Source organism: Serratia sp. NGAS9, assembly GCF_009905295.1.
GTDB classification, from domain to species: Bacteria; Pseudomonadota; Gammaproteobacteria; order Enterobacterales; family Enterobacteriaceae; genus Serratia; species Serratia bockelmannii.
This window is the reverse complement of record NZ_CP047605.1, coordinates 3,431,019-3,488,351: the sequence shown is the minus strand read 5'-3', so window position 1 is coordinate 3,488,351 and position 57,333 is coordinate 3,431,019. Positions and strand designations below refer to the sequence as shown.

Sequence of the window (57,333 nt, the reverse complement as noted above, 5' to 3'; positions counted from 1 at the left end):
CGGCGCTGATGTGGGTGGTCAACCCCAGCGCCGCCATCGCCATCGCCAGCATCCAGGTGTCGGCGGTGATCAGATGGCGCACCAGCGTGGCCGGCAGCAGGTTGAAGGAGTTCAGCCCGGCGACGGCGATAAACAGCACGGCGAACCACGGAATGGTGATGGCGGATTTTTCCGCCTTGCCTGCGCTGCCGCGGCTGATGTAGCCCGACAGCAGCAGCAGGAACGGCGCCAGCATCATCACGCGGATCATCTTGGCGATCACCGCCGCATTTTCGGCGTCCGGCCCGATGGCGTGTCCGGCGGCGACCACCTGAGCCACTTCGTGGATGGTGGAGCCGGCGTAAATGCCGAAGGTTTCCTGGCTGAACGGCAGCCACTGGAAGTGTTCATTCAACTGATACAGCCAGGGGTAAACGAAAATAGCCAGGGTGCCGAATACCACCACGGTCGAGACCGCTACCGCCACTTTGCTGGAATCGGCCTTGAGCACCGGCTCGGTGGCCATCACCGCCGCCGCGCCGCAAATGCTGCTGCCGGCGCCGATCAGTATCGCGGTCTGGCTGTCGATGCCGAACACTTTCTTGCCGAGCCAGCAGGCCAGCAGGAAAGTGGTGATCAGGGTCAGTGCGTCGATGATGATGCCGCTGGCGCCGACGTCGGCGATCTGCTGAAAGGTCAGCCGGAAGCCGTAAAGGATAATCCCCAGACGCAGCAGCCGCTGTTTGGCCAGCTGTACGCCGCTGTGACAAACGGTTTGCCAGTGGGGGTACAGCGTGTTGCCCACCAGAATGCCGAGCAGGATCGCCAGCGTCAGCGCCCCCAGCCCCAGCTCCGCCACCCAGGGAATATCGCCGGCCCAGACGGCCAACGCGGTGAGCGCGCCGGTCAGCGCCAGCCCCGGCACTAGCCGTGGCTGGCCAAACAGCGGAAAGCGTCGCTCGGGATAGGTGTGAGTGGTATCAGTCGCCATAAAAGTCAGTCCTTCAGTCTGTTTCTTGCTGCTAAGAGTACGTTTGGGCTGAATAAAAGAGAAATTGATTATATATTTATAACCTATCTGAATAAGTGGTATGGGATCAGGCATTGGCATAACGCCGCATTGCGGCTAGGGTGTGGAGGAGCGGCGAGCCGCCGTCAACTTTCCAACTAACAGGAGCAGGCGATGGATACCGACGATCAACGCAGAGAGCAGGTAGATCAGGAAGTGGGGCGCGCGGTGCGGCGGTTGATTGAAGAAAACAAGGCGATCGACCGCGATCACCTGGTGGCGATGCTGCAATTGATACTGCGGGACGAAGCCGGCACGCCGCGCGAGCCGGTGCTGGCCGCGGCGGCGCAGCTGGTCGCGTTAGGCAAATAGCGCGCCGATCTGGCCGCAAACAGGGTAGCCTGGCCGGGCTGCCCACATCACCATGTTGGGTTCTCTGGCAGAACCTTCTTTCAATACCGGGACGGCTATGCATATCACGTTGCGTCAACTGGAAGTTTTCACCGAAGTGCTGAAAAGCGGTTCGACCACTCAGGCCTCGGTGGTGCTGGCGCTGTCGCAGTCGGCGGTCAGCGCGGCGCTGGCGGATCTGGAGGGGCAGCTGGGCGTGCAGCTGTTCGATCGCGTCGGCAAACGGCTGGTGATCAACGAGCACGGCCGGTTGCTGTATCCCAAGGCGCTGGCGCTGTTGGAACAGGCGGGGGAGATAGAGCAGCTGTTCCGCCATGACGGCGGGGCGCTGCGCATCGCCGCCAGCAGCACCATCGGCAACTACATGCTGCCGGAGATGATCGCCCGTTACCGTCGGGATTTTCCGGCCACGCCGCTGGAGCTGAACGTTGGCAACAGCCAGGACGTGATCGTAGCGGTGGCGGATTTTCGCGTCGATTTGGGGCTGATCGAAGGGCCTTGCCATATGCCGGAGCTGGTGACGCAGCCGTGGCTGGAGGACGAGCTGGTGGTGTTTGCCGCGCCGGACAATCCCTTGACCCACCAACCGCCGACGCTGGAGGCGCTGGCCAATGCGCCTTGGATCCTGCGCGAGCGTGGTTCGGGCACCCGCGAGGTGCTGGATCATCTGCTGTTGGCGCACCTGCCGCACTTCCAGCTGGTGATGGAACTCGGCAACTCGGAGGCGATCAAGCACGCGGTGCGGCACGGTATCGGCATCAGCTGCCTGTCGCGGCGCGTGGTGGCAGAACAGCTGGCCAGCGGCGCACTGGTAGAACTGCCGGTGCCGCTGCCGCCGCTGCGGCGCACCCTGTACCTGATCCGCCATCGGCAAAAGCACATTTCCAACGCCTTGCAGCGTTTTCTCAGCTATTGCGCGCTGTAATCGACAGCGCGTCACGTCCTCTGCTGCTGCGCAGGCCGAAGAAAGCATAAAAACCTGCGCGCGCTCACATTAATGAGAGTAAGTAAGGCCATAAGGGCCGCGGCTAATAATTGCCTCTGAATTATGAAGCTATCTTATATCAGTGCAATGTTGCTAGTTCACCGGCGGGTATTTGTTACAATCCGCCCTCATTTTTTCAAAGAGCAGATAGGGTACGAATGGCTCAGCAGGATATAAAAACATCGGGGCAGCAAGCACCCGGATTGCGCCGCGAGCTGAAAGCCCGGCATTTGACCATGATCGCCATCGGCGGCTCCATCGGCACCGGCCTGTTTGTGGCCTCGGGGGCCACGGTTTCTCAGGCAGGCCCCGGCGGGGCGCTGCTGTCTTACGCTCTGATCGGTTTGATGGTGTACTTCCTGATGACCAGCCTGGGCGAACTGGCGGCCTTTATGCCGGTCTCAGGTTCATTCTCCACTTACGGCGCCAAATACGTGGAAGAAGGCTTCGGCTTCGCGCTGGGCTGGAACTACTGGTACAACTGGGCGGTGACCATCGCCGTTGACCTGGTGGCCTCGCAGTTGGTAATGAACTACTGGTTCCCGGACACCCCAGGTTGGATCTGGAGCGCCTTGTTCCTCGGTCTGATGTTCCTGCTGAACTACATTTCGGTGAAAGGGTTCGGCGAGGCGGAATACTGGTTCGCGTTAATCAAGGTCAGCACGGTGATTATCTTCATCGCTGTCGGTGTGCTGATGATCGTCGGCATTCTGAAGGGCGGCGAGCATGCTGGCTGGCAGAACTGGACGGTAGGAGACGCGCCGTTTGCCGGCGGGTTCTCGGCGATGATCGGCGTGGCCATGATCGTCGGCTTCTCGTTCCAGGGCACCGAGCTCATCGGTATCGCGGCCGGCGAATCGGAGAATCCGGGTAAAAACATCCCACGCGCAGTGCGTCAGGTGTTCTGGCGTATCCTGCTGTTCTATATCTTCGCCATTCTGATCATCAGCCTGATCATTCCGTACACCGATCCGAGCCTGCTGCGCAACGACGTGAAAGACATCAGCGTCAGCCCGTTCACCCTGGTGTTCCAGCATGCCGGCCTGTTGTCGGCGGCGGCGGTGATGAACGCGGTGATCCTGACGGCGGTGCTGTCGGCCGGTAACTCGGGCATGTACGCATCGACCCGTATGCTGTACACCCTGGCATCGGAAGGCAAGGCGCCGCGCATTTTCGCCAAGCTGTCGAAAGGCGGCGTGCCGCGTAACGCGCTGTATGCGACCTGCGTGGTGGCTGGCCTGTGCTTCCTGACGTCAATGTTCGGCAACCAGTCGGTTTACCTGTGGCTGCTCAATACCTCGGGCATGACCGGTTTCATCGCCTGGTTGGGCATCGCCATCAGCCACTACCGTTTCCGTCGCGGTTACATGCTGCAGGGGCGCGATCTGAACGATTTGCCGTACCGTTCCGGGTTCTTCCCACTGGGGCCGATCTTCGCCTTCGTGCTGTGCCTGATCATTACCCTGGGGCAGAACTACCAGGCCTTCCTGCAAGATAAGATCGACTGGTACGGCGTGACCGCGACCTACATCGGCATTCCGCTGTTCCTGCTGATCTGGTTCGGTTACAAGCTGTCGCAAGGCACCCGTGTCGTGAAGTACAGCGAAATGGAATTCCCGAAGATGGACGTGAAGTAATTTTCGGTGAGTGATACGCGGCGGGGGTTCCCGCCGCGTTTGGCTTTACTTTTTCCCGCCTTTGGCTTCCGCCAGCGCCTGCTGCGCCGAACTCATCAAATCTTCCACCGTCGCATAATGCTGCGTCAGCGCCACAATGCCAGCGTTGAGTTGCATGTTCACCTCGCCGAACGCGCCAAAATCGTAAGGTGCCTCCAGCGGCGGCACGATGCGCGCCAGGAATTCGCTTTCCGCGCCGTAGGGCAGATCGTGCACCAGAATCAAAAACAGGCCGCCGGTATAGCGGCAGACGTAGTCGCTCGGGCGGATCAGCGTCTTGAGACGCTCGCCGACGGTGCGCAGTACGTCGTCGCCGATCTGGACGCCGTGGCTTTGGTAGAGCGCCGCCAGCGGACCGAACTCAAGAATGAACAGGTGGGAGATCGTCTGTGCCGCTGCGGGGCGGCAGATGCTACGCATCACCACCTCGCCGCCCGCGCGGTTGAGGAAGCCGGTCAGGCGATCGCGGTGCGACGCCTGCTGCTTCTCCCAGGCCAGCGTGACGTGCTGCACCAGTTGGCGGTGGTAGCGTGCGATCATGCCATGGGCCAGCACCAGCCACAGCGGCGCGAGGTCCGCCAGGACAAACAGATTTTGCACGCGCGACAGCGGTGCCGCCAGCAGGTAAGGCAGCGTCAGCGCGATCACCTCAAGCAGCGCGAAGCGTGGCGCGGCGGCGTGGCGCTGCATCAGCCAGCAGGCCAGAGCGGTGATGGTGAGGCCGGCGAAAAGTATTAAAACGAAGCGGCCCGACAGCATCGCCAGCGCGGCGCTGGCGCCGACCAGCAGCGTCCACAGCAACACCGTCACCAGCATGGCGTCCGGCCAGGCGGGTTGACGCCGGCGCGCCAGCCAGGCTCGCCCGGCGGTCAACAGCAGCAACAGCAGCAGCAGGCCGATACCGACCAGCGGTCGGTTCAGCCAGGCGTACCCCACCAACAGCGCGACCGGCCCTGCGGCATTCAGCCAGGGAGTGAGAGGAGAGGGCGTCAGCGTGAGACGCAGCTGGCGTTGAAACGGCTCGTCATCGGCCTGCAGCGGGCTGTATAACAGCCAGTTCAGCAGCGCCGGGCGTTTGGGCGTTGTCGCCGGAGATGGACTTCTCATTACAGCCTCGTCAATAAGGCCGCTCTTGCGGCGGCCTGAAGGTTTTTTGCACGCGCGGTGCTGTGGCTTTGGATTCTATGTGGTTTTGCCGTTATTTGTCAGAGTCTGGTCGGATCAGGGATCACTTTCAGAATAATGAACCTACTGGCCGCTGGCGGGGGTAAGCGTGGTGGTTTGAAAAATGGCGTGTAAAAACAAATTGTTACATTTCGATAACGCTGTTTTCACCGATTGATATGATTGATAAGTATTATCGTTTGCTTTATTGTGGACGGCTGCGCGCAGGCTGCTGCCGCACACTTTCCGGTTCACGGCGGACGCCTTCGCGCCGCTGTCATGATGGTTGTAACAGGTATCTTAACGAATGAGCGTATCCACCGATCCCATGACTGACGCCAAGGGGCAACCCAACGCCGGCGTGATGGGGCGTTATCAGCATATTCTTCGCCATCGCCTGATGATGATGGGCGTGTTGGCACTGGCGATCCTGGGCTCGCTGCTGCTGGATTTCACCATGGGGCCGTCCGGCCTGTCGCTGTCGTCTTTATGGCACACGCTGCTTGACCCCGCCGCGGCCGATGCCGGCACGCGGGTGATCGTCTGGGACATCCGATTGCCTTACGCGCTGATGGCGGTGGTGGTGGGCTTTGCGCTCGGCCTGGCCGGGGCGGAGATGCAGACCATCCTGAATAACCCGCTGGCCAGCCCCTTTACCCTCGGGGTGTCTTCCGCCGCGGCCTTTGGCGCCGCGCTGGCGATCGTGCTTGGCATCGGCATTCCGGGTATTCCCGATCAGTGGTTCATCTCCGCCAACGCCTTTATCTTCGCGCTGTTCGCCGCGCTGATGCTCGACGGCATTACGCGCTGGACGCGGGTCGCCACCTCCGGCGTGGTGCTGTTTGGCATCGCGCTGGTGTTTACCTTCAACGCGCTGGTCTCGATGATGCAGTTCATCGCCAGCGAGGACACGCTGCAGGGGCTGGTGTTCTGGACCATGGGCAGCCTGGCGCGCGCCTCGTGGGACAAGCTGGGCATTCTGTTCGGGGTGTTCGCCGTGCTGCTGCCGCTGTCGATGATGAGCTCGTGGAAACTGACCGCGCTGCGTCTGGGTGAAGACCGGGCGGTGAGCTTCGGCATTGACGTGCGCCGCCTGCGGCTGACCACGTTGCTGCGCATTAGCATGCTCTCGGCGCTGGCGGTGGCGTTCGTCGGGCCGATCGGCTTTATTGGCCTGGTGGCGCCGCACATCGCCCGCATGATCTTCGGCGAAGATCACCGTTTCTACCTGCCGGCCAGTGCGCTGATTGGCGCGCTGGTGCTGTCAATGGCCTCGGTGGCGTCGAAAAACCTGGTGCCCGGCGTGATCATTCCGGTGGGCATCGTGACGTCGCTGGTCGGGGTGCCGTTCTTCCTGAGCATTATTCTGCGCCACCGGGGGAACGTATGAGCCAGGGTTTACGGATAGAAAACTTCTCGGCGGGTTACCCGAAACGCCAGGTGATCGACAATCTCTCGGTGCCGATGCTGCCGCGCGGGCAAATCACCGTGCTGCTGGGGCCGAATGGCAGCGGCAAATCGACGCTGCTGCGCTCGCTGGCCGGGCTGAACCCGGCGCAGGGCAAGCTGTGGCTGGACGACGGCGATCTGATGCAGATGCCGTTCGCCCGTCGGGCGGAGAAAGTGGTGTACCTGCCGCAGTCGCTGCCCGCCGGGGTGCATCTGCACGTGCTGGAGTCGATCATCGTGGCGCAGCGCGCCTCGGGCGGCCGCAGCAACGCCGGCAGCGAAGCGGAGGTGATGGCTTTGCTGGAACAGCTGGGCATCGCCCACCTGGCGCTGAGCTATCTCGATCAGCTGTCCGGCGGCCAGAAACAGCTGGTGGGATTGGCGCAGTCGCTGATCCGTCAGCCGTCTCTGCTGCTGCTGGATGAGCCGCTGAGCGCGCTCGATCTCAACTACCAGTTCCACGTGATGGATTTGGTGCGCCGCGAAACCCGCAAGCGCAATATCGTGACGGTGGTGGTGGTGCATGACATCAACATCGCGCTGCGTCACGGCGACCACGTGCTGATGCTGCAGGATGGCGATCTGATCGCCGATGGCGCGCCGGATCAGGTGATTACGCCGCAGAGCCTGGCGCGGGTCTACGGCGTGCGCGGGCGCATCGAGCGTTGTTCGCAGGGCACGCCGCAGGTGCTGATAGACGGTCTGGTGAACCAGCCGACGATTTAATCCAAGAAAAAGCCCGGCATCGCCGGGCTTTCTTTATCGCGCAGCGTGGTTCAGGGCCTCGCTCACGCGTTCGACGACGTGCTGGGCGGTGACGATGCCGCCGGACAGATACACCTCGGCTGCCGGCAGGTAGACCACCTGGCCTTTTTTCACCGCCGTGGTTTTCTTCAGCGCGGTGCCGGTGAGGATTTTCTGCGGTGCCACCGCGTTCGGCCGCCCGGTCGCGGCGTCTCTGTCGATGACGAACAGCCAGTCCGGATTCAGTTTGGCGACCTGCTCAGGCGTCAGCTTGTTGCCGCGCACGTCTTTTTCGTCGGACTGCAGCGCGGACGAGAAGCCGAGGGCGTCATAGACGAAGCTGAAACGGCTCTTGGGCGCGTAAGCGCTGATCTTGCCGCCGGAGAACAGCACCACCAGCCCACGCCCGGCCTGGGTGGCCTGTGGTTTGACTGCGGCGATCTGCGCATCCAGCTTATCGATCGCCGCCTGCGCCTGTTGCTGCTTATCGAACAGCTCGCCCAGCTGCAGGGTGCGCTGTTTCAGGCTGCCCAACTGATCCTGCTGATCGACGGACATGTTCAGCGTCGGCGCCAGCGCGTTCAGCTCGTCATAAGCTTTGGACGCCCGGCCGGCGATCAGGATCAGGTCCGGCTTGGCGGCGCGCAGCACGGCCATATCCGGTTCGAACAGGGTGCCGGCATTGAGGTATTTGTCATCCTGATAGCGCTTCAGGCTATCCGGCAAGTTCTTGCGGTTGCCGGGCAGCGCCAGCGGTTCGACGCCCAGCAGCTGCAGCGTTTCCAGAGACGCGTAATCCAGCACCACGATGCGCTGCGGGTGCTTCTTCACCTCGGTGCTGCCGTTCAGGTGCTGGACGTTGACGGTGGCCGGAGTAGCGGCTATCGGAGTATCGGTTTTGCTGTGGCAACCCGCCAGCGCCATTGCGGCCAGCAGGGCGATCATCAGGGGGGAGCGGCGTAATCTCATGGAGCTTCCTCACGGTGATGGAATGAAAAGGGCGCGCAGCGCGCGCCCAGGGGCATCAGAAGTTGTAGGTCATGCCGACGGTGTAACGGCGGCCGTCCAGCGTGGTGCGGTAGTGATCGTAATCCACGGTTTTGTCGAGGATGTTGTAAACCCCGCCGGTCAACTGCAGGTTTTTCGCCGCCTGATAGCTCAGGCCTGCATCGACGAAGGTGTAGGACGGCGTGCTGGTCTCCATCGACGTGCGGCTCAGGTAGTCTGAGGTACGGCTGCGGAAGTTAACGCGCGACCACAGGCTGAGGTCCTGCGTGGCCTGCCAGTCCAGCACGGTATTCAGCATATGCTTCGGCATCTGGTTGAGCGCCTTGCCCTGGAACTCACCGCTCTTCTGCTCGGAAGCGGTGTAGGTGTAGTTGGTGTTCCACTTCCAGTCTTTGTTGATCTGCCAGCCGAAGGTGGCCTCTACGCCGCGCATATTGGCTTTGTCGACGTTGACGCGATCGCTGATAAAGTCATAGACCTCGTTGCCGATCTTGCAGTCCGGCGTGTCTTCGCAGCGGCGGACTTCGGTGATCTTGTTCTTGAAATCGGTGTTGAAGACGGTCACGCCGGCGTTGACGCCTTTCAGGCTATCCCACATCAGGCCGATCTCTTCGCTCAGGCTCTTCTCCGGCTGCAGATCCGGGTTGCCGACGATGATGCCGTTACGCACGCCGCCACCGGTGACCTGGCCCCAGCTGGCGGAGGATTGGCGCAGATCCGGCGAACGGTAGCCGGCGGAGACGCCGCCTTTCATCGTCCACTGCTCGGTCAGGTGCCAGACGCCGTACATGCGCGGCGACCAGTGGCTGCCGAAGTTCTGATCGCGGTCCATACGGATGCCGCTGGTCAGGCTGAAGTCGTTGGTCAGCGCCCATTCGTCTTCGGCGAACAGCGCCCAGCTCCAGCGCGTCAGCTGGTTGACGTCTTTCGCCGAGCTCAGCTGGTTGCCGCTGTCGCCCAGTTTCTCATAGCGGTATTGGCCGCCGAGGTTCAGCATGTGGGAACCCAGCTCGAACTGGTTCTGGGTGTTGAAGATGGTGTTGTACATCTTCATCTTACGTCCCGGGTTGTTGGTCTCTTCCCGCTGAACGTAGCTGGTTGAGTTACCGAAGTCGTAATAACCGTTGTGGGTCAGCGAGTAGTTGGTGCGGGTGTAGAGATCTTCGCTGCGAGAGGTAGGTTTGCACTTGCCTTTGCTGCAGCGCTCCGCCACCACCGATTTGCCAGGCGTGCTGTTACGATCCTGCAGCGAGCGGCCGATTTCGAAGTCGAATTCGTTCTTCTCGTCCGGCGTCAGGGTGAACACCGCGGCGCCGCTGCGCATGCGCTGTTCGTTATAACCGTTGGTGATTTTATCTTCGGCGCGGCGCGACAGCAGGCCGTTGACCCGCACGCCGAGCAGGCCTTCAATCAGCGGGCCGGAGGCGTAGGCGTTGGTCTGGAACAGATCGCCGGAATCGCGGTTTTCCTGAAGGGTGGCGTCGCCGTGCAGCGAGCCTTTCCACTCGGTGCGGGAAGTCTTGCGGGTGATGACGTTGATCACGCCGCCCATGGCGTCGGAACCGTACAGCGAAGACATCGGGCCGCGCACCACTTCGATGCGCTCGATGGCTTCCATCGGCGGCAGCCAGCCCTGTTCGATGCCGGCGTTGTCGCTGTTCGGACGGGTTCCGCGGGTGTCAACGCGCTTGCCGTCCACCAGGATCAGCGTGTACTTGGAGGACATGCCGCGGATGCTGATGTCGCTGCTGCTGGCGCCGCCGGTGACCACCACGCCAGGCACGTCTTTCAGCGCGTCGGTCACGTCGCGATAGGCCTTGTCTTCGATCTGCTGACGCGGGATCACCGAGATGGACGCGGCGGAGTCCTGAATTTTTTGCTGGAAGCCGGAGGCGGTGACGACCATGGTGTCCTGGGTGTCGTCCTGCGGCGCGGCCAGTGCGGCGGTGGCGCTGAGTGAGGCAATCACCAGAGCGGCGAGCTTGCTGTAACGTGGCGTTTCCATGAGGTGAACCTTTCCTGGATTGAAGTGAAAGTAATTAACCAATTGAATTTCTAATGAAATTATTCATCGTTCGCTGAGAAATACTTCGCTTCATCAGCGTTGCGTGAGGGTATTGTAAGGATTTTTTACTGAATGTAAACGCTAATGATAATTCATATCATTTGTATGCTTGTTCTACTGACGGGAAAGGGTAACCGGATGAATTAAAGGGAAAAGCGGCGCAGCGGGCGTGCGCCGGGGAGGATCAGCGTTTCTGGATGTAGGTGATGGCCAGCGCCAGCGCCAGCACCAGGCCTTTGATAATATCCATGGCGTAGTAGGGCACCGACAGCATCACCAGGCCGTTTTGCAGCACGCCGAGGATCACTGCGCCGATCAGGGTGCCGAGCGCATTGGGTTTGCCGGAGCCCGCCAGCGAGAAACCGATATAGGCCGCCGCCACCGCGTCCATCAGATAGCCGCCGCCGGCATTGACCTGCGAAGAACCGATACGTGACGCCAGCAAGATGCCGCCAAGCGCCGCCAGCCAGGAAGAAATGACGTAAGCGGCAACCCTGTAACGTACGGTGCGGATACCCGACAGACGCGCAGCCTCGGGGTTGCCGCCGATGGCGTACATCCGGCGGCCGTGCTTGGTCAACGAGAGGAACAGCTGTACCGCCACGGTGACCGCCAACATGATCAGCACGATCACTGGCACCTGGCCGAGGGCGGAAAACACCTCTGGGATCAGGCCTTCCGCCATGTCGCCATTCGGCAGCACCATGTTTTGGGTGATGGAGCCGCCGTAGCTGTAGGTCATCGCCACGCCCTGGATCACGAACAGGCTGGCCAGCGTCGCCAGCATGTCGGGGATTTTGAGCACCACGATCAGCAGGGCGTTGAACAGGCCGACCAGCGTGCACAGCAGCAGCGTCACCACGATGGCGCCGGTGGTGCCGAACCCGTGCCAGACGAACAGTGAAATCACCAGCGCGTTGGCCAGCGAGGCGGTCGAGCCGACCGACAGATCGAAACCGCCGACCGACAGCGAGATAGAGACGCCGATGGCGATCACCGTCACGATGGCGATCGAACGCAGGATATTGATGATGTTATTGGCATCGAGAAAGTTGTCCGACGCCAGGCCAAACAGGGCGATCAGCGCCGCGACGGTCAGCAGCATGCCCCACTTGTAGAGGAAATCAAACAGCTGTTGGCGCCAGGGCAGCGCAGGCCGCAAGGCAAATTCTTTACTCACGCAGGGGTTCCTCCGGTGGAATAGAGCAATAAGGTTTCTTCGTCGATGTCGGCGGCGTTCAACTCCGCCACGATGCGGCCGTCCCACAGCACGCAGATGCGATCGCACAGGCCAATCAGCTCGGCGAACTCGCCGGAGGCGTAAATCACGCCTCTACCGGCGCGGGCCAGGCCGTCGATCAGGCTGAACAGCTCCTGCTTGGCCTTGATGTCCACGCCCTTGGTCGGCTCATCGAAGATCAGCACCTCGGCGTTGCCGCGCAGCCACTTGCCGATCGCCACTTTTTGCTGATTGCCGCCGGACAGGCGCGCCAGCCGCTGTTGCGGGCCGGAGGCGCGAATGTTCAGAAGCTGCATGATCTCGCTCGCCCAGCGCAGCTCTTGCCGCCGGCTGAACAGGCTCCAGCGCGAGAAGCTGTCGTCGGCGCTGACGCTCAGGTTCATCGGGATCGCCTCATCGATGAAAATGCCCTCTTTGCGGCGCTCTTCCGGCACCAGCGCCAATCCTTGTTCGACCGACAGGTGCGGCGCGCGTGGCGCCCAGGGCTGCCCGCGCAGTTCGCCGCGCTCGAGCTGCACGGTGCTGGCGCCGAACAATGCCTTGCACAGTTCGGTTTTGCCCGCTCCGGCCAGCCCGGCGATGCCGAGGATCTCTCCTTCATGCAGCCGCAGCGAAACGTCGCGCAGCTTATGGCGATCGCGCAAGCCCTCCACCTGCAGCAGCTTACGCCCAGCGTGCGGCGGGCGCGGCGGCGGGAAAATGTCGTCCAGCCGATGGCCGAGCATTTTCTCGACGATCTGTTCGCCGCTCAGCCCGCGCATGGCGTCTTCGCTGACGCGCCGCCCGTCGCGCAGCACCGTCAGCCGATCGCAAATGTCGCTCAGTTCGTGGATGCGGTGAGAAATGAACACGATGCCGATGCCTTCGGATTGCAGGCGGCGCACCACGTTGAACAGGCGCTCGCTCTCGGCGCGATCGAGCGGCGCGGTCGGTTCATCGAGCACCAAAAAACGGCAGCGGTGCGACAGCGCGCGCGCCAGCAGCACCTGCTGTTTTTCCGCCAGCGAGCAGTCCGCCAGGCGTCTGCGCGGGTTGAGCGGCAGCGCCCATTGCTGCAGCAGCTGCGCGGCGCGGCGGTGCAGCTCCGCCCAGTTCAGCCAGTGGCCCGGCTCGTTCAGCCAGTCCAGCATGATGTTCTCCGCCACCGACAGCGTGGGGATCAGCGCGACGTCGACCTCTTGCTGTACCACGTGGATGCCGTGGCGGCGCGCCTGCAGCGGGGAATGAATTTCCACTGCCCGGCCGTCGATCAGGATCTCGCCGCGGTAGTGATCGTGGGCGCCGGAGAGGATCGCCATCAGCGTCGACTTGCCCGCGCCGTTGGCGCCGACCAGCGCATGGATTGAACCGCCCTGCAGCGTGAAGTCCACGTCCTGCAGCGCGTTGAAGCCGGCGAAGGCGATCGAGATATTGCGCATCTCGAGGCGTGAAGGCGTTGCGGTTGACATAGGGTAGTAAGGCCGTTTAGATGTTTAGATGGCTGTTTTGCTCTGTTGTAACACAGATTGCGCCGTTGGCAACCAACAAAATGGCATAACGGCGATGAAAAACGTGGAGAGGCAGGGGCGCAACCCGCGTCAGGCTGCGCCGGTGCGAGAAGCGGTCAGAAGGTGGTGGGGGTGTGTGCGCTGACGATGCGGCAAATGCGCGCCGAGGTATTGCTGAAGCTGTGCGGAATGCCGGTGTTGATGGCGTAACTCTGACCGGCGGTCAGGCAATAGCTCTGGCCGTTGATGGTTAGCACAATCTCGCCCTCCAGCAGGGTGCCTATCTCTTCGCCCTGGTGCTTGATCTTTTCACCGGTGGTGGTGCCGGGCTGGTAGGTTTCCAGCATCATCGCCAGGTTGCGCGTCGGGCTGCCGTTGTGCACCAGCTTCATCGACACCCCCTGGCTGCCGATCTCAATCAGATCTTCGGCGTCGATCACCACGCGCGGTTCGTCGGCGGCTTCCGGTTCGGCAAAGAATTCAGACAGCGACAGGCCATACACCTTCAGCAGCTTTTGCAGCGTGCTGATGGCCGGGCTGACCTTGTCCTGTTCGATGGTGCTGATCGCACTGTGGGTTAACCCGGACAGTTCGGCGACCCGGCGCTGTGACAAACCCAATTGCTGACGGATCTGCGACAGGCGTTTGCCCGGTGCCAAGCTGACTTCGCTCATAGCGGTACTTCCTTCTGGTAAGGGCGACAGGCAGAAATGAAGATCGCTATCGGGTGCCTGTCTGGTCGATAACGATACTGCATGATATCGGTAGTTAGGGTGGGTTTGGAAAATATATTGCCCATGTTCACTCTTGGTGCGTTGGACAAAATAGTTGACGTGAAAATGGCAGTAAGGCCTTTTCGGTCAATATTTTATCAATTTAGCAGCCGCTGGCGAATAATCAAACAGGATTGTAACATTTGCAAACCCATTCTGTTAATACTATGTTTCATATTGTGGATGTTATTTTGAGCGCCCGGCAGCGGCGCGGCCTGACGAGAAATCCAATCATGTGTTGAATCGAACGGTGGACGGGCGCCAACGCGCCTTCAGAGCATAATGGCGGGTGACGTATGCAAACCAATAGCGCAGCAGTTGAACATTTTGCACAGCATCATGAAGAGAGGCGAAGTAGCGCGTTCCAAAATGAGGTTGCTCATTATTTGGAACGCCATCCCGCCACGCAGTATGTCGATATCCTTCTCACCGATCTTAATGGTTCCTTCCGCGGCAAACGCATACCCGTCTCTGGGTTAAAAAAACTGGAAAAAGGCAGCTACTTCCCCGCGTCGGTGTTCGCCATGGACATCCTTGGCAACGTGGTGGAGGAGACCGGCCTTGGGCAGGAGCTCGGCGAACCGGACCGCATTTGCCTGCCGGTGCCCGGTTCGCTGACGCCGTCAGCCGCCGATCCGGAGCACATCGGCCAGGTGCTGCTCACCATGCTGGATGAAGATGGCACTCCCTTTGACGTTGAACCCCGCAATGTGCTGAACCGCGTGTGGCAGGCGCTGCGCCAGCGCGGTTTGTTTCCGGTGGCAGCGGTAGAGCTGGAGTTTTATCTCATCGATAGGCTGCGCGACGCGGAAGGCGATCTGCAGCCGCCGTGTGCGCCCGGCACTCAGGAACGCAACACCCAAAGCCAGGTGTATTCCGTCGATAACCTGAACCATTTCGCCGAGGTGCTGAACGATATCGACGCGCTGGCGAAGCTGCAGGGGCTGCCGGCGGACGGCGCGGTGGCGGAGGCGTCGCCGGGGCAGTTCGAGGTCAACCTGCGTCATACCGACGACATCCTGCTGGCCTGCGACCACGCGCTGGCGCTGAAGCGGCTGGTGCGGCTGGTCGCCGAGAACCACGACATGCACGCCACCTTTATGGCCAAACCCTATGAGGATTACGCCGGCAGCGGCATGCACGTGCATGTCAGCATGCAGGATAGTGCGGGCAACAACCTGTTTGCCGACGCCGAAGGCGAGGATTCGCCGCTCTTGAAACAGGCATTGGCCGGGATGATCACCCTGATGCCGGCGTCGATGGCGCTGCTGGCGCCGAACGTCAACGCCTACCGGCGCTTCCAGCCGGGGATGTATGTGCCGATCCAGGCCGCCTGGGGCCACAACAACCGCACCGTGGCGCTGCGCATTCCCTGCGGCGAACCGGAGAACCACCGGGTGGAGTACCGCGTGGCCGGCGCCGATGCCAATCCTTATCTGGTGATGGCGGCGATCCTGGCCGGCATGCTGTACGGGCTGGACAACCTACTGCCGTTGCCTGAGCCGGTGACCGGCAACGGGCTGGAGCAGGAAGGGCTGCCGCTGCCGATCCGCCAGAGCGACGCGCTGTACGAGTTTGAACATCAGCACGCGCTGACGCACTATCTGGGCGAGCGTTTCACCCAGGTGTATCACGCCTGCAAGACCGACGAACTGCTGCAGTTTGAACGGCGGGTGACGGAAACCGAGATCGACTGGATGTTGAAAAATGCCTGAATGGGCGTATAAAGTAAGAGGTATGTGCGGGTGACTGGCCTGCCGGCAGCGGATTAATTCGCCTGCCGGGCTGGTTTTCCGTGCGATCGACAAAAAGAATTTGTATTTGAGGGTTTCCGGATCTTGTCATTCGGAGGCATTCTGGTGCAAAATATCTCAAATGCAGATAGCCGACGTTTTGAAAGCGTCGGTTATTTTTTTTGCATTATGTTTTACCAACGTAGCGTTTCATACACCAAGCGAGGCCGGACACCGATCCGGATAGATAAATAGTTTCGTGCACGATCAAACAAAACTTTATGGTCGTGACTCATGAGGATTAGAAAGATGGGGCAATTTTTCACTTTAGCGCCGGTGCCCGCCGGTTTCCGCTGTGGCCGCAGCGACTATGGAGCAGCCGAGGTTTCCTCGACCCGTTATCCAGCTTACAACCCCCTTCTTTTAGAATTAAGTCGCTCGTTGCGAAGTTTCCCCGCAACCTTAAGTCTTGGCGTGTCCGCCATCCGCAAGGCTCAAGGTAAGGGGGGGCTGAACAATGTCCGATAACACCATCAACGCCGCTCCGGCTCAGCGCACTCAGCTGCGTAAAACCCTGACATTAGTTCCGGTAGTGATGATGGGCTTGGCTTACCTGCAGCCAATGACCATTTTCGATACCTTCGGCATCGTATCCGGCTTGACCGATGGTCACGTCGCGACCGCGTACGCCTTCGCTCTGCTGGCGATCCTGTTTACCGCCCTGAGCTACGGCAAGCTGGTGAAGAAATTCCCTTCCGCCGGTTCCGCCTACACCTACGCCCAGAAAGCCATCAGCCCGCACGTCGGCTTTATGGTGGGCTGGTCATCGCTGCTGGACTACCTGTTCATGCCGATGATCAACATTTTGCTGGCCAAGATTTACCTGGAAGCGATCTTCCCGGGCGTACCGTCCTGGATCTTCGTGGCGGTGCTGGTCGGCTTGATGACGATTTTCAACCTGCGCGGCATCAAGCTGGTGGCTAACCTGAACTCCATCATCGTGGTGGTGCAGGTGGCGATCATGATCGTGTTCCTCGGCCTGGTGATCAACGGTATTTACCACGGCGAAGGCGCCGGTACGCTGGTCAGCAGCCGCCCGTTCTGGTCCGATAACGCCCACGTGGTGCCGATGATTACCGGCGCGACCATCCTGTGCTTCTCGTTCCTGGGCTTCGACGGCATCAGCTCGCTGTCCGAAGAGACAAAAGACGCGGAAAAAGTGATCCCGAAAGCCATCTTCCTGACGGCGCTGATCGGCGGCATCATCTTTATCGTGGTGTCTTACTTCGTGCAGCTGTACTTCCCGGACATCTCGCGCTTCAAGGATCCGGACGCCTCACAGCCTGAAATCATGCTGTACGTGGCGGGCAAGTTCTTCCAGTCGGTGATCCTGGTGTTCTCCTGCGTGACGGTATTGGCGTCGGGCATGGCGGCGCACGCGGGCGTTTCGCGTCTGATGTACGTGATGGGCCGCGACGGCGTGTTCCCGACTCGCTTCTTCGGCTATGTGCATCCGAAGTGGCGTACCCCGGCGCTGAACGTGCTGCTGGTAGGCGCCATCGCGCTGTCCGCGGTGTCGTTTGACCTGGTGACCGCGACCGCGCTGATCAACTTCGGTGCGCTGGTGGCCTTCACCTTCGTTAACCTGTCGGTGATCTCGCAGTTCTATATTCGCGACAAGATGAACCGCACCGTGAAGGACACGTTTAACTACCTGATCCTGCCGGTGATGGGCGCACTGACCGTCGGCGCGCTGTGGATCAACCTGGAAGCCAGCTCGATGACGCTGGGCCTGGTTTGGGCGGCCATCGGCCTGATCTACCTGGCCTTCGTCACCCGCAGCTTCCGTCTGCCGGTGCCGCAAGCGAGCGAAGACGCCGCCTAAGCGCGAGCCGTCTCCTCAGCCACAAAAAAGGCCGCTTTCGCGGCCTTTTCCTTTTCTGCTTGCTGCGGGGTTTATCCCACCAACTCTTTGCCGTAATCGAACAGCGCTTTCAACAGGGCGGTTTTCTCTTTGTCGCCTTCGTGCAGGTTATACAGCGATTCGAGCTGCAGCAGGTAACTCTGCACGCGCTCTGCGCTCAGCGCTTCCTGGCGGTGTTGCAGCCAGCGACGCTGCTCGGCGTCGTCCAGCGTATTCGGGTAGTTGCGCGCGCGGAAGCGGAACAGCAGCTCTTTCATGCGGCCGTCGCTGAAGGCCAGATCCAGCGCCGGCAGGTTCTGCGGTTTGGTCTGTTGGATAATCCTCATCGCCGCCTTGTCGGCGTCGCTGAAGAAACCGTCGTACAAGCGGGCGTCGACGTCGTCGGCGCCTTTGAACGGCTCGGCTTCGGCGAACAGCGCGACCACTTTCTCGCGCACTTCCGGATGCTGTTTCAGCAGCTGCAGATTTTGCAGACACGCCTGACGATCGATGCCCAGCCGCTCGGCATTCTCCGGCAGCAGGGTTTTGGCCGGCGCCAGCACCGGGCATTTGTTGATGTGCACCAGCTTGATCGGCACCGGTGCCTGATCCGGCGCCAGATCGTCACGGCGGGTATACAGCCGTTCACGCAGCTGCTCGGCGCTCAGCGTCAACAGCGGCGTCATGTCGCCGGCCAGATCGCACATGATCACCGCGTTCTTGTTGTCCGGGTGCCAGGCCAGCGGCGACACCCAGCTGGTATTGCCGCGCGCCGCGCCGAACATGCCGGAGACGTGCACCAGCGGCGTCATGTCGGCGACGTCGATCAGGGCGTTCAGCTTGTGCTTGTTGCGGTGCTGCAGCAGGAAATCGAACAGCCGCGGCTGTGCCTGTTTGACCAGCTTGGCCATGGCGATGGTGGCGTAAACGTCCGACATCGCGTCGTGAGCCTGCGTGTGCTCGACGCCGTTGGCGCGCGTCAGATGTTCCAGGCGGAAGCTGGGGAAACCGTCTTCGTTTTCCGGCCAAACGATGCCGTCCGGGCGCAGAGCGTAGCAGGCGCGCATCACATCCAGCAGATCCCAGCGCGAGTTGCCGTTTTGCCAGCTGTAGGCGTAGGGATCGTAGAAGTTGCGATAGAAGATATTGCGGCTCACTTCGTCATCGAAGCGGATGTTGTTGTAACCGAGAATGCAGGTGCCGGCCACGCTGAAGGCCTGATGGATTTGGCGGGTGAACTCGGCCTCGTTAACCCCTTTGGCACGCGCCACCTGCGGCGTGATGCCGGTGATCATCACCGCCTCGGGTTCCGGCAGGTAGTCATCGGCCGGGGCGCAGTAGATGACCAGCGGCTCTTCGATAATGTTGAAATCCATATCGGTGCGCACGCCGGCGAACTGCGCCGGGCGGTCCAGCGACGGGCTCTTGCCGAAGGTCTCGTAATCGTGGATATAAAATGTGGCCGGTGCCTTGCTGCTCAAAATCGCGTCTCTTCAGTGGCGGATACAATATGCCTCTATTGTAACGGCGTAGGGAGCGATGCCAAGCGGCGGTTAGCGAAATGCGCGCAATTACGCACGGCGATAGAAATCCAGCCGCTGGTGAAAGTAGGGGAGCAGGTGGTCGGGGATCTGTCGTTCTGTTTCCGCCTGGGTCGAAGCGATGCCGTAGCGCTCGTTGTAGATCACGCTGATGGCCAGCAAATCGGCTTCTATTTTCTCGCGTTGCGCCTGCGGTAAGCTATCCAGCTTTCGAACCATCGTTATCTCCCTGTTAACCTTAGGGTATAATAGGATCGTTAGCGGGTCTTGTCCCTACCCATTCCGAGGGGAGGTGGACGCCTGCGCGCTTTGCTGCGAGCTGGGGGCCAGACTGTGGCGCGCGGCGAACTCGTTCTGCGCCTGGTGCGCATTGAGGCGATCTGCCCGGTTATACAGCGAACAGGCGCCGCTTATCACCGCCCCCCAAAACAGGGCGCACAGCAGTAAAACCCCCAACCAGATTTTTTGGTTATAGGTCATAGGTCCTCCACGGACGAGAAGAGAAATAACATTGACCGTTAAATTAAATCAGGCACTACATCAATGGTATTTAAACGGCAGAGATTAATCATCCAATCTACGCGCTTCTTTTGTTACTAAAGCCACGATGGATGTTTCAAAAGATTCCTTAAGATAATATTAAGAAAAGTGATTCTGGGCGCCGTAATTCTATTTAATATTTGTTTAAATATCCGCAGATACAATCTCCCACATTCAATACCAATGTGGGTGACAATGATGAAAACGCTACTGTTAACCGGCGCTACCGGCTTTCTCGGTGGTGCAGTTCTTGAAAAATTATTGATTGAAAATCAGTCCATTAATTATCTTTTACTGGTGCGCGCCGATGATGCGCAGCAAGGATTGGCTCGTATTCGCACGAATATGGAAAAGTTTAATATCGACGCGAATCTGCTGTCTAAAATTACGATAGAAAATATATTGTTGGGAGACCTTTCCGAGCCGGCCGAATTTTTAACTGACGCACGTATTAACAATGTCACGCACGTTATTAACTGTGCGGCTGTTGCTTCATTTGGTAATAACCCGCTCATTTGGAAGGTAAACGTAGAAGGCACCCTGGCCTTTGCCGAAAGAATGGCGCAGGTGCCGGGATTAAAACGCTTTCTGCATGTTGGTACCGCCATGTCCTGTTCCCCGGAACCGGGTTCGCTGGTGGCGGAGAGCGGCGAATTTGAGGAAGATGCCGAGCATCTGGTGGAATATACGCGTTCCAAATCCACCATCGAACAGCTGATGCGCCAACGCTGCCCGCAAATGCCGCTGACCATCGCTCGTCCGTCGATTGTCGTGGGCCACACCCGCCTGGGCTGCCAGCCTTCCAGCAGCATTTTCTGGGTGTTTGGCATGGCGCTGATGCTGCGCAAGTTTATGTGCTCGCTGCAGGACAATATCGACGTGATCCCGGTGGACTACTGTGCGGATGCGCTGGTGATGCTGATGAACAGCGAAACGCTGGAGAACGACGTTTATCACATCTCCGCCGGTGAAGAGCGCAGCGTCAGCTTTGCCGAAATCGACCGCGCCATGGCGGCAGCGCTGGAAAAAGCGCCGGTGGGCGATGAGTATGCGCAGGTGACGTATGACGCGTTGGTGAAAATGCGCCGTCAGCTGAAAGACATTTTCGGCCCGTGCAACGAGCGGCTGATGCTGAAGGCGATGCGCCTGTACGGCTCGTTCGCCATGCTCAACGTGCGTTTCAGCAACGAGAAGATCCTCAAGCTGGGCATGCCGAAACCGCCGCGCTTCACCGACTACATCGCCGGTTGCGTGCAGTCGACTCGCGGGTTGTCTATCCAGCAGCAGATGGTGGTGGACTTCAAATAACCGCCGGGCGCAGCGGGCGCCCGAGGTTGCTCTGCTACCAGGACGAAGAGGACCAGAAGACGCGGCCGAGCACCACCAGTTGCTCCTTGCGCTGCTGATAGCTGAGATGCTCGTCCTGGTACTCTTCACGGTTGAGGGAGCGGATGATGACGCCGCCGTCCGGCTGCTCGATCAGCACCTTCACCCGCAGCAAATTGCCGTGGCGGATGGCATAGGTTTTGCCCTCGCGGATGCGCGTGTCGTCGGTGTTGATGCCGACCACGTCGCCATCCTGCAGACGTGGTTCCATGCTGGAGCCGGAGATGCGGATAATGCGCGCGGCGTTGACCGCCACCCCCATCTTGTGCAGATAGTAACGGCGGAAGATCAGCGAAAATTCCTCGCGATCGACGATTTCGTAGCAGCCGTCGCCGGCGGAAAAATCAATATCCAGCAGCGGGATCTCCACAAACTCTTCCTTGTCCTGTTCGGTATCTTCCCATACCACCGGTTTTAAACGGGCGGGCTGGAAGTCCGACTCCGCCGCCACGTTGTCAAACGGGCGCACCAGCTGCTTTTCATGAAACACGTCGAACCAGCCCTTGGGCAAATTCAGCCTGGCCTCGATCCGCCTGGCCAGATTGTCGCCAAGATTGCGGGAGGATTTTTCCCCGATGATTTGGCTCAGCGTTGGCGCGGAAGACTCAACCAGCGTGGCGAATTCATTCTGGTTGACGCCTTGCCGGGCGTAGCGGGCCATCAATTCGCGCAGATTGTTGCGCCTGATTTCTTTAGTTTCCATCGTGCAATGATCGCACTCTTTAGCAAAAAGGTAAATAACGATTTTGCTAAAAAACACTTGCGCATGATTTAGCAATTAGCTAAAACAAAAAGGGTGAGCCAAGGGTTCACCCGTGCGGGGCGGCCTGTCATGATGAGGGGCCGCTCAGTGAAATCAAACGAGAGAGGGACTTTACGATGTACAAGATTGATTACAATAGCTACCGATCGGTCGCCAGCTTCGGCCACCGCGTGCGCTTTCTGGTGCTGCACTACACGGCGCAAAACTTCGCCGACTCGGTGAAGTCGTTGACCGGAAAATCGGTCAGCGCGCACTATCTGGTGCCGGATCCGACCGAGGCCACCTATCAGGCCGCCGGCTTCAGCGGCGTGCGCATTTTCAACCTGGTGGACGAGAACGAGCGCGCCTGGCATGCCGGCACCAGCCAGTGGGGCACCCGCAGCAATATCAACGACACCTCGATCGGCATCGAGATCGTTAACCTGGCGAGCGGCGACGGTGGAAACATCACCTTCCCGCCGTTCAATCCGCAGCAGATCGAGGCGGTCACCCAGCTGGCGCAGAACATCCTGCAGCGTTATCCGGACATCTCGCCGGTGAACGTGGTGGCGCACTCCGATATCGCGCCGGGCCGCAAGAGCGATCCGGGCCCGCAGTTCCCGTGGCAGCAGCTGTATCAGGCCGGCGTCGGCGCCTGGTATGACGAAGCGACCAAGCAGCAGCGCCAGCAGGAATACTGCAGCCAGGGCCTGCCGGCGCAGGCCGATCTGCTGAAACTGTTCGCCCAATATGGCTACGACACCTCGGCGGCGAACACCGCAGAAGGCTATCGCCAGCTGGTGCGCGCGTTCCAGCTGCACTTCCGTCAGCAGAAGTATGACGGCGTGATGGATGTCGAAACCGCCGCCGTTCTGCGCGCGCTGGTCGACAAGTACGCCGCCTGAGCCTGACCGCGAATGGGGGACGCCTCATTCGCCTTTTCCTCGCCGGGCTTCCTCCGCTAAAATAACGGCCTGGCTGGTCTTTATCGGAGGCATTGTGCGCCTCGATCGAAAAATCTCTTCCCTTGAACTGCTGACCTATCGCCACTACCGCATCGTACACGGCGTGCGCATCGGGCTGGCGTTTATTCTGACCTTTCTGCTGATCCGCCTGCTGGCGGTGCCCGAAGGCACCTGGCCGCTGATCACCCTGGTGGTGGTGATGGGGCCGATCTCGTTTTGGGGCAACGTGCTGCAGCGGGCGCTGCAACGCATTGCCGGCACGGTGTTCGGCGCCGCGTCCGGCCTGATCGCCCTGTATCTGGAACTCTATTCGCTGCCGCTGATGCTGGCTTGGTGCGGCGTGGTGATGTTCGTCTGCGGTTACCTGACGCTCGGCAAACGGCCATATATGGCACTGCTGGTGGGGATCACGCTGGCGGTGGTATGCGGCGCGGGCGCCGGCGATATGCACACCGCGCTGTGGCGCAGCGGCGACGTGATCTTCGGTTCGCTGCTGGCGCTGCTGTTCACCAGCATCTACCCACAGCGCGCCTATATTTTGTGGCGCATGCAAATGGCGGACTGCCTGCAAACCGCCGCCCGCCTTTACGGCGCGTATTTTTCGCCGAACGTTATCGAGCGGCCGCGGCTGGAGCCGCAGCTTAAGGATCTGTTGAATCAGGTGGTGAAGCTGCGCAGCCTGATCGTGCCCGCCAGCAAGGAAACCCGCATCCCCAAAGCGGTGTTCGAGGCGGTGCAAACCCTCAGCCGCAATTTGGTGTGCACGCTGGAGCTGATGGCCGACGCCTACTGGGCCTCGCGCGAAACGCACTTCATCATGCTGAATGCCCGCACGCTGCGCAGCACCCAGCTGTTGACGCTGAGCTCGCTGGAATCGCTGGCGCTGCTGATGCGCGAAGGGCCGCAGGCGCAGCGCCAGGCGGCGGCGGGGCAACTGGCGGAAATCGCCGGCGAGTTGAAAACGCTGATGCAGGAAGTCAGCGTCGGGCAGCACGGCGAAGCGCCGATTTACGGCTACGTTTGGCTCAGCATGGAGCTGGCGCAGCAGCTGGAAGAGTTGGGGGATCTGCTCCAGGTTTGTACCGCCGCCGGGCGTGAATAGGGGGTCAGATCATGAAGGCGGCGCTTTGGGTTTTGGCCGCCGGGGCAAAGTGGGTAAGATAAGGCAATCACTGTTGTGCCGGACCGCCACAAACCTGTATCTTGGTGCCATGTGGCCGTAAGCAAATGAATCTGTGTATTACTAAAGCAAGGGTATAAAGATGGATAATGCAAATAAGCCGAGTTTCCAGGACGTGCTGGAGTTTGTGCGTATGTTCCGCCGCAAAAACAAACTGCAACGCGAGATCGTCGACAACGAAAAGAAAATTCGTGATAACCAGAAGCGCGTGCTGCTGCTCGACAACCTGAGCGAGTACATCAAGCCCGGCATGAGCATTGAAGACATTCAGGGCATCATCGCCAACATGCGCAGCGACTACGAAGATCGCGTTGATGACTACATCATCAAAAATGCCGATCTGTCCAAAGAGCGCCGCGAGCTGTCCAAAAAGCTGAAAGCGATGGGCGAAGTGAAGTAACCCGCTTTATCGGGCCGGGTGCGATGCCTGGCCCGCATTCCTGCCAATCATCTTCTTCCCGCCGTTTCGATCATCTCCCGATCCTCATCGATCCTTTAAATGGGATCGCGATCCGCATTTGTAGCATTTTTAGCCGCAATGTTAACGAACTGTGATTTTGCTCAAACAATTATTTTTGCAGCTTTGGTTATATGTCGATCAATGTTCACGTTGTCATTTTGAGTTTTCGGGATGTGTGATGATTAATTCATTGAAATTTATCATGTTGTTTCGTTGCTTGTTTTTTGTTGAATAAAAATGACAACGTCAACATTAAGAAAATTCAAGCGTTTAACGAGTGTATTGGAGGTAGAGATGAGCCAGTTGCCGGAAAAAATGCGCGCGGTCGTTTGCCACGGCCCGCAGGATTATCGTTTCGAACAGGTGCCTACGCCGCTGCCGAAGGCGCGCGAGCTGGTGATCAAGGTGGAAGGCTGCGGCATCTGCGCCGGCGACTGCAAATGCAAGAACGGCGCGCAGATGTTTTGGGGGGAGAACCCGTGGGTCAAACCGCCGGTGGTGCCGGGGCATGAGTTCTACGGCCGCATCGCCGCGCTGGGCGAGGGCGCGGAAGGCAAATACCGGATCGGCGAGCGGGTGATCGCCGAGCAGATCGTGCCGTGCTGGGAGTGCCGCTACTGCAAATCCGGCAGCTACTGGATGTGTGAGACGCATAACATTTACGGCTTCCAGAAAGACGTGGCGGAGGGCGGCATGGCGGAATACATGCGTTTTTCCGAGAACGCCATCGTGCACAAGATCCCGGAAAGCCTGAGCCATGAAGACGCGGTACTGATTGAGCCGATGGCCTGCGCCATCCACACCGTGGCGCGCGGCGACATCCAACTGGACGACGTGGTGGTGCTGGCCGGCGCCGGGCCGCTCGGGTTGTGCATGGTGCAGGTGGCGCGCCTGAAGACGCCGAAGAAACTGATCGTGATCGATGCCATCGACGAGCGGCTGGCGCTGGCGAAGGAATTCGGCGCCGACGTGGTGATCAACCCGCTGAAGGAAGACGCCGACCAGATCGTCAAATCGCTGACCGGCGGCTACGGCTGCGACGTGTACATCGAGGCCACCGGCGCGCCGATCGGCGTCACCCAGGGGCTGCAGATGATCCGCAAGCTGGGCCGCTTCGTGGAGTTCAGCGTGTTCGGTAAGGAAACCACCGTCGATTGGTCCATCATTGGCGATCGCAAGGAGCTGGACATTCGCGGCGCGCACCTGGCGCCCTACAGCTATGAAATCGCCATCGATCTGTTCGAGCGCGGGCTGGTGACTTCCAACGGCGTGGTTACCCACAGCTATTCATTGAACGACTGGGATGAAGCCTTCGCCCTGGCGGACTCGACCGACTCCATCAAGGTGATCCTGGTTCCCTGACCCTCCCGCCGTACCGCTGTTGCAGTCACGACCGCCGGCCCGTTCGCAACGGGGGGCCGGTTGGTCGGCCAAACGTAAAGACATGCTGTTGCTCTGATAACCACAACAAGAAGCTTCCCTACAGGAGAATTGGCTATGTTTTCATTATTCAAAAAGACCCTGCCTTTTATCGTCGCCGGTGGAATGTTGGCGGCCAGCCATATGGCGCTGGCCAAGCAAATCACTATCGGTATGTCGTTCCAGGAAATGAACAACGACTACTTCGTCACCATGAAGCAGGCGCTGGATCAGGCGGCGGCGGATATCGGCGCCAAGGTGTACGTGGCCGATGCGCGCCATGACGTTGCCAAACAGATCGGCGACGTGGAAGACATGCTGCAGAAGAAGGTGGATATCCTGCTGATCAACCCGACCGATTCGGTGGGGGTGCAGTCGGCGGTGATCTCCGCCCATAAGGCCGGCGCGGTGGTGGTGGCGATCGACGCGCAGGCCGAAGGGCCGCTGGATTCGTTCGTCGGCTCGGAAAACTACGACGCCGGCTTCCAGGCGGGCGAATACCTGGCGAAAGCGCTGGGCGGCAAAGGCAAGGTGGCGATCCTCGACGGCATCCCGGTGGTGCCGATCCTGGAGCGCGTGCGCGGCTTTGAAGCGGCGATGAAGAAATACCCCGACATCAAGATCGTCACCAAGCAAAACGGCAAGCAGGAGCGTGACACCGCGCTGACCGTGACCGAAAACATGCTGCAGTCGGCGCCGGATCTGGCGGGTATTTTCAGCGTCAACGACGTCGGCGCGCTCGGCGCCCTGGCGGCGATCGAAAGCAACGGCGCCAAGGTCAAGCTGGTGAGCGTCGACGGCCAGCCGGAAGCCATCAAAGAGATCCTCAAGCCGAATTCGCCGTTCATCGCCACCTCAGCGCAGTTCCCGCGCGACCAGCTGCGCATTGCGCTCGGCATTGCGCTGGCCCGCTACTGGGGCGCCACGGTGCCGAAAACCGTGCCGGTCAAAGTGAAGCTGATCGACCGCAGCAATGCGGCCGGCTTTAGCTGGTAACAGCAGCCGGGTTCGCCCCGCTGCGGCGGGGCGTTCGGTGCGGAGGGCAATACGGTGACACCTTTACTGGAACTGAAGCGAATAAAAAAGAGCTTTCCCGGCGTGAAGGCGCTGGACGGCATCGATCTGGCCATTCAACGCGGCGAGGTGCACGCCCTGCTGGGCGAAAACGGCGCCGGCAAATCGACGCTGGTGAAAATCATGTGTGGCATCTATCAGCCGGACGAGGGCGATATTTTTATCGACGGCGAGCAGCGCCGCTTTAACAACTATCGCCAGGCGATCGAGGCTGGGGTCGGCATTATTTTTCAGGAATTCTCGTTGATTCCCTACATGAGCGCCATCGACAACATCTTCCTCAACCGGGAGATCAGGAACCGCTGGGGCCTGCTGGATCGGCGGGCGATGCGGCGCAAGGCCGAGGCGATCTTCAAGCGGCTGACGGTGGCTATCGATCTCGATTGCCCGGTGGAGCAGCTGAGCGTGGCGCAGCAGCAGTTCGTTGAGATCGCCAAGGCGCTGTCGCTGGAGGCGCGGGTGCTGGTGCTGGATGAGCCGACCGCCACGCTGACGCCAGGCGAGGCCGAGCACCTGTTCAGCGTGATGAACGATCTGCGGCTGCTGGGCGTCGGCATGGTGTTTATCTCGCACCACCTGGACGAGATTTTCACCATCTGCGATCGCATCACTGTGCTGCGCGACGGCGCCTACATCGAAACGCTGGCCACCGGCGACACCAACGTGGAAGAGCTGGTGCGGCTGATGGTCGGGCGCAAAATCGAGAACGCCTTCCCGGTGAAACAGCACCCGGTCGATACCGCGACGGTGCTGCTGGAGGCGGAGATCCAGCGCGAGAAGCACGGCGCGACCGACCGTTTTCACCTGCACAAGGGCGAGATCCTCGGCTTCGCCGGGCTGGTGGGCTCCGGGCGCACCGAGACCGTTTCGGCGCTGATCGGCGCCAGCCGCTGCCACCGTAAACGTGTCCGCCTCGGCGGCCAACCGGCGGCGCTGCGCTCCCCAGCGCAGGCGCTGGCGCAGGGCATCGGCCTGCTGCCGGAGAGCCGCAAAACCGAGGGCCTGGTGCTGCCGTTTTCGGTGGCGCAGAACATCACCCTCAACCGGCACCACCGGCGCGGCAAGATCTTCGTCAGCGCCCGCAAGGATCGCGACGTGGTGCAGCGGCTGATCCGCGCCGTGGGCGTGAAAACCCCGGACGCCGAGACCGCCGTCAGCACCCTGAGCGGCGGCAACCAGCAGAAGGTGGTGATCGCCCGCTGGCTCAACAACGACTGCAACATCCTGATCTTCGACGAGCCGACGCGCGGCATCGACGTGGGCGCCAAGGCCGAGATCTACCAGCTGATGCAGCAACTGACCCAGCAGGGCATCTCCATCATCATGATTTCTTCCGAACTGCCGGAGATCATCGGCGTGTGCGACCGCGTGCTGGTGTTTCGCGGCGGCCACATCGTCGCCGAGCTGACCGGCGACGACATCGAATCCAACCACATCATGCTTCACGCGACCGGGAGTGCCTTATGATCGGAATTGAACAACCCGCCGTGGCGCGCCGCGCCGTCGGCCCCAGCCTCGGCAAGCGCTGTGAAAAACTGCTGCATCACCCGGCGGTCTTGCCGTTTATCGGCTTCGCTGTCCTGTTCGTGCTGATGAGCCTGTTGAACGACAGCTTCCTCAGCGTCAACAACCTGACCAACGTGGCACGCCAGGTGTCGATCAACGCCATCATCGCGGTGGGCATGACCTGCGCCATCCTGACCGGCGGTATCGATCTCTCGGTGGGGCCGGTGATGGCGCTGGCCGGTTCGGTCGCCGCCGGGCTGATGCTGGCGGCGGTGCCGATCCCGCTGGCGATGGTGGCGGCGCTGGCGGTCGGCGCGCTGTTCGGTCTGGCCAACGGCGCCTGCATCGCCTACCTGCGCATGCCGCCGATCATCGTCACCCTGGCGTCGATGGGCATCGCCCGTGGCCTGGCGCTGCTCTATACCGGCGGCTACCCAATCTCCGGCCTGCCCGACGTCTTCTCCTTCTTTGGCCGCGGCACGGTGCTGGGCATTCAGGTGCCGATCCTGATCATGCTCGGCGTGTACGTGCTGGCCTGGCTGATGCTCAACCAGCTGCCGTTCGGCCGCTACGTCTACGCGATGGGTGGCAACGAAGAAGCGGCGCGCCTGAGCGGCATCCGCGTGCCGCGCTACAAGATGCTGGTGTACGTGATCAGCGGCCTGACCGCCGCGCTGGCCGGGCTGGTGCTGACCTCGCGCCTGATGAGCGGGCAGCCCAACGCCGGCGAAGGCTTCGAGCTGGACGCCATCGCCGCCGTAGTGCTGGGCGGGGCGGCGATCTCCGGCGGGCGCGGCGCCATCGTCGGCACGCTGGTGGGGGCGATGATGCTCGGGGTGCTCAACAACGGCCTCAATCTGATGAACGTGTCGCCATATATCCAGAACGTGGTGAAGGGCGGCATCATCCTGGCCGCCATCTACCTCAGCTCCGTGCGGCGCAAATAGGAGGCGCGATGTCAGTCTTTCTTGGCATAGACGTCGGTGGCACGGTGATCAAGGCTGGGCTGTACCGGGCAAGCGGCGAAGAGCTGGCGATCGCCGAGCGCGACGGCGCGGCGATTGCCGCCCAGCCGGGCTTCAGCGAACGCAATATGGACGCGTTGTGGGATGACGTTTGCGCGGCGATCCGCCAGACGCTGCACGCGGCGGGGCTGGAGGCCGGGCAGGTGCGCGGCGTCAGTTTCTCGGCGCACGGCAAAGGGCTGTACGCCATCGACCGCCACGGTAAACCGGTCGGCAACGGCATCCTCTCTTCGGACAACCGCGCGGCGGCCACGGCGGCTGAGCTGCGCCGCGCCGGCGTGGACGCGCAGACCTACCCGCGCAGCCTGCAGCCGCTGTGGCCCAGCCACCCGGCACTGCTGCTGCGCTGGCTGAAGCAGCGGCAACCGGCGCAGTACGCCGCCGTCGATCGCATCCTGATGGCGCACGACTACCTGCGCTTTCGCCTCACCGGCGAGGCGGCGGCCGAGGTGACCAACATCTCCGGCAGCCACCTGTTTAACCAGCACAGCGGCGCTTACGATCCGGCGCTGATGGCGGCCTTCGGCATCGAAGAGGCGCAGGAGAAGACCGCGCCAACGATCGGCTCGGCGCAGCTGGCCGGGCGGGTGACGGCCTCTGCGGCGGCGCAGTGCGGCCTGCGAACGGGCACTGCGGTGTACGGCGGCCTGTTCGACGTGGTGGGCGCGGCGCTCAGCTCCGGCGTGGCCGACGATCGCACGCTCAGCGCGGTGGCGGGCACCTGGTCGATCGCCACCTGCGTGACCGAGCGCATCATTCCTGCCGATTACCCCTACGCCTGGGGGCGCTACTGCATCGACGGCCGCTATTTCGTGCACGAAGGCAGCCCGACCTCGGCCGGCAACCTGGCCTGGTTCCTGCGCCAGTTCTGCGCCGACGACCGGCAGCGCTACGCCCAGTTTAACGCCTGGGTGGCCGAGCGCCGCGAGCAGCCGAGCGGGCTGCTGTTCCTGCCTTATCTGTACGGCTCCAACCTCGGCGGTAACACGCCGGGCGGGCTGATCGGCCTGAGCGCCCACCACGAGATGGCGGACGTGGTGCAGGCGATCTACCAGGGCATCGTGTTCTCGCACCTGATCCATCAGGAGCGCATGGTGCAGCTGAACCCGCGCATCGAGCGGGTGCGCATGACCGGCGGGCCGACGCAGTCCGAGGTCTGGATGCAGATGTACGCCGACGCCGGCAACCTGCCGCTCGAGGTGGTGGAAACGCGCCAGAGCGGCTGCCGCGCCGCCGCTCTGTGCGCCGCCGTCGGCGCCGGGGAGTACGCCGGGTTCGCCGAAGCGATCGCCGCCGCGCCGCCCAAGCTGCGCTGTTATTATCCCGCGACCGCCGCCCACCGGCGCCTGCGCGCCCAGCAGGCGCGCTATCTGGCGGTCGCTCAGGCTTTGAGTGAGGTGACTGATGCAAACGACTAACGCCGCCTGTCTGGGGCTGTATGAAAAGGCGCTGCCCGCCGATCTGAGCTGGCCGCAGCGGCTGGCCACCGCCGCCGAGCTGGGCTTTGAGTTCGTAGAGATGTCGATCGACGAACAGCCGGCGCGCCAGCAGCGGCTGGATTGGGATCGCCGCCAGCGGCTGGCGTTTATCCAGGCGCGACTCGACAGCGGGGTGACGGTGCCGAGCCTGTGCCTGTCGGCGCACCGGCGCGACCCGTTCGGCAGCGCCGACGCCGCCACCCGCGAGCGGGCGCGGGTGCTGATGAGCAAAGCGCTGGAACTGGCGACGGATCTCGGCATCCGCAACATCCAACTGGCGGGTTACGACGTCTATTACGAACCCGCCGATCGCCACAGCCGCGAACGCTTTATCGAGGGCATGCAGTGGGCGGCGGCGCAGGCCGCCAGAGCGCAGGTGATGCTGTCGGTGGAGGTGATGGACACGCCGTTCATCAACAGCATCAGCAAATGGCGCGACATCGCGCGCCACGTCAACAGCCCGTGGTTCACGGTGTATCCCGATCTCGGCAACCTCAGCGCCTGGGGCAACGACGTCGCCGCCGAGCTGGCGCTGGGCATCGGCAGCATCACCGCCGTGCACCTCAAAGACACCGTCGCGGTGGGGCCGGGCAGCGCCGGGCAGTTCCGCGACGTGCCGTTCGGCGAGGGCTGCGTGGACTTCGCCCACGCCTTTTCCGTGCTCAACGCGCTCGGCTATCGCGGCCCCTACCTGCTGGAGATGTGGGCGCGCGAAGACGGGCAGGACAAGCAACGCATCGCCCAGGCCAAGGCCTGGATCGAACAACAGATGAATGGGGGAGGCATCGCATGCTGAACGAACTCAAACTGCAGGTGCTGGCCGCCAACCTCAGCCTGCCGGCATACGGGCTGGTGACCTTTACCTGGGGCAACGTCTCGGCGATCGATCGCCAAAGCGGGCTGGTGGTGATCAAACCTTCGGGCATCGCCTACGAGGCGATGACGCTGGAGGATCTGGTGGTGGTGGATCTGGAGGGCAAGGTGCGCGAAGGGCACCGCAAACCCTCATCCGACACCGCCACCCACCTGGCGCTGTACCGCGCCTTCGCCGATATCGGCGGCGTGGTGCACACCCACAGCCGCAACGCTACCATCTGGGCGCAGGCCGGGCAGCCGATCCCGGCGCTGGGCACCACCCACGCCGACTACTTTTACGGCGACATTCCCTGTACCCGGCCGATGAGCGAGGCGGAGATCGCCGGCGATTACGAAGGGGAAACCGGCAAGGTGATCATCGAGACCTTCAATCAGGCGGGGCGCGATCCGCAGCAGGTGCCGGGAGTGTTGGTTTACTCCCACGGCCCGTTCGCCTGGGGCAAGGACGCGGCGGATGCGGTGCACAACGCGGTGGTGCTGGAAGAGGTGGCGATCATGGCGATGGCGACGCGCCAGCTGGCGCCGGCCATCGCCCCGATGCAGCCGGAGCTATTGGATAAACATTTCCTGCGCAAGCACGGCAAACACGCCTACTACGGGCAATAGCGCCCGTCAGCGATTCAACAGCGAGCCGGTGAAGAACTCTCTGCGCACCGGCAACTCGCCGCGCGGGCTGTGAATGGCGCTGAACAGCAGCTCCGCGGCGATCTCCCCCAGTTTCTGCGTATCGTGATACACCCCCGGAATGTGCAGGCCGTAAGCGCCGGCGCGCGGCGGCTCGTCTATCGAGAAGAACTTCACCTGCTGATAGAGCCCCATCTCGTGGCAGATGGCGATGGCGCCCAGTGTGATGATGCCGTTCAGGCCGATGATGTAATCCGGGCGGTTCTCCGGCTGCGCCAGATAGGCGCGCACTTCGCTCTCTTGCGAGGTGAAATCGTAGTCGCCGTTGATGATATGAATCTCACGGCCGCTGCCCTGCAAGGCCGCGACGATGCCGGCGGTGCGCGTTAAGGTGATCTCCGAATCCGCCGGGCCGCCGATAATCAGCAGCTTCTGCTCCGGCTGCTCCGCCAGATAGCGCCCGGCCAGCACGCCGATCTCGCGGTTATCGAGGAACACGCCGCTCAGTTGCTGATCGTAAAGATCGCGGTCGATCAGGATCAGCGGCACGCCGTACACCTCGGCCAGCTCGAGATAGGCGGGGCGGTAGCGCTTGTCGTCGCGCACCGCCGACAGCAGAATGCCGCGCGCCTTGTAGCCGAACAGCGCCTGGATGGCGCGCATTTCCGCCTCTTCGCTGCCGTCGGTGTCGAACAGCATGATCTGGTAGCCCTGCTGACGCGCAATGCGCGACACGGTCTTGATCAGGCCGGAATAGAACGGGTTGTACATGCTGCTGGTGACGATGCCGATAATCTGGCTGCTGCTGCTTTTCAGCCCCTGCGCGAACGCATTGGGCACATAGTTCAGCTCTTTGGCGATGGCGTGAATGCGCTCGCGGGTTTCCGGCTTGACCAGCTCGGGCTTATTGAAGGCGCGGGAAACGGTGATATTGGTCACCCTGGCGCGGCGGGCGATATCCACGATAGTGGCATTGGGATTGGCTTTCGACACCGTCTTTCCTTGCGTTATGCCTCAACAGATCCCTTATTGTAGGGAAAGGGCGGGGGCGGTGCTAGGGGAGTTGGCGGGAGAAGGGGCAAATAAGGGAATTAAAATAGAGATAATAATACCGTTGGTTTATTAATTTTGAATTGAATCATTTTATGTGGCTGTATTATGTTGGAGGAACCTTTGCTATGGTGTGGGTCATGGTCGAAGCTAGGTGTCAATGGCTGCTTTGTGCCAGGAGCGGATGTTACTGAATCCGCGTGATGTTAGTTAGAGGGGGGATGGTAGAGTTTAGTAAGATACCCCATGATAATGTTAGTTGAAGGTTGCTACGTAACAGAGATTTTTTATCACCGAAGACGTTGAGGGTTTTATATTTAAGTCGCAATGACTGTTAAGAGAGCGTAAAAATGATCGAAATAAAAAACTCGATAAATTGGTATTTAGTGAAGATTAATAAGTCTATAGCGGCGATAGAGACTTTTAAGTCGCCGGTAAATTATGATGAGTTAAGGTTTCAATATAGTATTCTTATTGAATCCATGTTCTCACTTATCGATTACATAGAAGACAAAAAAACGATCTTCAATAATAGCAAGTTTGAAATAGAAAGAAAGATAAAAAAGGAAATAGGTTTCGAAGGGAATATAATCATGGATTATATGAGAGAACTGAGAAACTCTATCATTCATAGAGGTGAAGATGTGGTCTCTGCGGGGAATGTGATTAACGGTAGATTTGCAATCTTAGCTCCAGATAATGTAACAAACAGGAGTGGGAACCTGATAGAAAAACCTAAGGATATGTTTTTAGATAAATTACTTTCTATTCTCGATAATGCCACGAAAAATGTCACTAAATCTGAACTGCATAGATTGAACGTCTTAGAAGAAAGCAATGTTCAGTCGATTAATGATTTGGCAACAAGAATAAAAAACATACCAATTCCACATCATGCTCCAGATGAAGTAAAAATGATGATTAAAGCTCATCAAGAAAAAACTTTGGAAGAAGATATTTTCTCGATGGCGACAGATCTTTATAATGCTTCTCTGATTAATTTGAAGGGAAATCTAGATATTCGGATGAATATCCAGCACTTATCATAATGCTTTTGTGATGATTTGATGTAAGTCTTCCAGAAGAGCGCGCCAGTAACATTTTGGGCCCTTAAGGCAATGTCCGCTACTCGTTCGCAGCGGACCTTCAGCTCAGGTAGCTTGTCCGCTTAGTGCCAAGAGCGGACACCATTGCCTAGCTATCCCTTTCTCTTAAATAATTGTAACAGTCCTTTTACTGTAACATCCAATTGACTCCCCTCATTATATAAAGCAGGAACAACATAATTAGCCCTTTCTTCAGCTATTAACTTCTCAACTTTTTCTTGCGTAGTCTGATTATTCCATTTTTTATTGTCAAACACAGCCAAAGAAACTCCGCCTTGATATCGAACCATTTTCATTGCTGGAATGTCTGTGTCTCCATCTCCAAAGTATATCATTTTTTGGAAAGGGATCTCGCGATCCTCAGGCTCAATGAATTTATTGATGGCTGCATTATCCCATGAGTTAGGAATGCCTTTATTTATTCTAAATAAAAACTGAGTCTTTGTAGTGTAATTGATTGCTTGTGCTGGCCATGTAACGGATTTACCATCAGGAGAATAATGATATTTACATGCATAGATATCACGGAATTTACAGCCTATGGATGTCCCTCTAATCATCGCATCTAAACCACTGGAAATTATGTAATGGTATAATTCCAAACCGTGTTGTTGAGCATAATCATTTATTCGCTCAAACCAGCCTTCAACACCGGGGAATAACGGGATTGATTTCCCATGTCTTTTCAAGTTGGCTTCAGTTAACTCTTGGGAACCAAGCTCACTTGCTTTCTCAGCAAGAAGTCCAAGATAAGACAATATTTCATCACCATCATCACTCTTGGCCCGCTGTTTAACGGACTGCCAAAAAGAGGCAATATCATTAATTCCTAAAGCGGGCATAAGTCCGTGTTGAGCACAATCACCTTCTGCTAGAGTTCCATCAAAATCATAAATTAACGCACATTTCATTGGTTATACCTACTTAACGTAACGCAAAACTATGGAACATAGTATGCAATGGTTGGAGACAACGCAGTGATGTCAAAGATGAGAACTATATTAATACTGCTTCAGTGAGTATATGTCAAAATATTAATACAGGTTTAAAATGGGTCAATAGAGATTTGAGCAGTATGTCAAATCTCTGCTCCACCAACTGGCTATTTCCTTTTGATTAATAGAACCAGATGTTAGTGATGCTCTAACTAATTGGACAAATAACAGTGAGCTTCTGCTTTTCGCTCAAAGCCGCCTCTCAAATGCCGCCAATCAAAGCAACAAACCAGCGCCAACAGCGCTGGAGCGATGGTGCTAAGGGGGGCACTGGTCGAAAACAGCAATCCCCCGCTCAAGAATGATCGTATAAACAACGCAGGTGATGATCCCCACGATCGACTACCGATAACAACACCGCTAATCTAGCCGCGACTTTTCACCCCCAACCTTCCGCCACAACCCCGGCAACAGCGCCAGCGTCTCATCAATCAGCGCACGCCGGTCATTGCCCGGCTTCCAGATGGTCACCATGGTTTGGCTGATCCCCTGGCTGCCGACTTCGGTGCGCAGCGTGCTGACGTTTTTCCACTGTTCCGCATGCATATGCGTCGGCAGGAATCCCCAGCCGCAGCCCTGTTCGAGCAGGGCGCGCAGCATCTCCAGTTCGTTGGTAAATATTGTATGCCCGGAGATTTGCAGGCGGCGCGCCACGGGTTCGTCAGAATCCGGGTGCATGATCACCTGCGGCGCGAGCGAGAGCTCCAGCAGTGAAAGCGGCTGTTCCGCGCTGGGGAAAAGCGTTTTAGCGGCGTAAAAATCCATCTCTATTGCCCCTAAGGCGCGCCACTCCATGGCGTCGCCCACGCTGCGGTTGCGCGCCTGGCAGATACCCAGATCGGCCTGGCCGTTTGCCAGCAGCCTTTCCGCTTCGTCGCGTGAGGCGTTAATCAGGCTCAGCCGCGTGTTGCGTTGGGCCATGGCGGCAATCAGCGCTTGCAACAGCGCGCGGGGTGTAAAGGGATCGTAGACCAGCGAGATTTCCTGCGCCGCGCTCTTCGGCACGTCTTTGGCAAACGCCTCAAACGCTTTCACCTGGCGCATCAGCAGGTGCGCCTGGCGCTGCAGCTGTTCGCCTTCCGGCGTCAGGTGCAGGCTGCGCCCCTCGCGCAGAAACAGCGCATAGCCCAAGCCATCCTCGAGAAAATCAATCAAATCGCGCAGCGTCGTGCGGTCTTTGCCCAGCTTGAGCGCGGCTTTCGCCAGGCTGCCGTGCTCGGCGACGGCGGTGAAGGCTTCCAGTTGGGCAAAGGAATAAATCAGGCTCGGCACGCGGTTCTCCCGTCGATTTTTCGGGGGATTTTCCCCCATCAGGCGTTTTTTATTATAGGCTGCGTTTTTTTAAGCTGAACGCCTTCCTGAGCTAAGCGAGAAAAAATATGAAAAGCAAAGTGTTTAACCGTAGCCTGCTGGCGGGCGTTGTCATCAGTCTCTGCAGCGGCCTGTTGGCGCCCGCCGCCCTGGCCGCCTGTGCGGGCACCGAACTCAGCGCCTGTCCCGCACCTTTTGATGCGCAATTGCCGGACACGCACAAGATGCTCACCTGGAGCCAGAGCGATCGGGTGATCGGTTTTCGTAACGACTACCGCAACTATGCCGGGGATGTGTTTCATCACGGCAATGCCGCACCGCTGCCGGCTGCCGCTAAACCGTTAAAGGACGCCAGTTATCGGGTGAATGGCAAAACCTACAGCCTGCAGGACTATCTGCAGCGCCAGAACGTCAGCGGCATGCTGGTATTGAAAGACGGCAAAATCGCCTGGAAATATCTTGGGGAGGGCAATACCGACGCCACGCTGTGGACGTCGCGCTCGGTGGGCAAATCCGTGGTCGCCACGCTGGTGGGCGTGGCGATTAAACAGGGCAAAATCCGCTCGCTCGACGATCTCATCACGCAATACGAACCCGATCTGAAAGGCACCGCGTGGGACGGCGTGACCCTCAGGCAGCTGATCACCCACACCTCCGGCGTGGCGTGGAATGAGGATTACACCAACCCGAAATCGGACTTCGCGCAGCTGACCGAGTGTGAAGCCAGGCCCGGCACCTACGCCTGCGTGCGCAAGCTGGTGGCCGGCTTGCAGCGTGCGCACCCTGCCGGGCAGAACTGGTCTTACTCCTCCGGCGGCGCGTGGCTGCTGGGCGACGTGCTGGAGCGCGCCACCGGCATGCCGCTGGCGGCCTATCTGCAGCAAAGCATCTGGCAGCCGTACGGCATGGCGAGCGACGGCGTGTGGCATGCCTACGCCAAAGGCCAGCACGACGTGGGCGCGCACGGCTTTAACGCCACGCTGGAAGACTGGGGGCGCTTCGGCGAGTTCATTCTGCATAATGGGACGTTGCCGAACGGCAAACAGATCTTGCCGGAAGATTGGGTAGCCCAGTCGGCCAACTGGACGCGGGCGGTGGGCTCGGTGTCGGCGGCGCATCCCAACGGCATTTACGGATTCCAATGGTGGAACAACGAAGTGCCGGTGAATGCGACCAACGTTGAGCCTGTTCCGCAGGCCTCCCTCAAGCATTCCCTGTGGGCGCTGGGGATCTTCGGCCAGATGATTATGGTCAATCAGGCGGAGAATCTGGTGATCGTCCAGTGGTCCACCTGGCCGCAGGCGGAGCCTTCTTTCAGCGCGCAACCGCTGGAGGCGTCGCTGATGTTTAGCGCGATAGCGAAGGAACTGCGTTAAGCCCGCGGAGCGAGCAGGGGCTGGATGGCGGTTGTCATTCAGCCCCTATTTCTGCCCTTAACGCTATCAATCTTTGCCATACCAAGATTTAAAATACTTTAGGAAACTGTAGGCCACGGCATAAAACCCAGTAACGGCGCCGACTTTGCCTTCCTTCCATGCGCCGCTCAGTACGTACCATTTGAAAAACGCGCCGATCGCGCTTACGACGCCACGAAATATCGAGGGCCTGATGTCTCTGTATTTGACTACCCTTGTCGTATAGCTATTGAGCTTATTGAGTATTTCATGGAGAGAATAAAAAGTATCGTGCTTAACATTGCCGGGAATGACCGACGTGTGAATATAGCCTTCAGCGGCATCATCTACCGGAGCATCATTGAACCTGACCTGTGTTCTATTGAACAGTCGAACGGGGTAGTCCGGTGAGGAGATGGGATAAATCGTTCTGACGGGCTGCCCGAGTACAAACCAATTCCTTTTTATTCTATAGGCTTGCTGTGGTGGCGGGTTTGCCTGCGATTTGAATGTTAAAATGGACGCTATGGTTTCGGCATCAAGGATTTCGTCGCTGTCCAGGCACAGTACCCAATCATGGTGAGATTGAGAAATCGCAAAGTTCATTTGTCGTCCATGCGTTTCGAAACGATGGTAAATAGGGCTTATTCCAAAGCTTTGGCAAATAGACAGCGTTTTATCCGTACTTCCGGAGTCCACCACAATCCACTCATCCGCAATGCCCATGAGTGGAGAAAGCACCTCGTGTAATAAACGAGAGGAGTTAAAAGTCAGTATACAAACAGCTATCTTTGCCATTAACTAACATCCTTAAAAATCGCTGAGCAGGTGAGCGCGTAATGTTTTCTCTGGAATGGAAATTGCGATTCTCTTCTTATCCCTTATCAACCTCGGAAAATGCCTAACCCCGCCGATCAAACCGATAAACCAGCGCCAGCGACAATGCCAGGAGTAAAAGCGGCGGGGCGAGGGCGGTGAAGGGCGCGTTGAGGGCGAACAGCAACCCCAGATTGAGGACGATCTGGTAAGCGATGTAGGTCAGCAGCCCGATGATGACGCCGAGCGCTAATCGGCTGCCCATGCCGGGCGCGCGCGGGGCGGTGAAGGTAAACGGGATGGCCAGCAAAATCATCGCCAGCACCAGCAGGGGCTGGCCGAGTTTTTTCCACAGCGCCAGGCGGTATTCGGTGCTGGGCTGCCCCGAGCCCTGCAGGTAATCGATATAGCGATCCAGCTGTTGGAGCGAGAAGCTGCCGGCCGGCAGGGTCAGCTCTTTCAGGCTCGGCACGGCGAACAGCGAGCGCCAGAGCAGGCTGTCTTGCCGCTGAATCGTCTCCTTTCTGCCTTGCCAGCTTTTTTGCATCACGTTGTGCAGCAGCCAGCTGCCGTCGGCGGCGGTGCTGGCGCTGTCGGCGTAAATGTAAGATTCCAGCGCGTGGTTGGCCTGATAGCGGAAGATCTCAATGCCGTGGGGCTGGTCGTTCTCATCGACGGTTTTGACCGTCACAAACTCGTTGCCGCGCCGCGCCCACAGCGGGTTAACGGTGACGTCGTTATCGTTCGACTGCGCCAGCGCGTTGTTCTTTATCTGCAGCGCGCGTTGCTGCAGCGGCGAAGCGGCCCATTCATCGAGGGCGCCGAGCGAGAGGTTCATCAGCAGCCCGGCGGCGAGCATCACCAGCGCGATGCGGAATATCGACATCCCGGCGGAGCGGATCGCGGTCAGTTCCAGACTCTTGGAAAGCTGCCCCAGCCCGACGATGCCGCCGAGCAGCGCGATAAACGGCCCCAGATCGACCAGGCTGCGCGGCAGGGTCATCACGGTCACCAGCAGCGCCTGCTGCCAGCGGTAGCCGCCCGGAGTGACGTCCTCCAGCTCGTTGATCAGCGTAAAGGTGGTGAACAGCGGGATGAGCAACCCGGCCGCGGCGGCGAAGCCGATGAACACGTTGCGCATTAGGTAGCGGCTAAAAATAGTCATCGGGAGGGTTTCCGCAGCAGGGATAAGTCGCGCGCCAGCAGCAGGGCGATGCCGACAGCCATCGCTATCGGCACCAGCCAAACGCCGGGGATCGTTGGCAGAGAGCCGTTGGCCACCAGCGTGCGGCAAATGTTGCCGCCATAGAAAATTACGGTAAACAGCACCGTGAGGGGCAGCAACGCGGCGTAGCGACCCTGCCGCGGCTTGATGCGGCTAAAGGGGATCGCCAGCAGCACCATCAGCACGGTGGTCAGCCCGCGGCTCTCGCGCCATTGCAGTTCGGCGGCGTCGCCCGGATCGGCGGAGCGCGCCAGTTCCGCCGGCGAGGCCGACTTGTGCCGGCTCTCGGCGCTGGGCACGAACGGTTTAAGCGCGATGTCAAAGTTGTCGTAATTCTGGCCGTTGTCGTCGGCGCCCTCACGATCCAGCACATAGGCGGTGCCGGTTTTCAGCCGCACGGCGGGGCTGGCGGGAGAGGCGTCGAGCACCTCCACCGACTGCGCGCGGTACAGGTTGGTGTGATGGCCGCCGCGCACATAAATCAGGGCGTCCGTCAGGTGGTTGGCCGTTTTGTCGACGTGATTGGCGAGGATCATACGGCCGTTGCCGCTGACGTTGAATTTGTCGGCCTGCAGGTGGCTCACGTCCAGCACCGATTGCGACTGTTGCTGCAGCTGATAAATATTGGCGTACGCCCAGGGCCTGCCATACAGCGACAGCAGCGTGACCGCTATCGCCAGCGGCACGGCGAGCAGCAGCACCGCCTTGTACAGCCGCAGCGGGCTGGCGCCGGCGGCCAGCATGGCGGTGATCTCCGCATCGCTGTACAGCTGGCTCAGCGCCACCGCCACCGAGACATACAGCGCGACGGGCAATATCATCTCCAGCGCGATCAGCGATTTATAGAAAACCACGTCGGCCACCACCCGCAGCGCCAGCGTGCCGTTGGCGGCGTCGGTCAGGTAGCGCTGGGCGGAGTAGCTGGCGAACATAAAGATCAGAAACCCGGCGATCATCATCACCAGGCGGCGGATCTCAACCGTGATATAGCGTTCAATCAAAGACATGCGTCATCGGCTCCCGGCGGCGTGCGCTTCATGGCGTCTCCTGCGCGATCAGGGTGCGCAGCAGGGCGATCACCTGGTCAACTTCCTGCGGGGTGAGTGCGCCGTCCTTCGCCCACTGCACGCGCCCGGCCTTATCCAGCACCACGATGGTGGAGCTCTCCTCCGGCAGCCGCCAGGCCATGCGCCCCAGCCCGTCGCTGTCGACGATGAACTGCGCCCAGGGGTAATGGCGTTTGTTTTTCTCGATCTTGCCGCGCACGAAGAAGCCGGAGCCCGGTATCGCGTCGTCGGTGTTAACGATGGTGGTCGGCTGGAAGCGATCGCCCGGCAGGTTCGCGTCCTTAACGGCGTTGATCAGCAGCGAGTTCTTCTTTTTGGCTGAGGTGCGCCCGGCGATGTACTGGATCACCCGCACCTTGCCCGCCAGTTTTGCGCTGTTCCACGGCCGGTAGCTGAAATCGCCGTTGCGCAGCAGCAGCTCGCCGCGATCGGCGATGGCGATCGGCGCCACCGGCCGGCCATGCACGAAGTTATGCGCAGATGCCGCCAGCGGTGACAGCAGCAGCGCAAGGGTCAGCAAGCGAGGTAACGTCATCATGGCTACGGGCAATGCGCTTATCTGCCCGCCGCGATGGCCGGCTGGGAAAACGACAGCGGAAAGCGCGCCAGCAGCAGCTCCAGGCGCTGGCGGATGTCGATATCCAGGATCGCAGGCCGATCATAGATATCGCCGCCGGCCAGCTTGTCCGCCACCATCACGTCATGCCGGTCACCCATCAGGCCGTTAATCGCCGCTAGGAAGCGCGAGATCTGCCGGGCCTCGCGGTTGTCGGGATCGATCGATCTCAGCGTGTCGTAAAACGAGACCTGGCGGCTGACGATTTTGCGCACGTCATGGAACTGATGCCCGGTCAGCGCCGGGCCGGCGATCAGCGTTTGCAGCTGGCGCATCTGCTCCTGGCGGTAGGTGATAAAGCCCTGTGCGCTTTCCAGGCGGGTGTGGCGCAGCGCATAACGCACGTATGACCACACCGGCTTGCTGAGCAGCAGCCGCAGCAGGTTGCCGTACAGCGTCAGGTTCTTCTGGTTGCCGTTGCGAAACGCGTCCTGAAAATGGCCGAGTACCACGGTGGTGGTGTGGAACAGGCGGTTGGCGCGGTGGGGGGCGCCGTACAGCTGCTGGGCGAAGCGCAAGTGCTTATAGCGGGCGCGGATATATTTGTAGCGCATGCGCGTAGCCGCCGCCAACTGCGGGTCTTGCAGGAAACCGTTCACCAGTTGCAGCAGCTCGCGGCGGGAAAAGCCGTCTTCCCAAAACTGCAGGCATAGCGCGTAGTTGTCCCGGATGCTCTCGGGGGAGCATTCCAGATCGATCTGCTGCGGCAGGCTGATATTCGCCTCGACCAGGTCATCCTCTTCCACCGCGACAAACAGCGCCTGGGTGGTTTCGGCGGAGAACTTCTTCCAATTCGTGATAGCGGTCATTGATTACTCTCTTTGGGCACATTCAGCCCCAACATAAAGCGATTGCGGTAGGCGCCGATCGTCGGTATCAGGGATAACAGCACGTCTAAACATTGCCCCAGTAAATAAGCGAAGGCGGCGCCCTGCACGCCGAAGGCATACGCCATCGACACCAGCAGCGCAATGTAGGCCGCCGAGGCCGTCGCCTGCGCGATCAGGAAAGCGCGCTGCTTGCCTGCCATAAACAGTAAGGATTCCTGCGGGAAGCCCATCATGGAGACGATGATCGCGCCCAGCATGATTTGAATCAGGTCATAGGCTTCCAGGTATTGCTGCCCGAAGACGGCGGAAATGAGCGGTTTGCCCACCAGCAACATCAACACCGCGACGGCCAGGCCGATGCCGCCGGCCAGCAGCGAGGAGCGCAGGCCCAACAGCCACGGGGTTTTGGTGCGCGGATCCAGGCGCATGATCTCGGGATAGAAGCTTTTTTCCAGCAGCTTGGCCGGGGTGCCCGTCGCATCGAAGAAGGTCATGGCGATCTTGAACAGCCCGGCGGCGGCCGGCCCGAGCACCACGCCCACCAGCACGGTGGTGCAGGAGTTGCGCGCGGCCCAGATGGTATGGGCAATGTTGGTGGTCCAGACGAAGTTCCAGGCGCCCTCGATGCGGCGCGCGACGTTGAACAGGCGTGGCCTCAGCGCGCCGTGGATATCGCGGCGGCGCAGTTCGCGCGCGGTGAACCACCAAAACAGCGTGCCGCCGATCAGGTTAGAGGCGTACCAGGTGACGATAAAGCCGGGGAACCCCAGATCGAAATAATAGGAGATGACGCTGCCCACTGCCTGCAGGAACGGCTTGATCGCCTGCTGGATGGCGATGAGATCGAAGCGGTTGAAGGCGCGCAGCACGCCGGTCGGCGTGGACGAGGTCATCGACGGGATCAGGGTGCAGTACAGCATGGCGAGCCAGAAGCTTTCGCTGTCCAGCCCCAGGGCGTGAGACAAGAACGGCAGCATGATCATGCCGCCCAGCACGGCGATGACGCCGCTGGCGATATCCAGGCCAAAGGAGAAGGCGACGACGTCGCGGAAGCGCCCGGTATTTTGATGCTCCAGCGCCGGGGTGCCGAATTGCACCACAAACTGCCAGGTCTGGAATTTGATGAAATCGCTGACCGCTTTGGTGTAGGCCTGGATCACCACCAGCACGCCGAACATTTCAGGCGACATGCCTTTCCCGGCGCAGGAGAGCGCCAGCAGGCCGAGCAGCGCGCTGGCGACGCTGCCGGAGCCTAAATAGGCGGCATTACGTAAAATGGAGCGAAACGCGCCATCGGAAAACCACCGTTTCATAACCAAAACCAGCCGTTATCGTTGTTTTGCTGCATTTTTTGTTCCGCCGTCATGCGCTTGCCCTGTGTGCGTTTAATAAACCTGAGTTTCTTCGCCGGCGTTTTCGCCGGGTTGCCCGATATCGCTCTGTGGGCGCTTCGCGGGATTCACTACGGCGGAAATGGCGTTGAGCGCGTTGCTCAGCACCTCGTCGTAAGGGGCTCTGGCGTCCAGCTCGATGATGCGCGCACCGTTGTACTGCAGGCGCACCATGGCGGCGATCTTGTCTTTCAGCTCTTCATAGCTGTGATCGGGCTTGCGGGAAAATGCCGTATCGACGTCGATATCAAGGCGAATGATCAGCGCCGGCCGATAGACGGCCATGCGTTGATATAAACGGCGTTCGCGCGCCGCCAGGCGGCTCAATAGCCAGCCTTTTGCGCGTTCCACGCCGATGCCGGGCCCATCGTAGTAAAAACCTGAAATTTCCGCCTGCGGGTAGCGATCGCTGACCACCAGCACGCCGCTCTGCGCCAGCCGTCGCACCTTGCGCAGGTTGGCGGCGCGCCACAGCGAAAAGCCGTACATGATCAGCGCCGCCCACAGCGCCGGCGGCCTGTTGCTCATGCGCTGGGTTTTATCGGATTTGGCCGCGAGGCGCCGTTCCAACCACACGCCGATGAACGGCAACTTCTTGATTTTGTCGCCGTCTTCGCCGGAGATCAGCCCCAAATAGCGGCGCTCCGTGGGGCGATGTTGCTGCAGGTTTTTCACCAGATCGGCGGTCAGCGTGGACTTGCCCGTGCCGTCGCTGCCCACCACGGCAATCAGCCCGGTGATGCAGGTGGGAGAGGTATCCTGTTCGGCGGTGAGTTTATTTTTTTTCATCTGTTTCGGTACGAAAAGGTTATTTGGCGGCTAGGCATTAGCGGCCCTCAGCGATATTTTAACGGCGCGCAGTGAGGCATCGAAAATACGGTTAGCCGGCTCGCGGCCGTCTAAATCCAATATGTTAGCGCCATTAAACGTCAGGTGCGGGATGACGGCGATCTTTTCACGCAACGCCGCCAGCGAGTGATCGGGTTTACGTGAATAGGCCGTTTGTTCGTCAATATCCAGCCGAATTAATAATAAGGGCTGATAAGACGCCATCCATTGGTACAGCTTTTGTTCGCGCTTTCTCAGCCCGCGGATCCAGCTATTGCCGCCGGTGGTTTTCGCCAGCTGCGGGCCATCGAAACGAAACCCCGCCACTTCGGCCTGCGGATAACGATCGGTGATCAGCAATGCGCCGCTGCGGCTTTTCTTCAGCATGCGACGGAATTTATAAACGCGCCAATAGGAGAGTAAAAAAATTACCAGCGCCGTGGCATTATCCGGCGGTGTGGAAGGGCGCTCATGCACGCGCTGCGATTTCTTCAGCAAATAACGCCCGAAGGGCGCGCCAATAATCGGCAGCGAACTGATCCATTCGCCGATGCGCCCGGAAGACTGGCCGAGATACAGCAGTTCGGCAGGTTCTTGTGCCGATAACGCGTTGACCAGGCTGGCAGCTAACGTGGATTTTCCCGAGCCGTCACAGCCGGTTATCGCTATTACGCGCACGGGCGAGCGATCAGATGAAGGTCTTATCTGCTGACTCACAATAATTGATCCAATGCGAAAAAAACTATTGTATTCCAATACGCCTTGGGTTCAAGATATTTATTGTGCTTTGCTGCGATAAAATAATGAGATTGGTATTCTTGTTCGCTATTTGAATTGATATTTATGGCGTTCGTTCTTGTTATTTTGTGCTAATTGTTCGTGCGCGCGCCGGTTTCGCTTTTTATGTTAATTTCCGGTAGGGCTCACGGTGAAAAAAGAGCAGAGGTTTTCAATTTTCGCTTAATATTTTGTGCTTTTTGGCGCCGCGCTACGGTAGATTTTTTCACGTAGCCGCCACGGCAATGATAAGCGACAGGTCGCTTCAAATATGGCACGCCGTTTCTGGTGTATTGAAAGAGAGTCTTATTATGAGTGCAAAATTTCCGCCGCTGATTGCGGTTATCGGCAGCGACGGATCGGGTAAGTCCACCGTTTGTGAACATCTGATCGCGTATATGAAACATTATGGCCCGGCGGTGCAAGTGCATCTGGGCAAACAGGCGGGCAACGTCGGCCGCGCGGCGGCGAAATTGCCGCTGCTCGGGCGCTCGGTGGGCAAGGCTATCGAGAGTAATACCAAAAAAGTCAAAACGAAAAAATCCCGCATCGGCCTGTTGCCGTCGGCGGTGATCATCGCTTTCGTGGGGCGGCGGCTGCTGCGTTTCCGCCGCATGCTGGCGTACCGTCGGCAAGGGTTCATCGTGTTGACCGACCGTTTTCCGCAGGCGCAAATCCCCGGCGCTTACGACGGTACGGTTTTTCCCGTCGACGTGGAAGGGAGCCGTTTTGTCCGTTGGCTGGCGGCGCGGGAGCGGGCGGCGTTCCAATGGATGGCGGGGCAAAAACCGGATCTGGTACTCAAGCTGAATGTCAGTCTGGACGTGGCCTGCGCGCGTAAACCCGATCACCGCAAAGCGGCGTTGGAGAAGAAGATCGCCGTCACGCCGTTATTGACGTTCGAAGGCGCCGACATCGTGGATCTCGATGCCGATCGGCCGATCGAGGAGGTGCTTTCGGCGGCGGAAAAAGCCATCGGGGAATTTATGGCGGCGCAGGGTTATCGCTATTCGGCTGATGGGGTATCAACGGCTGCGCACTGAGGTGCGCAGCGATTCGGCAGGGCGGCGATACCATTTTGGCACCGCCGCCGCGGCCGAGAGGGAAGGCTTTATTTTTTCAGCGCCGCAAAGGCGCGCACGATGGCGTCTATCTCTTCATCGCTGTGCGCGGCATTGACGCTGCAGCGCAACAGGGTGACGCCCGCCGGTGCGGCCGGTGGCAGCACCAGGTTTACATACACCCCGTGGGCGATCAGCTCGCGCCAGAAACGCAATCCTTCTTCTTTTGAACCGATTATCACCGGCACCACCGGGCTGATGCGCGGCCCCAGGGTATACCCCAGTTCGGCGAGGCCGTGGTACAGACGGTGCGCGTTGCTCCACAGCTTTTCCCGCAGCTCGGGATGGCGCGCGATTTTTTGCAGCGCCGTGCGCACCGATGCGATGCTGGACGGCGACGGCGAAGCGGTAAAGATATACGGCCGGCTGCTGTAGCGCAGCACGTCCATCCCTTTGCCGCCGACGGCGAAACCGCCGATCGAAGCCAGGCTTTTGCTGAAGGTGCCCAGGATAATATCCACGTCTTGCTCGACGCCGAGCGCTTCGGCCAGGCCGCGGCCGTGCTCACCCATCACGCCGAAGGAGTGCGCTTCGTCGACCAGCAGATAGCCGCCGAGCCGCCGCTTGATATCGACGATTTCCACCAGCGGGGCGACGTCACCCAGCATGCTGTAGATGCCTTCCACGATAATGATCGCCTCGCGGGCCCGCTCGCCCAGGCGCACCATGCGGCGCTCCAGATCGGCGGCGTCATTGTGGCGGAAGCGAATAATCTCCGCGCCGCCGAGGGCGCAGGCGTCGTAAATGCTCGCGTGGCTGTCCGCGTCGATCAACACCACGGCGCCCGGCCCCGCCAGGGTGCTGATGACGCCCAGGTTGGCGGTATAGCCGGTGGAGAAAACGATAGCGCTTGGGCGATCGAAGAATTCCGCCAGCTCCCGTTCCAGCGTCAGGTGCGATCCGTAGCTGCCGTTCGCCATGCGCGAGCCGGTGGTGCCGGTGCCGAGCGCGGCCAGGGCCGCCTGGCCGGCGGCGATCGCCTGCGCATCGAACGTCAGGCCAAGGTAATTATTGGTGCCGGCGAGGACAATCTTTTGATCGCCGATGCGCCCCTGGGTGGCGGAATAGACTTCGTCGATGCAGGTGCCGAACGGATTCAGACCGGACGTTTGAAATTGCTCACGGTCATTGGCGAGCCGCGCAAACTTATCATACAGTCCCATGGTTTTTCTCCAGATAAGGGCGCAGCGCGTCAAGCAGTTGCTCCGGCGTTCTGACATCAAGCAATATATTGATAGGAATGGAGATATCTAATTCATCTTCCAGCATCATCAGCAGATCCAAGACTCTGATGGATTCCAGGCCAAGATCATTGACGAGATCGCTATCAGGTTTTATTTCCACTCCGCCTTCGACGATACCTTGCAAACACGTCAGGATATAATCCATTACAGCATCGCGATTTAGCATAAGAACGTTGACACACCTCTAATTGGAATTATTAAAACAGCCCTTCGCGCAGTGCGCGCTCCAAACTTACCTGTGGAAACCAATTAATCTGTTGCGACAGCGCGTGATTACTGGCGGACCAGTCGTGATGCGTTAATTCTCGTATTTTGCTGCGCGTCAGCATCGGCTCTTGTTTGACCAGGCGGTTCCACACCACGCTGATATCCGCCAGGGCTTTCAGCAGCGGCAGCGGAATGCCCACCAGACGCACTGGCCCGTGACGCACGGCGGCGCCGATGTCGCGCAGGCGCAGCCAGTTATAGCCTTCGGCCACGCCGTCGCACAGTTCGTAAATATTCGGCTGCGCGGGTTCGGCCTGCACCCATTGGCTGACCGCCTTTGCCAAATCGCTCACGTGCAGAAAAGTGAGCTTGGCCTCAGGCGCGCCCAGCCGGGGCAGTACGCCGCGCAGCAGGCCGTTGAACAGCGGTTTCAGCTCTTTATCGCCCGGCCCGTAAACCGCCGTTGGGCGGAAAATCCCCAGCGCGATATCGCCGGAGGCGGCGATGAGTTGCTGCTCGGCGGCCTGTTTTGAATGGGCGTACCAGGACAGCGCCGGATGGCGGGCCGCCAGCGACGACATGAACAAGAAACGATTGCAGCGGCCGTTTTGCCTGGCCGCCTGCATCAGGTTCAGGCTGCCGGTGACGTTGCAGCGGGTGAACACCGCTTCCGCATGCCCGCGCACCTGGCCCGCACAATGCACGACGTATTCTGCGCCGCGCACCAGCTCGGTGAGCGAGGGCCGATCTTCCAGCGCGCCGGGGATCCACTGCAGGTTGTCCGCAGCGGCTTTTCCGGCTTGCCGCGTCAGGGCGCGCACGTTAAACCCTTGCGCCAGCAGTTCCTGGACGATATGCCGGCCGATAAAGCCGGTCGCGCCCGTCACTGCGACGGTGCCGCTCATTGCGCGAAACCGGCCAGCTGCGGCATTTGCGGATAGAGCGAAGCGCTCAGCCAGCGTTTTTTGGCCTCCGCACGGGCGGGTTTGCCCGATGACGTGCGGGGAATGCTGTGCGGCGGCAGCAGCTCGATGTCCACCGCAATGCCGAACTCGCTTTGAATGCGCGCGCTCAGCGAATGCACGATTTGTTCTCGGCGTTCTTCTGAACTGACTCGGCACTGGATTTGCAAAATGATCCTGGCCGCTTCGTCGTGTTCTTCAGTCACGAAGGCAATCGCATCGCCGGAACGGATTTCCGGTTCGGATTCCGCGACGTACTCGATATCCTGTGGCCAGATATTGCGGCCGCGAATGATGATCAAGTCCTTCTTGCGGCCGGTGACGTACAGATAGCCGTCCAGCAGGTAGCCCAGATCGCCGGTATCCATCCAGCCGGTCACCTGAATTTGCTTCTGAGATTCATCGTCGCAGAAATAGCCGTTCATCAGGCTGGGGCCGGAAATCGTGATATGGCCGACCTGGCGCTCCGGCAGCGCTTGCCCGGTTTCGCTGCGGATCTCGATGCGGTGGCCGGGCAGCGCACGGCCGCAGTTGACGAAGGTCGAGACGGCGCGGGTTTTTTTGCCCGGCGCGACCGCTTTACCCTCGTACTCCAAAATATCGCGGTCGACTGCGTTGGTTTGCGGGCCGGAGCAAGGATCGGAAAAGCTCACCGCCAGGGTGTTCTCGGCCAGGCCGTAACACGGCATGAAGGCTTTGCTGTCGAAGTTGATGCTGCTGAAGTGTTCGCCAAACTGGCCGAGCAGCTCGGCCGGGATCGGCTCGGCGCCTACGCCGGCAACCCGCCAGCTGGAAAGATCCAGATCGGCCAGCTCTTTGGCGTTGCTGCGGCGTAGACACAGATCGTAGCCGAACGGCGGGGCGACGGACACTGTGCCGCGATTCTTGGCGATCAGTTTCAGCCACTGCATCGGGCGCATGGCGAAATCTTGCGTGCGCAGATAATCGACGGACAGCTGGGTCGCTACCGGCGTCAGCAGGAAACCGACCAGGCCCATGTCGTGATAGAAGGGCAGCCATGAAACGCAGCGATCGCCCGCACGCAGCTTGATCCCGTCGCGGCTGATCGCGTTCAGGTTCGCCATGGCCGCCCGCTGGGTAATGATCACGCCGCGCGGAAAGCGGGTGCTGCCCGAGGTGTATTGGAGGTAGGCGATATCGTCGGGCGAAGGCGCGGGCAACGCGATCTCCGGCTCCGGCAAGGCGTTAAAATCCTCGTCGCTGAGGATGTGCATCGCCGACGTGTTTTCCGTAGCCGACGCGATGAGCGGTGTCCACTCTTCGCTGCTGATGATAGCCGCCGGGTTGCAACTGGCGATCAGCCCTTTCAGTTTGGCGGTGTAGGAGTCGCGCTGGCCCACGCCCATCGGGATCGCCAACGGTACCGCCACCAGGCCGGCATATTGGCACGCAAAAAAGGCTTCGACGAATCCCGCGCTGGTTTCGGCGATAAGCGCCACGCGATCGCCTTTCTTGAGCTTCAGGGACAATAAACGCCGCGCGCCCGAGATCGCTTTTTGCTGCAGCGTGCGATATTCGAGAACGGTCACGAGTTGATTGCGACGGTCGTAAAAATTCATTCCCGTATTGCCCAGCGCCGCGTAATCCAACGCGTCCACTAAAGTGGGGAAGTCCGCATAGCGCATAGGAAGAGAATGAACGGAACTTGTTTCAGACATAGACAAACTTAGCCATAGATTAAAAATCACCAAAAGAGAAAAATCACTCTTGGCGAGGTAATTGATGTTTTACTATGAATAGGTTTTTGAATAAGTTTGTTATTCAACCATCTTCATTCCGCGAACAGCGTATATTGCCGTGCTTGAGCGGCACGCCGGTTATTAACCGGTCAGAGCGCGAGTAGCCCGTGCTATCAGCCTGAACGGCACCCCGGCGATATACGAGAGGCTATTGTAATATCCGGGTTTCGCCGTTCTTTAGTCTGCATCTGTCGGGCAGGAAATAACTGTCGGCTCATAGGTTATGACCTCATGCATGGCTATCTTGGAACTTAAACACTTCCTAAACAGTATGCCGCAAGAAATCCAAAAGTGAACGATTCATTTAAGGCTAATCTTAAAAAGAGCATTAAGTGGTAAAGATGGCGACACACCTCCTGATTAAAGTCGGTACACTAAAAACGGCGAGTTTCTTTTGCCATAACAGCACGAAATAATAAAAGAGCACCATTAGCGTAGCCTGGCTGCGCCGCTTTCTGTTTCCTTTTTTTATCAATTATGGACATCACAGGGTGAATGTAGAGCCAATAATGCGCTGATTCACAGGGGGTAATATTCGGTTTTTCTTATCATTGAACCGGAGGCAATACACAATCCAATAAAAGAGAACAGCATAAAAAATGCTAAAGGCGTTGTCGCGCGCTCATTTAATTATTTTATTAAAACGTAAGGCTATTTATGATCCGTATTGAGAAAGTTCTGGATAAACGCGAACTTAAAGAATTTATTGCTTTTCCCTCGCAACTGTTTCGCGATGATCCGAACTGGATTGAGCCGCTGCATGTCGAGCGCGAAGAGCACCTGTCAAAGAAGAATCCCGGCACCGACCATATTGAATGGCAGGCATGGGTGGCCAAAAAACAAGGCAAAGTCGTTGGGCGCATCACGGCGCAAATCGATTCTCTGCACCGGGAGCTGCATGGCGAGGATACCGGCCACTTCGGCATGATTGACGCCGTTGACGATCCCGCCGTTTTCAGCACCTTATTCACGGTCGCGGAAGAGTGGCTGAGATCGAAAGGCGCGCGTAAAATCACCGGGCCATTCAGCCTCAATATCAATCAGGAAAGCGGCCTGTTGGTCGAAGGGTTCGATACCCCGCCTTCCGCCCTGATGACGCACGCGAAACCCTACTACGCGGCCCAGATAGCGCAACAGGGCTACAGCGAAGGGATTGATTTGCTTGCCTATTGGATGAAAAGAACCGATCTGCATTTTTCGCCGTCGCTGACCCGGATGATGGATCAGGTGCGCAAAAAGGTGACCGTGCGCCGCCTCAATCGCAAGCGCTTTCGCGAGGAGATGCAGGTGCTGCGCGAGGTGTTCAACTCCGGGTGGCAGCATAACTGGGGGTTTGTCCCGTTCACCGAGCATGAGTTCGCCACCATGGGGGATCAGCTGAAGTTTCTGGTGCCCGACGATATGATCCATATCGCCGAGGTGGATGGTGCCCCCTGTGCCTTTATTGTCGGCCTGCCAAACATCAACGAAGCGATTGCCGATCTGCAGGGGCGGTTATTGCCGTTCGGTTGGGCGAAGCTATTGTGGCGGCTGAAAGTCAGCGGCGTGCGCACCGCGCGCGTGCCGTTGATGGGCGTGCGTCAGGAATATCAATTCAGCCGCATCGGGCCGATTATTGCGCTGTTGCTTATTGAGGCGCTGCGCGAGCCTTTCGCGAAGCGCAATATCGACGCGCTGGAAATGTCGTGGATCCTGGAAACCAATACCGGCATGCGGACGATTTTAGAACGCATTGGCGCAGTTCCCTATAAGCGCTACCGCTTGTTCGAGAAAACGCTTTAACCGGCTGATAACGCATCGCCTTTTCACGTTCTCAGAATAATAACCGCGGCAGGGTATTTTCGGGCGGTGCCGTTTCAGGGGCAGGGTGACGGCGCGTGAGGGAATGCATCGCCTCCTGGAAGAGAACAGTTAAGGTCCTTAATTAATAAACTCGTGATAAATTCACGCCGCGTTATTTATTCGCGAGTGATTGTCGCAGTCTTGACGAGAGCAGATTGTATGCCTGTGGAAAAGAAAAAAGGAATAAGCCGATTAACCTACAGCATAAGGAATTCCTGGGCCGGGTTTATTGACGCCGTGCTTACCGAAGATGCGTTCCGCCAATTATTGGTTATTAACGCCATTTTACTGGTTGTTACATTTGGTTTAGATATTACAAATATAGAGCGGCTGTTATTAATCACCTGCAGTTTTCTGCTATTGGTGGTTGAACTGCTTAATACGGCGATTGAAACCGTGGTCGATCGCATTTCGCTGGAATTACATCCGTTATCCAAACGCGCCAAAGATTTGGGCGGCGCAGCGCAGCTGGTGGCCGTGGTGATGACTATCATTATTTGGGGAATGGTGCTGCTGGGGCGATAGGGGCTTTGGTGGCTCAACCAGCAAGCCGGTTGCCGTGGCGATATAAGCGGTTATCATCGTTGTTTTGCGTCCTCTGCCATTTCAGCAAGGAGAGTTGGCCGTTATGCCCGTGAATTTTGATCTCAACGATCTTTATGCGTTTCGCGCGCTGGTGGAGTACGGCAATTTTCGGCTGGCCGCAGAGTCCATCTGCCTGTCGCAGTCGGCATTGAGCCGCAGGATTGAGAAGCTGGAAAACGCGCTGGGCATCAAATTGTTCGACCGCACCACCCGGCGCGTGACCTTGACGCTGTACGGGCAGGCCTTCGCCGAACGTTCGGAGCAGTTACTGATGAACGTCGAAGCGGTGATGGCCGATATCGATAAGGTCAGCCAGGAGCGGGTGGGGCTGGTCACCGTCGCCACGGTACCATCGGCGGCCTACTATTTCATGCCCGACGTGATACGCCGTTTCCGGCTTCGCTATCCGCGCGTGCGCGTTAAGCTGATCGACGGCAGCGCAGGCAATGTCATCGAGGCGGTCACCGGCGGCCAGGCCGATTTCGGCATCTGCTTCGCAGGGCGGCTGCAGCCTAATCTTGAGTTTGTGCCGTTGGTGGGGGACGTCTACGTGGCCGCCTGCCGGCGTGACCATTCGCTCGCCGGTAAAAAGAGCCTCACCTGGCGGGAGTTTTATCAGCAGGATTACGTGTCGCTGGATAAAACCTCCGGCAATCGCAATCTGCTCGATCAGCGCCTGGAACACCTCGTGCCGGAACGCCCCAGCGTGTGTGAAACTCGCCATGTGACGACCATGCTGGGCATGGTTGAGGCGGGCATCGGCATTGCCGCCGTGCCCGCCATGTCGATGCCCGCTTCAGAGCATTCAGTGTTGACGTCGGTGCCGCTGGTCGATCCGGTGGTGAAACGCACCGTAGGCCTCATCAGACGCGGCGGCCGCATGCAGTCTTTCGTCGCCGCCGAGTTGGAAAAGCTGATTACTGAACAGTATCACTCTGCCTGACCGGCTGCGGCGCCGGCACGGTTCGCATGCCGGTCGCGCGAATGGTCGGCTGCGCCTGAGAGGAGGCGAGGAAGTCCAGCAGCGCTTTGCCTTCGCGGCGGTGCTCCGCCTTGGCGGTCACCGCGCCCGCGAAGCGGGTGATGTACTGCACGTTTTCCGGCAGCTCGCCGATAAAGGTCACGCTCGCCACGGGTAGCAATTCGCTGACCTGCTGGAAGCCCAGTGCGTATTTCCCCTGCGCCACTTCAGAGGCCACCGGAATGCGCTCAACCTTATGCGCTTTCCCTTTCACCTGTTCCTCGATACCCAGCTTTTTAAACAGTTGGCCGCTGACATAGCGGCCGCTGGCGCTGTCGGAATAGGCGAAAGAGTCCGCCTGCAGCAGGACCTTGCGCAGGTCGGCATCCGTTTTTACCACCGGCTTGGGCGCGCCCTGTTTGACCACCATGCCGATCGGCGAATCGGCCAGCTCCACGCGCGAACCCGGCTGGGTCCAGCGCTCTTTTTCCAGTTGGGTGAGCGCGTCGCCCACCATGATCAGCACATCGGCTTGCTCTCCGCGCGCTAACCGCGCGGGGATCGCCTGCGGCGTTTTGCCCATCGAGGGGCCGGACACCAGAATGATTTTATCGCCGCTTTGGGCTTCATATTCCGGGGCCAGCTTCTCCAGCGCGGCTTTGAAGCCGCCGGAGATCATCACGGTCACGTCTTTGGCCAGCGCCGCCGTACTGCAGGAGACGCACACCAGCGCGGCGAGGATCGAACGAGTGAGTTTTAGCATGACATCATTCCTTTTGAGATGGCGGCTTAGCGCGCGGTTTGCAGCGGCATGGCGATGCGGCGATACATATACAGCGTCGCCAGCAGGGCGCACAGCGCGGCGAAGCTCATCCAGTAGCCCGGTGAAGCCTTGTCGCCGGTGTATTCGATCAGCGCGGTGGAGACTACCGGCGTAAAGCCGCCGAACACTGCCGTCGCCAGGCTGTAGGCGAGCGAGAACCCGGCCACCCGCACCTCCGCCGGCATGATCTCCGTCAAGGCCGGGATCATCGCGCCGTTGTAGAGGCCGTAAATGAAGGACAGCCACAGCAGCACGGCCAGCATCATGCTGAAGCTGGGGGCGGCGGCGAGCAGGCTCAGCGCCGGGTAGGCGGTGGCCAACGTCAGCAACGTCATGGCGACCAGCACCGGTTTGCGGCCGAAGCGGTCCGACAGCGCGCCGCCGATGGGCAGCCAGATGAAGTTGGAGATCGCCACCAGCAGGGTGACCAGCAAGCTGTCGGAAGCGCTGAGCAGCAGCACCTTTTTGCCGAAGGTCGGCGCATAGACGGTGATCAGATAAAACGCGGTGGTGGTCATGGCGACCATCAGCATGCCGGCGATCACCACCGGCCAGTTTTTCAGCAGGGTTTTAAACACGTCGCGCATCGCCAGGTGGTGACGGCGAGCGGTAAATTCCTGCGTCTCTTCCAGCTTGCGGCGCAGGAAGAAGATGAAGGGAACGATCAGGCAGCCAAACAGGAAAGGCAGGCGCCAGCCCCATTCGCGAATGGCGCTTTCTTCCAGCGCCGCATTGAGCGCGAAGCCCATGGCCGCCGCCACCATGATAGCCACCTGCTGGCTGCCGGACTGCCAGCTGGTGTAGAAGCCTTTACGGCCCGGCGTGGCGATTTCAGCCAGATAGACGGACACGCCGCCCAGCTCCGCGCCCGCCGAGAAGCCTTGCAACAGACGCCCGCACAGCACCAGCAGCGGCGCCCAAAGCCCGATGCTTTGGTAAGAGGGGATCAGCACGATCAGGAAGGTGCCCGCGGCCATGATCGACAGGGTCACGATCAGCCCTTTGCGGCGGCCGACTTTATCGATGTAAGCACCTAGCACGACAGCGCCGATCGGGCGCATCAGAAAACCGGCGCCGAATACCGCGAAGGTCATCATCAGCGAGGCAAATTCGCTGCTGGCCGGGAAAAAGGTGTGTGCGATGTAGGTAGCGTAAAAGCCGAACAGGAAAAAATCGAACTGTTCTAAAAAGTTGCCGGAGGTGACGCGCAGTATCGCGCCGGTTCTGGCCCTGATGGTCATGGGTGAGGTAGAGGAATGCATCTTTATCTCCAGTTTGTTATTGGCGCTTGACGCCGCGCCTGTTGCTGAAGATTCGCTCAGGAAAATAAAGTAAATAAGCGCAATAAACGCATGGCGCGATGCGTGTGACGCATCAATCGGCGTTAACAATGTTGCCTAACCTGATGTAACGTGGCGTTAACAAGTTTGCCGCTCATCGCCCGCTGCGCAGAACGCCGAAAACGTTATGCGCTTTTTGTGACAGGGTTCATAAAGGGGCGGCGGGGAAGCGCCCCGTGCCTCTGAACGATTGTTCGATACCGTACGTAAAAAGATGAATACCTCGCACTGCGTTTGCAAAATACGTGGATGTACGTTCAGCCTTGCAGTATCCACGTATGCCTTTGCATGTTATCCCTGCGCCTCTCTGCTATAGCTTTACATCTATATAGTTACCGATCTATATTTTAGGGAGGTCCCGTGTGGGAAATTAAAACAACGGATGCATTTGATCATTGGTACAGATCGCTCAGCGATGCCGATCGGGCCGGCGTACTTGCCGCATTGATGGTCCTGCGGGAAAAGGGGCCGGGGCTGCCCAGACCCTATGCCGATACGGTTAAAGGCTCACGTTACAGCAATATGAAAGAGTTGCGCATTCAGTGCCGAGGCGAACCGTTGCGGGCATTCTTCGCTTTCGCTCCGTACCGTATTGGCATTGTGCTTTGCGCGGGCAATAAAGCCGGTAATGAAAAGCGTT

Annotated in this window: 53 protein-coding genes (2 of these 53 running past the window's edge); 25 read left to right on the top strand and 28 right to left on the bottom strand. The window is 59.3% G+C overall.

Annotated features, from left to right (window positions below; genetic code table 11):
- A protein-coding gene (locus tag GUC32_RS16610) for a YeiH family putative sulfate export transporter (protein ID WP_369435339.1) crosses the window boundary here: on the bottom strand, positions 1-970 show its 5' portion. The gene continues 104 nt to the left of window position 1, outside the view; 970 of the gene's 1,074 nt are visible here — the first part of the coding sequence; its start codon is at positions 968-970; the stop codon falls past the left edge of the window.
- Positions 971-1,162: 192 nt separating this feature from the next.
- Between GUC32_RS16610 and GUC32_RS16605 the strand changes: the two genes are divergently transcribed.
- From GUC32_RS16605 to GUC32_RS16595, 3 genes are all read left to right on the top strand, one after another.
- Complete coding sequence (locus GUC32_RS16605; RefSeq protein WP_043136401.1) at positions 1,163-1,360, top strand: hypothetical protein; 198 nt, start codon at positions 1,163-1,165, stop codon at positions 1,358-1,360.
- Between the two features lie 97 nt (positions 1,361-1,457).
- On the top strand, positions 1,458-2,324 hold the full coding sequence (yieE, locus tag GUC32_RS16600; RefSeq protein ID WP_025303536.1) for a DNA-binding transcriptional regulator YeiE: 867 nt from the start codon (positions 1,458-1,460) through the stop codon (positions 2,322-2,324).
- 218 nt (positions 2,325-2,542) lie between these two features.
- Positions 2,543-4,021, top strand: coding sequence for an amino acid permease (locus GUC32_RS16595; RefSeq protein ID WP_025303535.1), 1,479 nt, complete (start codon positions 2,543-2,545; stop codon positions 4,019-4,021).
- A gap of 45 nt (positions 4,022-4,066) precedes the next feature.
- Here GUC32_RS16595 and GUC32_RS16590 read toward each other — a convergent pair whose 3' ends face one another.
- Entirely contained in the window at positions 4,067-5,167 is a 1,101-nt protein-coding gene (locus GUC32_RS16590) for a GGDEF domain-containing protein (protein ID WP_049294860.1), read from the bottom strand.
- 364 nt (positions 5,168-5,531) lie between these two features.
- Here GUC32_RS16590 and GUC32_RS16585 point away from each other — a divergent pair, with 364 nt between their 5' ends.
- Together GUC32_RS16585 and GUC32_RS16580 are read left to right on the top strand one after the other, a co-directional pair.
- Positions 5,532-6,614, top strand: a complete 1,083-nt coding sequence (locus tag GUC32_RS16585) for an iron ABC transporter permease (protein ID WP_025303533.1) — start codon at positions 5,532-5,534, stop codon at positions 6,612-6,614.
- Positions 6,611-7,399, top strand: coding sequence for an ABC transporter ATP-binding protein (locus GUC32_RS16580; protein WP_004935663.1), 789 nt, complete (start codon positions 6,611-6,613; stop codon positions 7,397-7,399). The genes GUC32_RS16585 and GUC32_RS16580 overlap by 4 nt, the downstream gene beginning before the upstream one ends.
- Before the next feature lie 33 nt (positions 7,400-7,432).
- On the opposite strand, the gene GUC32_RS16575 is transcribed toward GUC32_RS16580, so the two are convergent.
- The 5 genes from GUC32_RS16575 to puuR form a co-directional block, all read right to left on the bottom strand.
- Complete coding sequence (locus GUC32_RS16575; protein WP_049205275.1) at positions 7,433-8,386, bottom strand: siderophore ABC transporter substrate-binding protein; 954 nt, start codon at positions 8,384-8,386, stop codon at positions 7,433-7,435.
- A 55-nt stretch (positions 8,387-8,441) separates the two neighbouring features.
- Positions 8,442-10,430, bottom strand: coding sequence for a ligand-gated channel protein (locus tag GUC32_RS16570; protein ID WP_369435338.1), 1,989 nt, complete (start codon positions 10,428-10,430; stop codon positions 8,442-8,444).
- A 244-nt stretch (positions 10,431-10,674) separates the two neighbouring features.
- A complete protein-coding gene (locus GUC32_RS16565; protein ID WP_099817478.1) occupies positions 10,675-11,670 on the bottom strand; it encodes an ABC transporter permease in 996 nt (331 codons plus the stop codon).
- Positions 11,667-13,178, bottom strand: coding sequence for a sugar ABC transporter ATP-binding protein (locus tag GUC32_RS16560; protein ID WP_369435337.1), 1,512 nt, complete (start codon positions 13,176-13,178; stop codon positions 11,667-11,669). The genes GUC32_RS16565 and GUC32_RS16560 overlap by 4 nt, the downstream gene beginning before the upstream one ends.
- Positions 13,179-13,333: 155 nt before the next feature.
- On the bottom strand, positions 13,334-13,891 hold the full coding sequence (gene puuR / locus GUC32_RS16555; RefSeq protein ID WP_025303528.1) for an HTH-type transcriptional regulator PuuR: 558 nt from the start codon (positions 13,889-13,891) through the stop codon (positions 13,334-13,336).
- A 395-nt stretch (positions 13,892-14,286) separates the two neighbouring features.
- Between puuR and GUC32_RS16550 the strand changes: the two genes are divergently transcribed.
- The gene (locus tag GUC32_RS16550; protein ID WP_025303527.1) at positions 14,287-15,705 is read left to right on the top strand and encodes a glutamine synthetase family protein; all 1,419 of its coding nucleotides are present in this window, start codon (positions 14,287-14,289) and stop codon (positions 15,703-15,705) included.
- 535 nt (positions 15,706-16,240) lie between these two features.
- The gene (locus GUC32_RS16545; RefSeq protein WP_025303526.1) at positions 16,241-17,608 is read left to right on the top strand and encodes an APC family permease; all 1,368 of its coding nucleotides are present in this window, start codon (positions 16,241-16,243) and stop codon (positions 17,606-17,608) included.
- Between the two features lie 71 nt (positions 17,609-17,679).
- Here GUC32_RS16545 and sbcB read toward each other — a convergent pair whose 3' ends face one another.
- The 3 genes from sbcB to GUC32_RS16530 all read right to left on the bottom strand — a co-directional run bounded on the left by sbcB (position 17,680) and on the right by GUC32_RS16530 (position 19,647).
- Entirely contained in the window at positions 17,680-19,107 is a 1,428-nt protein-coding gene (sbcB, locus tag GUC32_RS16540) for an exodeoxyribonuclease I (protein WP_025303525.1), read from the bottom strand.
- A gap of 90 nt (positions 19,108-19,197) precedes the next feature.
- Positions 19,198-19,386 (bottom strand): DNA polymerase III subunit theta, encoded by a 189-nt coding sequence (locus GUC32_RS16535; RefSeq protein WP_025303524.1) that lies wholly within the window; start codon positions 19,384-19,386, stop codon positions 19,198-19,200.
- Between the two features lie 54 nt (positions 19,387-19,440).
- Entirely contained in the window at positions 19,441-19,647 is a 207-nt protein-coding gene (locus tag GUC32_RS16530; RefSeq protein WP_025303523.1) for a hypothetical protein, read from the bottom strand.
- 258 nt (positions 19,648-19,905) lie between these two features.
- Here GUC32_RS16530 and GUC32_RS16525 point away from each other — a divergent pair, with 258 nt between their 5' ends.
- Positions 19,906-21,015 carry an SDR family oxidoreductase gene (locus GUC32_RS16525; RefSeq protein WP_025303522.1) on the top strand — a complete coding sequence of 370 codons (1,110 nt, stop codon included), beginning with the start codon at positions 19,906-19,908 and terminating at the stop codon, positions 21,013-21,015.
- A gap of 34 nt (positions 21,016-21,049) precedes the next feature.
- Here GUC32_RS16525 and GUC32_RS16520 read toward each other — a convergent pair whose 3' ends face one another.
- Entirely contained in the window at positions 21,050-21,796 is a 747-nt protein-coding gene (locus GUC32_RS16520) for a helix-turn-helix transcriptional regulator (protein WP_019453597.1), read from the bottom strand.
- A gap of 176 nt (positions 21,797-21,972) precedes the next feature.
- On the opposite strand from GUC32_RS16520, the gene GUC32_RS16515 reads away from it, so the two are divergent.
- From GUC32_RS16515 to araD, 10 genes are all read left to right on the top strand, one after another.
- Entirely contained in the window at positions 21,973-22,740 is a 768-nt protein-coding gene (locus tag GUC32_RS16515; protein WP_025303521.1) for an N-acetylmuramoyl-L-alanine amidase, read from the top strand.
- Between the two features lie 94 nt (positions 22,741-22,834).
- Positions 22,835-23,902: an FUSC family protein gene (locus GUC32_RS16510; RefSeq protein ID WP_164063961.1), complete on the top strand. Its 1,068-nt coding sequence runs from the start codon at positions 22,835-22,837 to the stop codon at positions 23,900-23,902.
- A 160-nt stretch (positions 23,903-24,062) separates the two neighbouring features.
- Entirely contained in the window at positions 24,063-24,380 is a 318-nt protein-coding gene (gene tmaR, locus GUC32_RS16505) for a PTS system regulator TmaR (RefSeq protein WP_004935612.1), read from the top strand.
- Positions 24,381-24,734: 354 nt separating this feature from the next.
- Positions 24,735-25,802 (top strand): erythritol/L-threitol dehydrogenase, encoded by a 1,068-nt coding sequence (locus GUC32_RS16500; RefSeq protein WP_016927009.1) that lies wholly within the window; start codon positions 24,735-24,737, stop codon positions 25,800-25,802.
- A 135-nt stretch (positions 25,803-25,937) separates the two neighbouring features.
- Positions 25,938-26,855 carry an ABC transporter substrate-binding protein gene (locus GUC32_RS16495; protein ID WP_369435336.1) on the top strand — a complete coding sequence of 306 codons (918 nt, stop codon included), beginning with the start codon at positions 25,938-25,940 and terminating at the stop codon, positions 26,853-26,855.
- A gap of 54 nt (positions 26,856-26,909) precedes the next feature.
- On the top strand, positions 26,910-28,400 hold the full coding sequence (locus GUC32_RS16490) for a sugar ABC transporter ATP-binding protein (protein WP_046896377.1): 1,491 nt from the start codon (positions 26,910-26,912) through the stop codon (positions 28,398-28,400).
- Positions 28,397-29,386: an ABC transporter permease gene (locus GUC32_RS16485; protein ID WP_151428921.1), complete on the top strand. Its 990-nt coding sequence runs from the start codon at positions 28,397-28,399 to the stop codon at positions 29,384-29,386. Before GUC32_RS16490 ends, GUC32_RS16485 begins: the two co-directional genes overlap by 4 nt.
- An 8-nt stretch (positions 29,387-29,394) precedes the next feature.
- Positions 29,395-30,882 carry an FGGY-family carbohydrate kinase gene (locus GUC32_RS16480; RefSeq protein ID WP_089196076.1) on the top strand — a complete coding sequence of 496 codons (1,488 nt, stop codon included), beginning with the start codon at positions 29,395-29,397 and terminating at the stop codon, positions 30,880-30,882.
- Complete coding sequence (locus tag GUC32_RS16475) at positions 30,869-31,738, top strand: L-ribulose-5-phosphate 3-epimerase (RefSeq protein ID WP_197824127.1); 870 nt, start codon at positions 30,869-30,871, stop codon at positions 31,736-31,738. The genes GUC32_RS16480 and GUC32_RS16475 overlap by 14 nt, the downstream gene beginning before the upstream one ends.
- Complete coding sequence (araD, locus tag GUC32_RS16470; RefSeq protein WP_049209277.1) at positions 31,732-32,424, top strand: L-ribulose-5-phosphate 4-epimerase; 693 nt, start codon at positions 31,732-31,734, stop codon at positions 32,422-32,424. The genes GUC32_RS16475 and araD overlap by 7 nt, the downstream gene beginning before the upstream one ends.
- A 6-nt stretch (positions 32,425-32,430) precedes the next feature.
- Here araD and GUC32_RS16465 read toward each other — a convergent pair whose 3' ends face one another.
- Entirely contained in the window at positions 32,431-33,435 is a 1,005-nt protein-coding gene (locus GUC32_RS16465) for a LacI family DNA-binding transcriptional regulator (RefSeq protein ID WP_021505897.1), read from the bottom strand.
- A gap of 407 nt (positions 33,436-33,842) precedes the next feature.
- Between GUC32_RS16465 and GUC32_RS16460 the strand changes: the two genes are divergently transcribed.
- Positions 33,843-34,541: a hypothetical protein gene (locus tag GUC32_RS16460; RefSeq protein ID WP_197819206.1), complete on the top strand. Its 699-nt coding sequence runs from the start codon at positions 33,843-33,845 to the stop codon at positions 34,539-34,541.
- Positions 34,542-34,690: 149 nt separating this feature from the next.
- On the opposite strand, the gene GUC32_RS16455 is transcribed toward GUC32_RS16460, so the two are convergent.
- The gene (locus tag GUC32_RS16455; protein ID WP_197819205.1) at positions 34,691-35,509 is read right to left on the bottom strand and encodes a haloacid dehalogenase-like hydrolase; all 819 of its coding nucleotides are present in this window, start codon (positions 35,507-35,509) and stop codon (positions 34,691-34,693) included.
- Between the two features lie 444 nt (positions 35,510-35,953).
- Entirely contained in the window at positions 35,954-36,865 is a 912-nt protein-coding gene (locus GUC32_RS16450; RefSeq protein ID WP_099817395.1) for a LysR family transcriptional regulator, read from the bottom strand.
- Positions 36,866-36,972: 107 nt separating this feature from the next.
- Here GUC32_RS16450 and GUC32_RS16445 point away from each other — a divergent pair, with 107 nt between their 5' ends.
- The gene (locus tag GUC32_RS16445) at positions 36,973-38,280 is read left to right on the top strand and encodes a serine hydrolase domain-containing protein (protein ID WP_369435335.1); all 1,308 of its coding nucleotides are present in this window, start codon (positions 36,973-36,975) and stop codon (positions 38,278-38,280) included.
- Positions 38,281-38,346: 66 nt separating this feature from the next.
- On the opposite strand, the gene GUC32_RS16440 is transcribed toward GUC32_RS16445, so the two are convergent.
- The 8 genes from GUC32_RS16440 to GUC32_RS16405 all read right to left on the bottom strand — a co-directional run bounded on the left by GUC32_RS16440 (position 38,347) and on the right by GUC32_RS16405 (position 45,788).
- Positions 38,347-39,096, bottom strand: a complete 750-nt coding sequence (locus tag GUC32_RS16440; RefSeq protein WP_043143064.1) for a glycosyltransferase family 2 protein — start codon at positions 39,094-39,096, stop codon at positions 38,347-38,349.
- 103 nt (positions 39,097-39,199) lie between these two features.
- Positions 39,200-40,279 (bottom strand): LPS export ABC transporter permease LptG, encoded by a 1,080-nt coding sequence (lptG, locus tag GUC32_RS16435; protein WP_089196063.1) that lies wholly within the window; start codon positions 40,277-40,279, stop codon positions 39,200-39,202.
- Positions 40,276-41,346, bottom strand: coding sequence for an LPS export ABC transporter permease LptF (gene lptF, locus GUC32_RS16430; protein WP_099817396.1), 1,071 nt, complete (start codon positions 41,344-41,346; stop codon positions 40,276-40,278). The genes lptG and lptF overlap by 4 nt, the downstream gene beginning before the upstream one ends.
- Positions 41,347-41,374: 28 nt before the next feature.
- Positions 41,375-41,941 (bottom strand): YtfJ family protein, encoded by a 567-nt coding sequence (locus tag GUC32_RS16425; RefSeq protein WP_089181689.1) that lies wholly within the window; start codon positions 41,939-41,941, stop codon positions 41,375-41,377.
- 20 nt (positions 41,942-41,961) lie between these two features.
- A complete protein-coding gene (locus GUC32_RS16420) occupies positions 41,962-42,831 on the bottom strand; it encodes a hypothetical protein (protein ID WP_049203524.1) in 870 nt (289 codons plus the stop codon).
- Complete coding sequence (locus GUC32_RS16415; RefSeq protein ID WP_004935553.1) at positions 42,828-44,165, bottom strand: lipopolysaccharide biosynthesis protein; 1,338 nt, start codon at positions 44,163-44,165, stop codon at positions 42,828-42,830. Before GUC32_RS16415 ends, GUC32_RS16420 begins: the two co-directional genes overlap by 4 nt.
- Positions 44,166-44,237: 72 nt before the next feature.
- Positions 44,238-45,032: a hypothetical protein gene (locus tag GUC32_RS16410; RefSeq protein ID WP_043143074.1), complete on the bottom strand. Its 795-nt coding sequence runs from the start codon at positions 45,030-45,032 to the stop codon at positions 44,238-44,240.
- 30 nt (positions 45,033-45,062) lie between these two features.
- Positions 45,063-45,788: a hypothetical protein gene (locus GUC32_RS16405; RefSeq protein ID WP_197824172.1), complete on the bottom strand. Its 726-nt coding sequence runs from the start codon at positions 45,786-45,788 to the stop codon at positions 45,063-45,065.
- A 371-nt stretch (positions 45,789-46,159) separates the two neighbouring features.
- On the opposite strand from GUC32_RS16405, the gene GUC32_RS16400 reads away from it, so the two are divergent.
- Positions 46,160-46,891 (top strand): ATP-binding protein, encoded by a 732-nt coding sequence (locus GUC32_RS16400; RefSeq protein ID WP_025303502.1) that lies wholly within the window; start codon positions 46,160-46,162, stop codon positions 46,889-46,891.
- 68 nt (positions 46,892-46,959) lie between these two features.
- Here the strand turns inward: GUC32_RS16400 and GUC32_RS16395 are convergent, their stop codons facing one another.
- From GUC32_RS16395 to GUC32_RS16380, 4 genes are read right to left on the bottom strand one after another with little or no spacing between them, the layout of a single operon-like run.
- Positions 46,960-48,132 carry an aminotransferase class I/II-fold pyridoxal phosphate-dependent enzyme gene (locus GUC32_RS16395; RefSeq protein WP_369435334.1) on the bottom strand — a complete coding sequence of 391 codons (1,173 nt, stop codon included), beginning with the start codon at positions 48,130-48,132 and terminating at the stop codon, positions 46,960-46,962.
- The gene (locus GUC32_RS16390; RefSeq protein WP_015378483.1) at positions 48,119-48,379 is read right to left on the bottom strand and encodes an acyl carrier protein; all 261 of its coding nucleotides are present in this window, start codon (positions 48,377-48,379) and stop codon (positions 48,119-48,121) included. The genes GUC32_RS16395 and GUC32_RS16390 overlap by 14 nt, the downstream gene beginning before the upstream one ends.
- A 31-nt stretch (positions 48,380-48,410) precedes the next feature.
- The gene (locus GUC32_RS16385) at positions 48,411-49,325 is read right to left on the bottom strand and encodes an NAD(P)-dependent oxidoreductase (protein WP_043143080.1); all 915 of its coding nucleotides are present in this window, start codon (positions 49,323-49,325) and stop codon (positions 48,411-48,413) included.
- On the bottom strand, positions 49,322-51,061 hold the full coding sequence (locus tag GUC32_RS16380; RefSeq protein WP_099817399.1) for a fatty acyl-AMP ligase: 1,740 nt from the start codon (positions 51,059-51,061) through the stop codon (positions 49,322-49,324). Before GUC32_RS16380 ends, GUC32_RS16385 begins: the two co-directional genes overlap by 4 nt.
- Before the next feature lie 738 nt (positions 51,062-51,799).
- Here GUC32_RS16380 and GUC32_RS16375 point away from each other — a divergent pair.
- From GUC32_RS16375 to GUC32_RS16365, 3 genes are all read left to right on the top strand, one after another.
- Positions 51,800-52,924: a hypothetical protein gene (locus tag GUC32_RS16375; RefSeq protein ID WP_025303498.1), complete on the top strand. Its 1,125-nt coding sequence runs from the start codon at positions 51,800-51,802 to the stop codon at positions 52,922-52,924.
- A gap of 219 nt (positions 52,925-53,143) precedes the next feature.
- Complete coding sequence (locus tag GUC32_RS16370; protein ID WP_004935528.1) at positions 53,144-53,509, top strand: diacylglycerol kinase; 366 nt, start codon at positions 53,144-53,146, stop codon at positions 53,507-53,509.
- Between the two features lie 103 nt (positions 53,510-53,612).
- The gene (locus tag GUC32_RS16365) at positions 53,613-54,512 is read left to right on the top strand and encodes a LysR family transcriptional regulator (protein WP_043143085.1); all 900 of its coding nucleotides are present in this window, start codon (positions 53,613-53,615) and stop codon (positions 54,510-54,512) included.
- Here GUC32_RS16365 and GUC32_RS16360 read toward each other — a convergent pair.
- Together GUC32_RS16360 and GUC32_RS16355 are read right to left on the bottom strand one after the other, a co-directional pair.
- Positions 54,487-55,293 (bottom strand): substrate-binding domain-containing protein, encoded by an 807-nt coding sequence (locus tag GUC32_RS16360; protein WP_369435333.1) that lies wholly within the window; start codon positions 55,291-55,293, stop codon positions 54,487-54,489. The genes GUC32_RS16365 and GUC32_RS16360 overlap by 26 nt on opposite strands.
- 26 nt (positions 55,294-55,319) lie before the next feature.
- On the bottom strand, positions 55,320-56,615 hold the full coding sequence (locus tag GUC32_RS16355) for an MFS transporter (protein WP_369435332.1): 1,296 nt from the start codon (positions 56,613-56,615) through the stop codon (positions 55,320-55,322).
- A 438-nt stretch (positions 56,616-57,053) separates the two neighbouring features.
- On the opposite strand from GUC32_RS16355, the gene GUC32_RS16350 reads away from it, so the two are divergent.
- On the top strand, positions 57,054-57,333 hold the 5' portion of the coding sequence (locus GUC32_RS16350) for a type II toxin-antitoxin system RelE/ParE family toxin (protein ID WP_369435331.1). Its footprint extends 74 nt past the window's final position; the window shows 280 of its 354 coding nt (coding positions 1-280); it begins with the start codon at positions 57,054-57,056; its stop codon lies off the right edge, out of view.

Coding starts and splice junctions, on each gene's coding strand:
- GUC32_RS16605 (WP_043136401.1), top strand. CDS start 1,163: ATGGATACCGACGATCAACGCAGAGAGCAGGTAGATCAGGAAGTGGGG.
- yieE (WP_025303536.1), top strand. CDS start 1,458: ATGCATATCACGTTGCGTCAACTGGAAGTTTTCACCGAAGTGCTGAAA.
- GUC32_RS16595 (WP_025303535.1), top strand. CDS start 2,543: ATGGCTCAGCAGGATATAAAAACATCGGGGCAGCAAGCACCCGGATTG.
- GUC32_RS16590 (WP_049294860.1), bottom strand. CDS start 5,167: ATGAGAAGTCCATCTCCGGCGACAACGCCCAAACGCCCGGCGCTGCTG.
- GUC32_RS16585 (WP_025303533.1), top strand. CDS start 5,532: ATGAGCGTATCCACCGATCCCATGACTGACGCCAAGGGGCAACCCAAC.
- GUC32_RS16580 (WP_004935663.1), top strand. CDS start 6,611: ATGAGCCAGGGTTTACGGATAGAAAACTTCTCGGCGGGTTACCCGAAA.
- GUC32_RS16575 (WP_049205275.1), bottom strand. CDS start 8,386: ATGAGATTACGCCGCTCCCCCCTGATGATCGCCCTGCTGGCCGCAATG.
- GUC32_RS16570 (WP_369435338.1), bottom strand. CDS start 10,430: ATGGAAACGCCACGTTACAGCAAGCTCGCCGCTCTGGTGATTGCCTCA.
- GUC32_RS16560 (WP_369435337.1), bottom strand. CDS start 13,178: ATGTCAACCGCAACGCCTTCACGCCTCGAGATGCGCAATATCTCGATC.
- puuR (WP_025303528.1), bottom strand. CDS start 13,891: ATGAGCGAAGTCAGCTTGGCACCGGGCAAACGCCTGTCGCAGATCCGT.
- GUC32_RS16550 (WP_025303527.1), top strand. CDS start 14,287: ATGCAAACCAATAGCGCAGCAGTTGAACATTTTGCACAGCATCATGAA.
- GUC32_RS16545 (WP_025303526.1), top strand. CDS start 16,241: ATGTCCGATAACACCATCAACGCCGCTCCGGCTCAGCGCACTCAGCTG.
- GUC32_RS16535 (WP_025303524.1), bottom strand. CDS start 19,386: ATGGTTCGAAAGCTGGATAGCTTACCGCAGGCGCAACGCGAGAAAATA.
- GUC32_RS16530 (WP_025303523.1), bottom strand. CDS start 19,647: ATGACCTATAACCAAAAAATCTGGTTGGGGGTTTTACTGCTGTGCGCC.
- GUC32_RS16525 (WP_025303522.1), top strand. CDS start 19,906: ATGAAAACGCTACTGTTAACCGGCGCTACCGGCTTTCTCGGTGGTGCA.
- GUC32_RS16520 (WP_019453597.1), bottom strand. CDS start 21,796: ATGGAAACTAAAGAAATCAGGCGCAACAATCTGCGCGAATTGATGGCC.
- GUC32_RS16515 (WP_025303521.1), top strand. CDS start 21,973: ATGTACAAGATTGATTACAATAGCTACCGATCGGTCGCCAGCTTCGGC.
- tmaR (WP_004935612.1), top strand. CDS start 24,063: ATGGATAATGCAAATAAGCCGAGTTTCCAGGACGTGCTGGAGTTTGTG.
- GUC32_RS16500 (WP_016927009.1), top strand. CDS start 24,735: ATGAGCCAGTTGCCGGAAAAAATGCGCGCGGTCGTTTGCCACGGCCCG.
- GUC32_RS16495 (WP_369435336.1), top strand. CDS start 25,938: ATGTTTTCATTATTCAAAAAGACCCTGCCTTTTATCGTCGCCGGTGGA.
- GUC32_RS16485 (WP_151428921.1), top strand. CDS start 28,397: ATGATCGGAATTGAACAACCCGCCGTGGCGCGCCGCGCCGTCGGCCCC.
- GUC32_RS16480 (WP_089196076.1), top strand. CDS start 29,395: ATGTCAGTCTTTCTTGGCATAGACGTCGGTGGCACGGTGATCAAGGCT.
- GUC32_RS16475 (WP_197824127.1), top strand. CDS start 30,869: ATGCAAACGACTAACGCCGCCTGTCTGGGGCTGTATGAAAAGGCGCTG.
- araD (WP_049209277.1), top strand. CDS start 31,732: ATGCTGAACGAACTCAAACTGCAGGTGCTGGCCGCCAACCTCAGCCTG.
- GUC32_RS16460 (WP_197819206.1), top strand. CDS start 33,843: ATGATCGAAATAAAAAACTCGATAAATTGGTATTTAGTGAAGATTAAT.
- GUC32_RS16455 (WP_197819205.1), bottom strand. CDS start 35,509: ATGAAATGTGCGTTAATTTATGATTTTGATGGAACTCTAGCAGAAGGT.
- GUC32_RS16445 (WP_369435335.1), top strand. CDS start 36,973: ATGAAAAGCAAAGTGTTTAACCGTAGCCTGCTGGCGGGCGTTGTCATC.
- GUC32_RS16440 (WP_043143064.1), bottom strand. CDS start 39,096: ATGGCAAAGATAGCTGTTTGTATACTGACTTTTAACTCCTCTCGTTTA.
- lptG (WP_089196063.1), bottom strand. CDS start 40,279: ATGACTATTTTTAGCCGCTACCTAATGCGCAACGTGTTCATCGGCTTC.
- lptF (WP_099817396.1), bottom strand. CDS start 41,346: ATGTCTTTGATTGAACGCTATATCACGGTTGAGATCCGCCGCCTGGTG.
- GUC32_RS16425 (WP_089181689.1), bottom strand. CDS start 41,941: ATGACGTTACCTCGCTTGCTGACCCTTGCGCTGCTGCTGTCACCGCTG.
- GUC32_RS16420 (WP_049203524.1), bottom strand. CDS start 42,831: ATGACCGCTATCACGAATTGGAAGAAGTTCTCCGCCGAAACCACCCAG.
- GUC32_RS16415 (WP_004935553.1), bottom strand. CDS start 44,165: ATGAAACGGTGGTTTTCCGATGGCGCGTTTCGCTCCATTTTACGTAAT.
- GUC32_RS16410 (WP_043143074.1), bottom strand. CDS start 45,032: ATGAAAAAAAATAAACTCACCGCCGAACAGGATACCTCTCCCACCTGC.
- GUC32_RS16400 (WP_025303502.1), top strand. CDS start 46,160: ATGAGTGCAAAATTTCCGCCGCTGATTGCGGTTATCGGCAGCGACGGA.
- GUC32_RS16395 (WP_369435334.1), bottom strand. CDS start 48,132: ATGGGACTGTATGATAAGTTTGCGCGGCTCGCCAATGACCGTGAGCAA.
- GUC32_RS16390 (WP_015378483.1), bottom strand. CDS start 48,379: ATGCTAAATCGCGATGCTGTAATGGATTATATCCTGACGTGTTTGCAA.
- GUC32_RS16385 (WP_043143080.1), bottom strand. CDS start 49,325: ATGAGCGGCACCGTCGCAGTGACGGGCGCGACCGGCTTTATCGGCCGG.
- GUC32_RS16380 (WP_099817399.1), bottom strand. CDS start 51,061: ATGTCTGAAACAAGTTCCGTTCATTCTCTTCCTATGCGCTATGCGGAC.
- GUC32_RS16375 (WP_025303498.1), top strand. CDS start 51,800: ATGATCCGTATTGAGAAAGTTCTGGATAAACGCGAACTTAAAGAATTT.
- GUC32_RS16370 (WP_004935528.1), top strand. CDS start 53,144: ATGCCTGTGGAAAAGAAAAAAGGAATAAGCCGATTAACCTACAGCATA.
- GUC32_RS16365 (WP_043143085.1), top strand. CDS start 53,613: ATGCCCGTGAATTTTGATCTCAACGATCTTTATGCGTTTCGCGCGCTG.
- GUC32_RS16360 (WP_369435333.1), bottom strand. CDS start 55,293: ATGCTAAAACTCACTCGTTCGATCCTCGCCGCGCTGGTGTGCGTCTCC.
- GUC32_RS16355 (WP_369435332.1), bottom strand. CDS start 56,615: ATGCATTCCTCTACCTCACCCATGACCATCAGGGCCAGAACCGGCGCG.